Consider the following 57,671-nt stretch of genomic DNA (forward strand, 5'->3'; position numbering starts at 1 on the left):
CGGGTTGAACGAGTCGAAGCGTTCTCGGCACGTTAATTTCGCGCTCTCGATGGACCGCTGATCGGATCGGTCACAAAAAAAGCTCGAAATATCAGCCAGATCGTGCGACACACCGGCTCAATTGGCGGATGGCCTCACGCAAACCCCTCTACCGTGTGAGGCGTGAGCAGCAGCGGCCTCATCTACGCAGTCATCGTCGGGGCCTGGGCCGCCTACTTGGTGCCGATGTGGCTCCGTAGGCAGGACGAGTTGAACGAAGCCCGTCCGACGGAACGCTTCAGTACCGCCATCCGGCTGCTTTCCGGACGGGCGGGCATGGAGCGCCGGTACGCCAAGGACCTGCAGGCGCGCTCCACCGACGAGGGGGAGCCCAGCGCCGAACCGGACGGCGTCACCGACTCGGTGGACGTCCGGGCCTTCGCCATGCCTCCGCACCGGGAGCGCACGAAGGCGCAACTGCCGGTGGAGCGGGGTGAGCCGCCGCAGCAGGCCCAACAGCACGCGCAGTCGCAGGCGGCGAAACCGACGGCGCAGGCCAAGCCGGTGTCGCAGCAGGGCGGCGGGCCGTCCGCCAAGCAGGGGGCGGCCGGAGTGCCCGCCCCCGCACGGGCGAAGCGTCCGGGCAGGCAGGCGGCGGGCGCACGCCGGGGCAGCTCGGCGGAGGCCAAAGCGCGGGCCCAGCGCTCGAAGGTGCTCGCGCGCCGGCGGCGTACGACGGTGATGCTCTTCGTCGCCTTCACGCTCGGCACGGTCGTCGCGGCGGTCGGCGGGCTCGCCTTCCTGTGGGCGCCGACCGTACCCGCGGTGCTGTTGAGCACGTACATCGCGCATCTGCGCCGCCAGGAGCTGAAGCGGTTCGCGTACACGATGGACCGCCGGCAGGCCGAGGTGGCGGCGCAACGACTGCGGGAGCGGCAGCCCCAGCGGCGGCGGCCGATGCCCGACCCGGCGGACACCGACGAACCGGAGGACGGACCGGAGAACGAGGAGACCCGGTCCGACCTGACCACGCTCGCGGCCGACCGCCGTGCCCTCGTCGAGCAGACCGACCACGCCGAGTGGGTCGACCAGCAGCGCGAGCGCCAGCGGCGGCCCGCCCAGGGCGACAGCTGGGACCCGGTCCCCGTACCGCTCCCGACGTACGTCACCGCGCCGGTCGCGCCCCGGGCCACCTCCGGCGTCGACCTCGGCGCACCGGACGCGTGGAGCTCCGCGCGCTCCAGCGCGGCCGATCCGCACGGCTCGTCGAGCACCCCCTCGAACTCCGCGCACGCCTCCGCGCGTGAGCCGGAGGCGGAGCGCGGTGCCGAGGAGTGCGCGGACGACGCCGGGCCCACCGACGGGGCCGACGCTCCGGGTGGCGACCGCTCCGATGCCCGCCGCGCCGCGTCCGCGCGCCGCTCCCGCGAACGGGGCCGCACGCCGCTCTTCGACCAGTACGAGGACGGCGACCGCCCCCGCGCGGCCAACGAGTGACCCTCGTCCCCCTCGTCCCCCTCGTTCCTCTGGCTCCTCCCACTCCGCTGACCAGCCAAGAGCCGGTCACGACCGGGCCGGGAGCCGCCCGGGAACGGATTTCCAGGCACCGCGACGGGGATGCTAGAGTTTCACTCGTTGCAAGGGCCTGTGGCGCAGTCCGGTAGCGCACCTCGTTCGCATCGAGGGGGCCAGGGGTTCAAATCCCCTCAGGTCCACGCACGACTGTTCTTGAGTTCGCTCGGGAGTAGTTGACGAGATCCCGGCGATCATGATGATCGCCGGGATCTTCGTCGTTTCCGAGGTCTGTTCGAGCCTGTTCGGGGTGGTGGATGGCGGCGGTTCTTGGGTGTGGCCGTGTTCGTCTGCTGGCGCACGCTGTTGAAGGCATGACGGCCGGCCCCGGGATTCCGGGGCCGGCCGTCGTCATGTGTTGCGGTTGTTGTTCGTGGGTGGGGTCATCGTTCGGCGGGCGGGGGTGGCCGTCCGGTCCGTGCGGGCGGTTCGGCTGTCGGTTGTGCCGGTTTTTGGGTGTCGGCGTAGTCGGTGTCGGTGAGTTGGGTGCCGGTGCGCTGGTAGAGCCAGGTTTCGAGGATGTCGAGGTTGCCGACGGTGACCATGAGGGCGACCAGGAGGGTCTGGGCGACCTGGCCCGGTGCTCGGCGGTGTTTGGGGTTGCCGATGTCGAGCTCGTCGCTCTTGAGGCGCCCGTGGATGCCCTCGTTGTGGGAGCGGATGGGTTTGTAGACGGCGATCCAGTCGGCGGACAGGTAGTGGCTGTCCTGCCGGAACTTCGCGGTCTTGAGGTCACCGGCGGCGTCGGCGGGGACGGTGATGTCGGACTTGCCGCAGACAGCGGGCAGTTCATCCGCCGACGGAGGGGTGAGCCATTCGTCGGCGGGGAGTTGGACGGTGGGTTGTGCGGCGGGATGCGCGGCGCGTTTGCGTTTGTCCGTGAAGTCGATCACGGCGGGCGGTGGCCCTGGGCTGTGGGGCTTGCGGGGACGGAGCCGGTCCCGGCGGGTGCAGTTCACCGAGGGGGATGGTCCGGCGGCCGGGCAGTGGAGGCGGATGGCGCCGCGCGGGTCGGGCCCTTGTTTGGTCTTGAGGAAGTACGGCCTTCGGGCGGCGATGTGTTCGATGAGCTGTGGGTTGTCCCTGAACTCGCGTACGGCCTTGTCGTCCATGCCCTGTGTGGCGTGCGCCAGCGCGGCGGGCATGCAGGGGCAGGCGAGGGAGCCGTCGATGAGCAAGGCGCCCTGCCAGCTGCCTTGCTCGCCCCGGTCGGCGACCTTGTAGTCCAGTGCCAGGCGGTAGCCGAGACGCCGCACGGGGATCTGGAAGTGTTCCGGAGAGCATCCGGTGTAAGCACGGTCGGCCGCGCACGCGCCGACCGGCAGTCCGAGTCCGCCGACCTCCTGGAGTGCGATGACCGCGTTGCGGCCGATGCGGACCGTGGGTGTGTCCAGGACCAGGCCGACGCACATCTGCGGGTAGGCCGTCGGCTTTCCGGCAGGCTCGCCGGGGCGGCGGCGGTGCGCGGCGACGACGAAGGTGGCGCTGTAGCCGAAGGTGCCTTCGTCCGAGCCACCGCTGAAGTGCCAGCCTGCGGTGACCTCCACCGAGGCGGTCTGGGAACGCTCACTGGAGTGACGGGCGAGGACTGGAATGGCAGTGGCGTCCACACCTACGTCTCCGCGCCAGCCGCGCAGGTAGCCGCGGGACCGGGCGAGCTGTACCGGGGCGAGAACCAGCTGGTTGGCCAGCAGTTGAAGCCGCTCGGCGCTCTGCCTGCCGGACGGTGTGTTCCACGCGCCGGCGTGGGTGGCGGCGATGTCGAGGGGCAGGCGGGAGCGGCGGTCGCAGCGGGCCGGGTCCAGGACAGTGGTGATGCGGTCGAAACCCCGGTAGAGGCGGCGACTGGCAGCGATGCTCTCGCGGGCACTGGCGGGCGGCTGCTGGGGGATGCCCAGCCAGGTGCGGGCCCTGGGGCCGAGGCGAAAATGAAGGATCCGCCAGGCTTCGGCGATGGTGGCGCGGCCGGAGAAGTAGGAGGCCAGCAGCAGTCCGGCCAGCACCGTGCGCGGACGTACCCCCGCTGGTCCCGGCCGTCCCTGCAGCAGTTCCTCCAGCTGCTGCGGAACACCGGAGCGGTCGAGCAGGGTCAGCAGCTGGCCGACCTTGGAGTCCTCGATCCTGGTGATCTTCCCGGGGCGGATGCGGGGCCGCAGGGCGCGTGCGGCTTCCTCGTCCGCCGCCGGGCGGGCCATCATCGGCGGTGCCCGTGCAGCAGCCGGATGACCTCCTCCCTCGGCAGGGGAGGGACCCACTGGTGGTGGGGGGCGAGCCCGGCCGGCGAGGCCATCCCGGCGGCTGCGGCGACCACGGACGGGCTGATGCCGTCGGCGAGCAGCCCCACGATCCATGTCGAGCGCAGACGGCGGGCCGACAGCGGCGGCAGCCCGTCTGGCGGGCGGTGGCGGCTGGGCCAGGACGACACCAGGTTCTTCGCCGCCGCCACCTTCCGGCCGGGCCGGAACAGGTAGCCCGCACCGGCAGCCTCGGCCAGTTCCGTCAGCACCGGCGCCCAGAAGATGTTGCAGGCCACCAAGCGTCCCAGCATGTCCTCGTCGAGCACCGGAACTCCGCAGGTGACGTCGACATGAGAACCACGGACCCGGACAACCTCGCCCGGGGCCAGGCCGCAGCCGGCGCCCAGCGCCATCAGTCCCAGTCCGTCCAGCCGGGCCCGCCCCGGCAGATGTCCCGCCCAGTCCCGGAGTCTGGCCAACTCACCTTTCTCGTAGGGTGGTTGGGGATTGCGCGGAGAAGCGATCCGCACCGGCGGGGCCTCGCCGCGCTCGACCCACACGAGTGCTTCCCGGGTGCGTCGCAGCCAGGTCCGGCAGGTCTGCACCGTCGAACCGTCCAGGCCCGCGCAGCCGGACAGCACGAAGGCGTCGATCGTCTCCGTGCGCAGCCACACTGCCGGGTCCCGGGGCAGGCCGCCCTGGTCGGCCCACACGGCGAGGCGCCCCACGGCGTAGAGAAAGTGTCCCGCCTCGTAGCAGGTTGCCGGTGCGGTCGCCGTCACCGTCGCCCGTACCTGATCGGCGACCGGTGCCCACCTCTCCCAGGGCAGGCGAGGGCGGTAGTCGCGGATGTGGCGGGAGATGTCCGGGTGCAGCGTCACAGACCAACAAAACTGGCTGCTCAAGCAGCCGGTGAAGGGGTTGAAGCCGATCTTCACGGAAAGGAGTGCATCCGCATGGTCGGAGGCATGAACCGCCGAAGGCCGCCGCGCGAGCTTGCCGGCGATCCGGAAACCTGGCCCCACGCCCAGCTCAGCGACCCCGGCGCCGCCGTTATCCAGGCCATCGCCCGAGCCCTCGCGAACGCCCTCCAAGCCCAGAAGCGGAGCCTGCGGCAGACCGCCACAGGCGCCGGCGTCAACCGGCAGGCCATCGCCGACCTGCTCGCCGGCCGTTGCTGGCCCGACGTCGCCACCGTCGCCCGCCTGGAGAACTTCCTTGCCGTGCCGCTGTATCCGCCCCGAAACGGAACGCATCCCGACCACTGAAACCGGCCTTCCCGTCCCCGAATAACAGCAACTGCCGGGAACGACGAAATAGGCCACGCACCCCCCGAGGCGAGCACGGTTGCTCTAACCTCGGGAGAGCGCGTGAGCCACTACCAATGGGGTCCACGTCGAAGGTTCCGAAGAGGGTCCAAGCTCAACGGAACCCGTCCCCTCCTCCCCGTAACGGGAGGAGGGGACAGCTCTGGTGCCTACGTCGTCAGGCGGCCCCCTTCAGTCCTGCGCCGCCAACAGGCCCCGGCTCATCCGCCACCCCGCCCGCAGCACTCCGGGCGATCGCGAACACGGCTGTCTTCACCTCGGCGACCCGTCCGTGCCCGACCAGCCGCTTGCACGTCGCACGGATCGTCTCCACCGCAGCCGTCCCCGCCTTTCCGTCCGTTGGACGACCAAGCGCCTTGGTGATCTTCGTGACGTGCATCGGTTCTCCGGACGTCGCCAGCAACTGTTCGATGGCCTGCATCACCTCGCCGGACTTCGCCTTCGACGCCGTCTTCTTCCCAGCCGAAGCCCGCGGCCTGCCGGGCCCGCGTTCCTGCCGGCCGCCAGCTGTCCCATCGGCCGACCCGGACTCGGACTCGGCCTCTGCGGGGGCGGAGGGATCGCCATCCCCACCAGCCGGGCTCTCCGCGGCCTCCCCCGCGCCGGGGTCCTGCTCCGGGCCGGGGCCCGAGGTCTGGGAGAGGATCTCGTCAAGTGCCCCGGCAAGCTGATCGCGTGTCGTGCACGCCTTGTCCAACTCGGCTTGCACAGAGGCCAGTTCATCCTCCAGGTCGCACCGGCGCCGCTCCAGCCGATCTGCTTTGCGGGTGTAGAAGTCCACGGCCGTCCGCAATCCCGGCGCCGCAGCAGCCTCCTCCATGCCAGCGAAACCCATCTGCCCTCCCGGCCCATCAGTGCCACAGGCACGACGCCAGACATCGTAGGGAACGCCAGACGTCCCAGACACCCAATTCGCCAAACCACGTCTGGCAGTCGGGACGCCAAAAGCCGCCAGATGTGGCACCAGGGATCGTGCTCATCGGCTACAACTGGCAAGCTCGCCGGACAAGCGCAGTTCTCGCAGCCTTCGGGCGTAACACCGGCCACAGCAATGCCAAGAGCGAAGGCATCAACCGCGTGATCAAGCTCGTCGCCTGCGCCGCCTTCGGGTTCACCGGTTCCCCAACGCCGATAACCAACGCCTACGCACACGCTGCGACACCACCCGCCGCGCCCACGGACACCTCCCACCGCTCAACTTTGAAGACCCGCGTACGTCCCTGACGGACGCCCCTACCTCCGGTCCACGGCGCCACGGCTTCCGCACGAGGTCCTCACTACGACAGACGCCGAGGCCGACGCGCTGGTAGGCGTTATTCCGCGCCCGTCACCTCGTGTCGGGCCAACTCGACGCTCGGGAAGCGAGAAGCGATGGCCGCGCTGCTGGAACGCGACCACCACCTCGTCCCCTTCCGCACCGAGCTTCGGGGGCGACCTCGTGCGGCCGGACCTCACAGACGAGCCGGTCCGGCACGGGAAGGCCGCCTGTGTCCGCCAGGGGAGCCGGACACCGACGCCAAGGTCAGCGGGAGGCGGATGCCAAGGCGAGGCGTCATGCTGCTGGGTTCCGGCAATCGCAGCTGTGCGGTCCGTGCCGTGGCCCCGCCTGCCTGCCGGGGAGCCCTTGTGGCTCAATATGCCCCACGGCGAGCATGCAGGAAAGCGGAAAGGAGGCCCGGTGACCAGGAGCAAGAGAGCGGAGGCACGGCGGCGCAGGCGCACGCGGTGGACCCGGGCTTGGGGACTGTCCGTGGCGCCACTGGCCGCACTGGCAGCCGTGGCAGGTGTCGTCGCCTTGTCCACGGTGCCGGACATGGTGGACGAGGTACAGGCCTTTCACTCCGCCCGGCCGTGCGCCGTCACGATGTCTCCCTCGGCCGACTGCCTTCGCACCTACCCCGCGACGGTGCGGGGACAGCCATCGAGAACGAGGGCCGGAGCCAGCTGTATCTGCTCGAGCTCGACGGCCCGCGCCCAATCCCCGCAGAACTCGACATGAACGACGAGGACCCGCTGCTGAAGCAGCTGCGAAGGGGCGACCACATCACCGTGACCGTCTGGCGCGACTACACAACCGCGGTCACCAAGGACGGGGTCACCCAGGAGTCCAGCGACACCCCGGAGGGCCTGCCCGAATTCCAGACCGCCTTCGCGCTCGACCTGCTGGCGGTGGGAGGCTACGGCAGCTACGCGGGAGCCACGGCGATACGCCACGCACGACAGCGATCACTGCCCGGCCCGGTGGCCCTGTGGGGCCGATGGACCGTGGGTGCCGTGCTGGCTTCCCTGCCGGCGGGCATCGTTGGCTATGAAACGGCAACCGGCCCTGTGGCCGTGGTGCTGCTGTGGCTGGTGTTGCTGCCCGTGGTCTGGCTCATGGTCGAGGGCCGAGAAAGACACAACCGCGGACGGCACAGTCGCAGGCCCGCCCCCGGCAGGACCGCCGACACCGCTGCCTGGCTCCGCTACCTCCAGGGACGCTCCTGACCGCGGGCACCGTCCACCGCGGCGAGGCGGACGCACGCCGACCAACTGGCGCCCTTCGCCATGGTCGCCACCAACACAGGTCACCGGCCTTCCTCCGGATACCGGTGACCGCACGAGGGGGCACCGACGGAACCCATCTGACCAGCAGCAGGGTTCCGGTCCGGGAGACCGGTTCCCGCGTCGGCGGAGATCGTTTCCCGTTGCGAGAGGCAATCGGAGCCGCAGACCTGGGCGGCGTCCTGGCCGCCAACTCGCTGACGCCGCACGACAGTTTCGTCGGTGCCCCACGAGGGAGGAGAACCGCCATGGCGCGCAACCCGGTTCGGGCTGCGATCGGGGACGTCTGGATCACCTGCCAGGTCTGCCACGGTGATCTGTTCATGAGTTCCCGTCAACACACCGACGGGAACTCATGAACGATCGAGGCTAGGGTGCCGCCAGTACGTCGACTACGAAGACGACGGTGGAACTGGCCGGGATATCCTCCCGGGCTGTGACTCCGTAGGCCAGCTGTGGTGGGATCACGACGAGGATTCTGCTGCCCGCTCTGGCTCCGACCAGTGCCCGGTCGAGTCCTTCGATGAGGTTGCCGCGGCCGATGACGACAGAAGACGGGCCGTGAGACCAGGACGAATCGAAGAGAGTAGCCTGCTCCTCTCCGCGGTTGGCGGCCCATACTGCGCCGACGCGCCGAATCACGAGGTTCTGGCCGGCCTTGGCTGCGGGGCCGGTGCCGTCGATGAGCGTCTGGGTCATAAGGCTCCTGGGCGGGGTGGTGTCCGGCACGGTGATCGTGGCAGCCGTGCGTGTGGCCCGTACCTGGGGCAGCGCCTCGGATACGGGTCGCTGCTGTCCCTGGGCGGTGGAGTCAGCCGGGATGATCTTTACGATGTCGATGGCGAACACGACGGTGTCGGTGCCCCGGACACCCAGCCGGGCGTTGCCCGCGTCACCGTAGGCGGCGGCCGGCGGGGCCACCACCAGCACTCTGCTGCCGGCCTGCTGCCCCTCGACGGCTCGATCCAGTGCGGGGAGTACGGCGCCCTGACCGACCGGAAAAGCACTGGGTGCGCCGTGCTCACCGTAGGTGCCGGGCAGCGCAGTGCCGCGCTTCCAGGTCTTGGCGGCGTAGTCGACGATCACGATGTCGTTGCTGCGGGCCTTCCGGCCATGGCCCGCCAGCACGGTGGTGATGACGAACTTCCCGCTGGGCTGCGCTTTCGGGATGGTGATCGTCGGCTTCCGGCCGAACTTCCCGGACACGGTGGGCAGCACGGCATCCGTTGCCGCTGCGGCAGGCACCGCCTGCCGGGAGACGGACACGGTCGGCACCGGCATCGGCCGGTGGCCTCGCTCATCGGGAGCGGGCGAGGACGACGAATCGCTGCACCCTGCCAACAGCACGACGGAGGCGAGGAGCAAACCTGAAAGACGCCGCATATTTACTGATTCTCCTGACTGACTGACTGATATCGCTATCGCCGGCTGCTGTCCACACGCGGGGCTGCCTCTTGCCAGACGGAGCCGGTTATCCCGTGCTTCCGCCCGTGCAGGGAGCACCCGGCTCAGGGGTCTGCTCGCCCTGCACGTACTTGGTAAAGAACTGCGCGATGCGCGGATCCGCCGCCTCCTCGACCGACAGCTGGTGGCCCCAGGCGGTCAGGGTGATCGGTGACGACTGCTTCCTGTACGGGCTCATGAAGGTGTACGGCGTCTTGGACACCCGGTCGGCCAGGGCCCTGATGTCGGCCTCATGGGCCGTGTCGTTGTAGGTGACCCAGACCGCGCCGTGCTCAAGCGAGTGGACCGCGTTCTCGTTCCGTATCTCCTTGCTGTAGACATCTCCATTGCAGTTCGCCCAGGACGGGGCGTGGTCCCCCCGGCAGATGGGGACATGGAATAGCTGACGGACTTCGATACATGGTTCCGGCTCAGCGCTTCCCACGTCTGCTCGCCCGTCATCAGGCCCCTTTTGAGCCGCTGCTCTTCCTTCTTCGCAGTGAATACGGAGTAGGACACACCGGTCGCCGCAGCAGAGACCACCAGGAAAATTGCGATCACCACGGCCCTGACAGCCCGCTCCCTCCTGCGCTCCGCGCGACGCATGTCCTCTATCCGGACACGACGCCCGGCTTTCTTGTCATCGAGTTCGGCATCCATCGCCCTTCTGCCTTCCTGTAGCACATCTGCGATCTACCGAAGGGGGCATTCATGGCCGACTTGCGGCCTCGGAATTCTACGGCTTGAGGTGTCGCCGCAGGATGCGAATCCCTTCTCGCGCGTTCATGAAACGAGCAGCGCGAGGCGCGCCCTTACGCCAGTTTTCAGTACACGATAAATGCAGTCACAACGTCTTCCGTGCTGAGTTTGTTTGGCGTGGCACCGGCTGAGTCGCCGCCCGGATGGAAAATGAGGCAGCGACTCAGCTCACAACGCTCTTGGGTCAGGTGCGGTCAGTCCGCTTTCTGCCTCTACCACCTGTAGCCCCAGCAGCAATCCATTGAAGGTCGCTCGTGACGGATTCAGCGAAGTGTGCCCGGTTGTGAGGGCCTCCTACGTAGGCCGTTGCGGACAGCGACGATCTATCCGTGCGGGTGATGGCGATTCCCGTCTTTCGCGTGGCTCCGTATGCCTTCGGGCGAGCTCTACTGATAGGGATGCGATCCGTCACCGCCGCCACCCCCACCGCAGCTACGCCGGTAGCGGTCGACGACCCCTTCCGCAGAGTCGCCCTGGGGTCGCGACTACCGGAGGACTTCAGTTCTGCTTGCCTCTCTCCTTCCTTATATCTCTGATTCCTTTAGCCGTGTAGAACGTTACGGCAACACCCAATGCGATCTCGCACGCACCCCACAGCCTAGACCAGCCACTCTCTTGAATATTTCCTACTCCACTCGCCAGCAAGAAGGGAAGGAAGAAGAGGAGAGGGGAAAGCTTATACTTGCCCACATGAACTCCCGTGTAGAGACGTTCACCCAGATCCGGTAGGGGATCGAGTCTCCTCCCCTACCGGTCGGAGGGATATCGGCGACTGTTTCTGCCCGTGTACCTCCTATCCGAACGCCGCCCGCTGTTGGTCAGCGAGTCATTCCAATCCCGTCGAACCTTAGTCAGGGCGATGCAGACCGGCAGTGTGGCACCGACCGGGATTAGCGGTCCGGGTCGGCGCCACACTGATATCGGCTTCTTGGGCTAGTGTCCGCGCCTCCGCCGAATACGGCCTCCGACGTATGCGCCCGTCGCACCCATGAACAAGGCGAGAACGGCTTGACTCGGCAACCCTCCGCCGAGCAGCAGTGCGAGCCCACCGCCGATGGTCAGAAGTGCCAGGCCGACCAATATGTCAGAGGCTTTCATATGCTTCCTCCGGATTTCTCGTGCGAGAGGTACGCTCGCCTGATAATTACGCGATGCGTCATCTGCGCCACCATCCCCACCCCCGAGAGGGAGCCCGACGCTTCCCTGTCCCTCTCGCGACGAATCTTTGCGTGGCCTTCCAGGTAAGGCCGCCTACAGAGCTCGCGGCTCCGAATCCGGCCCCTTGACCGACGCTGACCCACAGGTCTCGTCGGTTGTACCTTGCGCGATTCCCGAAACGTCGCTTGGCCCAGTAGTCGCCGGCTCCCCAAGCTGCTCCGATGGCTGCTCCGGCGACGATGCATCCCAGGCCGCCCGTGACCGCACAGAAGCCGGCCGTTGCGAAAGCCGCACCTGCGTAGACGGCTCCACGCAGCAAGCGTCGCTTCCATCTGTTCGAGAACCAGTGTCTGCCGTCGAGGTCGTACTTGTTGATGGGGTCGCCGTGGACGTACTCATACGCGTTGGCGTTGCCGCCGTGGATGGGGTCGGTGGACAGGAAGCGGCCGATTCGGGGGTCGTAGAGCCGGACGCCCATGAGGACGAGTGCCGTGGTGGGTGAGGTGGGGCGTTGTTTGCCGCCGAGCCAGCCGTAGCGGGCGGGGGTGCTGCCCTGGCGGGGGTTGCCGTATTCGTCGTGGTCGAGGACGGTCGTGGGTTTGGTGGTGTCCAGGGGGTGTTGGACGGCCAGGTCGCCGTGGATGTTGGTCAGTTGCAGGACGGTGTCGCCGGTTTCGCCGGTGATGGCGGCGAGGTCGCCCGGTGGTGGTGTTGTAGGTGTAGGTGGTGGTGGACGGCGCCGAGTCGGTGACCTTGGTCGGCCGGTCGAGGGCGTCGTACTCGGTGGTGGTGGTGTTGCCGGTGCCGTCGTTGTAGGAGATCTGGCGGCCGAGCTTGTCGTAGCCGTAGGCGATGGTGGTGGTGCCCGCGGTCACGGTTGCGACCTTGCCGGTGGTCTCGTCGTAGGCGGTGGTGGTGTCCGGCACGGCGGTACCGATGCCGCCGGTGATGGCCGTCGTGGCGGGGCGGCCGGCGGCGTCGGGGGTGATGGTGGTGGTGCGGGTGACTCCGTTCGCGGTTTCGATGGTCTTGGCGGTGCCGCCGAAGCGGTCGTACTCGGTGACCGTGGTGGGCAGCCCGGTCGGGTTGGAGCCGCCGCCGGTGATGGCGCCGGCCGGTCCGACGGAGCAGACCAGGTCGGCCCATTCCGGGCGTCCGGCGCAGGTGCCGGTGCCGGTGGCCGACCAGTAGGTCGTCACCCGCGCTCCGGCGTCGGTGCCGTCGGACTCGGGCTGGGTGGTCTTGATCACCCGGCCTTGGGTGTCGTAGTCCGTGGTGGACGTGATGGCCAGTCCTGCCGGGTCCTGGATGGTCTTGGGCGGCAGGCCCTTGGCCCAGTCGTACTCGGTCTTGGTGGTGCGCACGTCCGCGTCGGCCGGGTAGCCCTCCAGATGGGCGCCGGTCTTGATCGTGGTGACCTTGTCGTGGATGGGGGCGTCGGCCGGGCGGTCCTCGTCGTAGGTGTTGACCGTGTGCGAGCGCAGCGGGACCTCGCTGCCCGCGGGCAGCGCCTGTGCGTCACCGTAGGCGGCCACGTCCTGGGTGAGAGTGGCCGCGTGCAGCGGCCCGAACTCCTCCAGCAGGCGGTGTCCGTCGGTGTTGTACACCGAGAGGGACGACAGCTGGCGGGCCCGGTCGGCGGTGGACTGGGCGTCGATGCCCAGCCGGGTCAGCCGCTCCAGGCCGGCACCGGAGGTGGCCAGGGCCAGCTTCCGGTTGCCCGCACTCAACTCGCGCACCGTGTTGCCGAACCGGTCGTACTCGGTCATGGAGATGTGCCCGCCGGGTGTGGCGGTGTTGACCTCGCGTCCGGAGGCGTTGGTGTAGGTGACCGAGGCCCGGGTGTAGGCAGTGGCCGTCAGGTCGGCCCCGTTGTGGGAGGCCGGGACGGCGTCCGAAGGGAACACCGCGGTGGCGTCCGTCGGCACGTCGCTCTGCGCCCACGCGGCCACGTCCGCCTGCCCCATGGGGTAGGGGGCGTCGGTCCCGGTCAGCGGCACGTCGTAGACGACCGAGGTGGACGCCGTGCCGTTGGTCTGCGTCGCCGATCCCGGTGTCAAAGTCGGGCGGGACGCCTTGAGCAGCATGCCCGCACCCGCGGTGGCCGCGTTGCCGGCCGTGCCGTAGGTGAAGGTCCACGCCAGCTCTCCCGGCGGGGTCAGTTCGATCACGCGGCCGGCCGAGTCGTAGGCGTACGTGGTTTTCAGCGCCGGTGAGATCCGTGGGTCCCACACCTCGCGCAGACGGCCGGAGTCGTCGTAGGCGTACGAGGCGATGGACACCGCGGTGGAGCTGCCCGCCCCCGGAGCCGTGGACCACAGCCGGATCTCCTTGACCCGGTCGACGTAGTCGCCGAACGACGTGGACGTCGCCGTGGTGGAGGCCGCGTAGACGTACTCCAGCACCCGGCAGCCCTTGGTCGACGGAGTCGTCTCACAGGTCTCGGAGGACACCGCCGAGGTCGGGGCGATGACCCACCTGGGGCGTGCCACGGTCTTGTTGTCCACGGTGATGGTCTGGGAGATCACCTTGGTGGTGGAGTTGCCCGTGAGCAGGTAGGTCGACGACACGCTCCACGTGGTCACGGCCGGGTCGACCTTGGCGAACGTGGTCTTGATGCCCTCGTGGACATCGGTGACCGTGAAGGCGCCGGTCAGCGAACCGGTCAGCTCAAAGTCGTCCGCGCCCGGCTCGGCCTTCCAGCCACCGCCGCTGGTGGCGGTGAAGCCGGTCTCCTCACCGTCGACGTCGACCAGGACCACGGAGGTGTCCGAGGTCTTCTTGACGTACGACCAGTCGGACTCGGTGATCTCCGCGACCGTACCGGCGGTCCACTGCGGGCCGAAGATCGGAGCCTGGCCCTCCTGCTTGGCCCCGGCGTCCGGGCGACGGGACGAGGCCGAGCGCGTCACGCTCATGTCGAACGCGGAGGCGTCCGTGTCCGAGAGCGTGTAGTCACCGGTCAGGGTGTTCACGCTGCCGGGACCGATGTCCTCGGCCGGTGCGGTGCCCGCGTCGCGGTCAACGGTGACGGTCACCGGCTGGGAGTAGCCGGTGGTGGTGCCGTCGGTGAACGCCGCCCGGATGTCGATCGGGCCGTCGTCGGGGAAACTGGTGGTGATGTTCCACACCAGGGCCGGGGGAGCACCGCTCGGGGCGGCCAGCGGCCAGGAGGCCACGGCGGAGCCGTCGGAGTTCTTCGTCACGTCGGCCAGCGGCACGTTCTTCCACACCGTGTCTGCCTCACCGAGCCGGTACTGATACGTCACACCGGTGTAGCTGGTCTTGCCTGTGGCCGCGAGCGCCACCCGGCGGGCGGGGCGGTCGCCGTCGCGCGGGGTGAGGATCGCGGCCCCGTCTGCGCCGACGCCGAACTTGTACTCGGTCGTGGTGGTGGACAGGTTGCCGCCGGAGTCGACGGTCTTGGCGTACAGGGTGTGCCAGCCCTCGGCCGGATTGACGGTGATGGCTAGCGGATCGCCGCCAGTCCCGTTGGTGGTGTCGTCGATCCGCTTCGGCGTGTTCGGGTCGTTCAGCCCCCACAGATAGCCCTGGCCGTCAGTGGAGCTGGTGTCCAGGGTGCACTGGGCGCCGTCGGTGGCCTTGGCCGTCCATGTGTTGCCGGTGTAGGGGTCACACGTGATGGACGGGGCTGCGGGCTTGGCGGTGTTCAGCACGAAGGTGGAGTAGCCGGTCCAGGAGCCGTACAGCGAGCTGTCGTAGCCGCGTACCCGGTAGCGCAGGTGTGAGCCGGCCGGGAAGGCGTTGGCGGAGGGTATCGCCAGGGTGGCGGTGGAGCCGGAGGCGACGCCGGTGGTGGTGGCGGTGTAGGTGTAGGTGGTGTCGTTGTAGGCCGGGTCCGGGGTGATCTCGAACTGGGCCTTGACCGTGCCGCCGTCCGCATCCGACACCTTCGCCGTCAGCTGCGGGGTGAGCGAGGTGACGTACCGCTTGCCGTTGTAGGCGTTCAGCGTACTCGGCGAGATCGCCGCCGAAGTGGGCTTGGCGGGGTAGGAGTTGTAGGTGACCGTCAGCGACGGCTCGACATCCGGATCGTGGGAACCGTCGACGTAGTTCGCCGACCGGTACCGCCGCCAGGTCAGCACGTCGGTCTCGTTGACCGCGGCCAGGCGGATACCGTAGTTCGGCGAACCGTCCGCCCACGCCTGCACGATCGCATCCACGTCCCAGGAGACCAGGCCCGCCGGGCAGGAGGAGCTGTAGCCCTTCGCAGCGGTCGAGGTCACCGCGCCGGTGGTGGTGGTCGACGGCTGCGCCGACCAGGAGATCGCCGACGGATCCCAGTCCGCGGTGACCCTGCGGGCCTGCACGCCGGAGCCGGAGGTGGAGCAGGTGGAGGAGTAGTACGAGTACAGCCGCAGATCGGTGTCCACGATCTTCTTGCCGGTGTACTGCGACGTGGAGAACTTCAGGAACGAACGCGCCTTCTGCACCCCGTCATAGGTGCCGGCCTTCAACTCTGTCGATCCGCGCTGGCTCGTCGGGTAGTCGTCGTACTGGATCCAGGTGTCCGTGGTCGGGCCCGCCAGCGTGTTGGTCGGGTCGATCACCACCGGATAGGTGACATCCGGGTCCGAGAGGAATGTTTCGCTCGGCTTGAGCACCAGCGTCTGGTCGCCGTCGGCCGCCGTCTCCACCGTCGCGCTGACCTTCGCCGTACGCTCCGGCTCCTGGGACTTGGCGTCCTCCGAGTCTCCTCACATCAGCGGCGGCGGCGCTGCGGCGACCTGCTTGCCCTTGGCGTCCTCCCAGCGCAGCCGCTGATCCGACGTCTCCTCAAGAGTCAGGCCTTCGGCCTTGACCGGCAGACGGAACTCCACCGGACCGCTCGGCCGCTCCCGCAGCACCACCGAGTGAGAGAAACCTTCCGGAAGTGCGGAAACCACCACATCGCCCCCGGGAACCGCATCCGGGTAGGTGGCCGTGTTGCCTTTCAGAACCGGCTTGGGCAGAGCGCCGTCCCACGCCACTCCGAAGCTCTTCTCGCCGCGGCTGACCTGCGCCAACGGCGCTGCGCTCCCGCCTGCGGAGAAGGCGATGTCAGCGGCCGCCGCCTTCGGCACGATCTCGCCGTCCGCCTCGGACAGCGTCACATCCACCGGCCGCCACTTGCCCGCCGCGTCCTGCACCCGGATCGGACCGGTGAAGGACTCCACCGTCACCGTGCCGTCCGGATTCGCCCACGTGGTCGTGGCCTCGGTACGCGCGCCGAGGATCTCGATCCGCCGGTCCTGCAGCCGGGCCATCAGCTGCGCCGATGCCTCGTCATCGGCCTCGGCAGGGCCGAGCCGGGGCTGCGAATCAGCAGTCGTCGTCTGTGACGCCAGCGCCACCGACCGACCGGACGTTGCGACGGTGATCGCGGCCTCAGTGGCCAGCAGCATGGCCACAGCACCGGCTATCAGCTTCAGAGGGCGTTCAGGGAGGAGGGTCGCGCGTTGGCGACGTCTCTGATCGGGGACACGCTCACCCTGTCTCGCAGAGGGGAGCAGAGATCTTCCCATTCCGGACTCCGTATCTCCTGATCACCCGATCAGGTGAGGCGGAAAATATCCAGGGAGAAAAGATCAAATAGAGGTGCAGAAGCTCACGCGTCGGGCAATTCATCGAGGAGCCTGCAATGTGATATTGGTCATAGTATCTTCATTTTCGTGGCGCTCTATTTCGGTGAGTGGTAATCAATTCGGCTTACGGCAAAGGGATTTACCCAAGCAAGCATCGTCCTCGGGGCCGAGCGCGCCGCATACTCCGGGAGAGGGTCTCTGGGAGACCGGGCTGCCCGGTGGCGGGCCCGGGTGGCTTGAACAAGGCAACCTCCGCCATGGGCACAGCGACCGGTGGCCTGGGCGGAGCCGCCTCCGGCAGTGGTCGAGCCGGGAACATCACGAGTGCGCGGCGGTCGACCCACTGTGCCAGGGCTGCCAATGAGGAACTACATGCGAACGACGCGTCGGCATCGCTCTCGCCGCCATCGGCGCCGTGCTCACGGCGGCCGGGGCCGCCCTTTACATCCTGCCCGGACCCGGCGTTCCCGTCCTGTTCCTCGGCCTTGCGGCCCTGGCGATCGGACTGGTCAAGGCCGCCGTCGACCACCGCAACCGACGCCGCCGCCCCGACGCGAGGAAGGCGCCTTCGCCCCCGTGATCCGGCACTGGACCGGTCTTCCTGTCTTCTCCCTCACCCTGATTCCGTCCGGGCCAGCCCTGCCCACCGGGCGGTTCGGCCACCCGAGTCGCGTGCGGCTGCCTCCACCGGTCCCCTCCTGCGGTGCCGCTCCGCCGACGACACGGAGCCGCGAGAGCTGATCAGCACCGAAGCCGAGCGGCCCGCACCCCGTGCTACCCCCCGTAGCGCCACAGGTTCAGGCTGCGCCCGAATCAGCCCTGAGCCCCTTTCCCACCCTTTCCCGTCGGCCACGCGTTTCGCCGGGTCTTCGGGCTGGAACGGCCCATTCCCTGTCACCTTCAAGGCGTGACAGCCGACGGCGTCCACCCCCCTTCTTCGCGCGTGACGCAGGCCACATAAGGATTCTGTGAGTACGGCACAACCTTCCACACGTTTGCTGAGTCGCACCTGTGGAATCAACGGCCACATCCGCGGCCCCACAACGCGACGGCCACTCACCCCTTCGCACGAGGTGCACATGAAGCTTCGCCGCGCCATGGCCGTCGCAGCCGCCACGGCAGTCATAGCCCCGCTGGCCCTGCTGTCGGCTCCGGCAGCCTTCGCCACCGACACCCCGGGGACCACGGAGAGCTCCTCCACCGGTACCTCCGGCGACACCGGCACCGGTGACGCGGCCGGGACGGGAGACACGACCGGCACCGGTGGTGACTCGCCGGACAAGGACACGGACGCCGCCTCCGGCGACCAGGACACGTCGACCGATGACCAGGACGCCGCCACGGACGATGAGGCAGCGGCCTCCGACGACGAGGCGTCCGCGTCGGACGACCAGGACACCTCGACCGAGGACGACACCACGTCCGGTGAGGACGACACCACGTCGACCGAGGACGGGGACCCGTCCTCCGAGGACGACACCAAGCCGTCGGACGGCGAGGGCGACGACGGCGATGGCACCGGCCCCTCGGACGACGAGCCGTGGAACCCCTACGAGGACTGCGAGACCTTCGACCTGGACGACAAGCTCACGGCCTCCATCTCCGGGCTGCCGAACCAGATCGTCGCGGGCTCCGGCTGGCACGAGTTCGAGTTCGTGATCAGGAACGACTCGGACAAGGACCTGCAGAAGGTCTGGGTCCAGGCGTTCACGGAGTACGGGGACGACACCAACGACGACAGCTCGCTCCTCTTCGACCTCGCCGAGCTCCAGTACAAGCTGGACGGCAAGTGGACCGGCGACTACCAGGAGGGCTTCGAGGACGAGGACGGCAAGATCGCCTTCACGGGTACGTTCGTCGCCGTCCTGGACTCCCTGGAGAAGCACTCCACCGCCACCCTGGACCTCCGTGTGCGGGTGGACGAGGAGGCTCCGGCGGGTTCGTCGTTCGCGCTGAGCCAGGCCGTGTACGCGGGTGAGGAGTCCGCGTGCTACGGCAACGGCGACTTCTACGAGTTCACCGTGCTCGCCGCCGGCGGCGAGCCGGGCGACGACGTCGAGGACGCCGAGCCGAACGGCGAGAAGCCCGACGTCACCGAGGGCGTGAAGCCGCAGGGCGAGGCCAAGGAGATCACCGGCAACCTCGCGGAGACGGGCTCCGGCTCCGCGCTTCCCGTGATCGGGATCGCCGGCGGCGTGGCCGTCGCCGCCGGTGCCGGCGCGATGTTCGTGGTACGCCGCAAGAAGGCCGGGGCACAGGCGTAGGGCGAGAGCGGTTCCGTACGGGACACGGAAGAGGGGCCTGCGTCCGGAGAGGGCGCAGGCCCCTCTTTCTGCGGCGTGTGGTTCGCCGAGGCCATGGGCGGCACGCTCAGTGGATCGGGTTCTGGCGCGGCTGCACCGCCACCTTGCCAGCCCTTCATGGGGAACGATCTTCCGATGCACGGGAAACGATCTCCAACGGGGGTGCTCCGCCACACATCAGCCCCACTCGTGAACACCCCACGCACGACTGTTCTTGAGTTCGCTCGGGGGCGGTTGACGAGATCCCGGCGATCATGATGATCGCCGGGATCTTCGTCGTTTCCGGGGTCTGTTCGAGCCTGTTCGGGGTGGTGGGGCGAGGCTCTCCCAGCCCTTGGCCGAGGCGGCGTCGGCGAAGCGGACTTCTCAGTGGCCGTCTGATGCCGGTGGTGCGGCGCGGTCGCCGCGGCCCGCGGTCATGCGACGTCCCGAGGGTCTGGTGCCGACCGTAGTCTTCGCCGTGGTCCCTGGTCAGTGCGGCCAGCAGTTCGGGGTCGGAGCAGACCTCGGCGGTGTGCTGCCAGGCGATGAGCAACTGGGCGACGGACGCGCTGTTGCCGAGCGAGTCGGCGGCGCGCATGGTGTCGACCAGTTCGACGGCGAAGGCGTGGAGATCGGGCTCGGGCAGGAAACGGACCCACGGGAAGGCGTCCGGCAGTATGTCGAGGAGCAGTTCCATGCTGCCGGGCTCCCGGCGCGCCATCGCGGCCAGCTCCGGGTGGCCGCCGACACCACGGTCTGGTCCTGCTCGGCCCGCGCCGCGGTGGACGGTCCGGTGCCAGGTGGTGTCGCCCACGACGAGACGGCGCAGGGGGTGCTCCTTGGCCACGGGGTCACGGGGACACGGGAGGACGCCGACCTTGACCCCGGGCACGGGGATGTAGGTGCCCGGGGTCAGGGGCGGAGCGGCTTCGCGAAGCACAGGCTCAGGTCGTGGAAGCGGTAGTAGCCGAACTTGGCGCAGGGCTCGTAGCCGCTGGAGGTGTAGAGGGCCACGGCCTCGGGTTGCTTGGTGCCGGTTTCGAGGACCATGCGGGTACGGCCGACGGTGCGTGCGTCCGACTCCAGTTCGGCCAGGATGCGGCGGGCCAGGCCCAGGCCGCGGGCCTCCGGGGTGACGTACATCCGCTTGATCTCGGCGTCCCCGTCCCGGTACCCCTCGTCGTTGGTGTCCTGGGTGCGCCAGCCGCCCGTGGCGAGGGGCCTGTCGTGCTCGTCGTAGGCGATCAGATACAGCCCGGCCGGCGGTGCGAAGTGCGCCGCGTCCATGTGTGTGGCGTCGCCGTCGTCGCCGTAGCGGACGCTGTACTCGGCCTGGACCTCGTCGTTCAGCTTGACGGCGTCCGGGTGGTCGAAGGGGACGCGGCGGATCATCATGTCCCGCATCGTATCTATGCGCATGCATCCGGTGTGATCCGCGTCGAAATCCGGACGCCGTCCACGTACGGGTATCGTGCCCGGGTGCTGACTGTGACCTCTGTGAACGTGAACGGGCTGCGGGCCGCCGCGAAGAAGGGCTTCGTGGAGTGGCTCGCCGGGACCTCGGCGGATGTGGTGTGCCTGCAGGAGGTGCGGGCCGAGCCGGAGCAGTTGCCGCAGGGGGTGCGCCGGCCCGAGGGGTGGCATGTCGTGCACGCCCCGGCCGCCGCCAAGGGGCGCGCTGGGGTGTCGCTCTACAGCCGTCGCGAGCCCGACCGGATCCAGGTCGGCTTCGGCTCGGCCGAGTTCGACGGCAGCGGACGGTACGTCGAGGCCGACCTGCCCGGTGTCACCGTGGCCAGCCTCTATCTGCCCTCCGGTGAGGTGGGGACCGAGCGGCAGGACGAGAAGGTCCGGTTCATGGGGGAGTTCCTCGCCTATCTGAAGGAGCTGCGGGAGCGGGCCGCCGCCGACGGGCGTGAGGTCGTGGTCTGCGGCGACTGGAACATCGCCCACCGCGAGGCCGACCTCAAGAACTGGCGGGGAAACAGGAAGAGTTCCGGGTTCCTGCCGGAGGAGCGGGCCTGGCTCGGGCGGGTCTTCGACGAGGGGGAGGGGGCATACGTCGACGTCCTGCGAGCCCTGCACCCCGACGTCGAGGGGCCGTACACCTGGTGGTCGTACCGGGGGCGGGCCTTTGACAATGATTCAGGTTGGCGGATCGACTATCAGGTGGCCACGGCCGGGCTCGCCGCCAAGGCGGTCAAGGGGTTCGTGGAGCGGGCGGCCACGCACGCCGAGCGGTGGTCCGACCATGCGCCGGTGACGGTGGTCTACGACCTCTGAGAACTCTTGCCCTCACTGCGTGCCGGACTGCCGCAGCCGGCGGTCCAGGGCCAGTGACAGTTCCGCCTCCGCCACGCTCTTCGCGAGGGGGCGGAGGCGTCGGAGATCCTCGGGAGTGCGGTCGGGCCGGGTGAGGATCAGGTCGGTGAAGAGGGCGGCGAGGGCTTCGGCGTGTGTGCGTACGCGGCGGCCCGCGGCGAGGACGTCGGCGAGGGGGACGCCCTCGCGGACCAGGGCGGCCGAGACGTCGAGGAGGCGGCGGCTGATGTGGACGATCTCACCGCCGTCGGTGGCGAGGTAGCCGAGTTCCAGGGCGGCGGAGAGGTTCTCCGGGGTCGCCTGGTCGCCGAAGTGGTCGGCGAGTTCCTCGGGGGAGAGGCGGACCGGGACCTCCTCGGTGGGGGCGCCCAGGCCGAGCAGTTCGCCCACGTGGCGGCCCTGGTCGAAGGCCTCGGCCAGCTCGGCGATACCGCTGAGGGTGTGGCCGCGCTCCAGCAGCGCGGAGATCGTGCGCAGCCGGGCCAGATGGGTGTCGTCGTACCAGGCGATACGGCCCTCGCGGCGGGGCGGCGGGATCAGTTTGCGCTCCCGGTAGAAGCGCAGGGTGCGTACGGTGATGCCGGCCTTCCCGGCCAGCTCCTCCATGCGGTACTCGCGCCGCTCGCCGTCGTCTGCCACGCGGGAAGCCTATGCTGTACCGCCGGTAACTCGGCAGCTCCCGACCTCTACCCATCGGTACGGTCCTGCCCTACGCTCCCCACTGCGCCAGTGATGACTGGCGTGGACATGTGGTGCGAACGCGGTGGGCGCACGCGACGAGGCGTGGAGGTACCGGGATGGCCGAGCGGGAGCAAGGGCGGCGGGAGCGAGGGCCGCATGTGCGGGTGGCGGTGATCGGTTCCGGCTTCGGCGGGCTCGGGGCCGCCGTGCGGCTGCGGCGCGAGGGGATCACCGATTTCGTCGTCCTGGAGCGGGCGGCGTCCGTCGGCGGCACCTGGCGGGACAACGACTACCCGGGGTGCGCCTGCGATGTGCCGTCCCACCTCTACTCGTTCTCGTTCGCGCCCAACCCCGACTGGCCGCGCGTCTTCTCCGGGCAGGAGCACATCCGCGCGTATCTGGAGCGGGTGGCGGACGTCTTCGGGCTCCGGCCGCACATCCGCCTCGACTCCGACGTGACGATGATGCGGTGGGACGCGGAGCGGCTGCGCTGGGAGATCGGGACCAGCGGCGGGTCGCTCTCCGCCGACATCGTCGTCTCCGCGACCGGGCCGCTCTCCGACCCGAGGATCCCGACCGAGGCCGAGCTGCCGGGGCTCGACTCCTTCCCCGGCAAGGTCTTCCACTCCGCCCGCTGGGACCACGGGTACGACCTGCGCGGCAAGCGGGTCGCGATGATCGGTACGGGGGCCTCGGCGACCCAGATCGTGCCGGCGATCCAGCCCGAGGCCGGCCGGCTCACCCTCTTCCAGCGGACCCCGCCGTGGGTGCTGCCTCGCGTCGACCGGGGCATCGGCGGCGTCGAGCGGTGGCTGCACCGGCAGCTGCCCTTCACCGCGCAGGCCCGGCGCGGACTGCTGTGGGGCATCCGGGAGTTGCAGGTCCAGGCCTTCACCAAGCGCCCCAAGGCGCTGGGCGTGGTGGAGCAGGTGGCGAAGCGGCATCTGGCCCGGACCGTCAAGGATCCGGACCTGCGGGCGCGGCTCACCCCCGACTACCGCATCGGCTGCAAGCGCATCCTGCTGTCCAACACCTACTATCCGGCGCTCACACAGCCGAACGTCGACGTGGTCGCCTCCGGGCTGGCCCGGGTGGACGGCTCCACGCTCGTCGCCGCCGACGGGTCCACCGCCGAGGCCGACGCGATCGTCTTCGGCACCGGGTTCCATGTCACCGACCTGCCCATCGCCGACCGGGTCGTGGGCGCCGACGGCCGGACCCTCGCCGAGGCCTGGGCGGACAGCGGTATGCGGTCGCTGCGCGGTGCCTCCGCCGCCGGCTTCCCGAACTGGATGACGATCATCGGTCCCAACACGGGCCTCGGGAACTCCAGCATGATCCTGATGATCGAGTCCCAGCTCAACTACATGGCGGACTTCGTACGGCAGTTGGACGTGCTGGGCGGCCGGGTCGCCCTCGACGCCCGGCCCGCGGCCGTGGCGGCCTGGAACCAGCGGGTCCAGCGACGCATGGAGCGCACGGTCTGGAACACGGGCGGCTGCACCAGCTGGTACCTCGACGCGAATGGCCGCAACACCACCGTCTGGCCGGGGACGACGGCCGAGTTCCGCAGCGCGACCCGGCGGGTCGAGTTGAGTGAGTACGAGGTGCTGCGGGTGGCTCGACCGCGCACGGAAGACGCCGGTACGGCGGCAGAGACAGCGACAGGCACCGAGACAGGCACAGGGGCAGAGGCAGAGGCAGAGACAGAGACGGGCACAGAGACGAAGACGACGACCACGACGACGGCCGAGACGGACGCGGCGAAGGTGGAGGCCGGAGCGTGACCAGACTGACGCATGTGAAGCACGGGCCCTACGCCCCGCCCGTGGCCGTACGGGAGTTGGCAGCCGTGTCCGCCGACGGGGCCCGGCTGCACGTCGAGATGCACGGGCCGCTGGAAGACACGGCTGCCCCCACCGTGGTCCTGGTGCACGGCTGGACGTGCTCGACCGCGTTCTGGGCGGCCCAGATCCGGGACCTCTGCGTCGACCACCGGGTCGTCGCCTACGACCAGCGCGGCCACGGCCGCAGCCCCGCCTCCGCCGAGTGCGGCGCCGACGTCCTCGCCGACGATCTGGAGGCGGTGCTCGCGGCGGTGCTCGCGCCGGGCGAGAAGGCGGTGCTGGCCGGGCATTCCATGGGCGGGATGACGGTACTGGCGGCGGCGGGGCGGGCGGCCGTCCGGGAGCACACGGCGGCGGTGCTGCTGTGCAGCACGGGCAGTTCGAGGCTGGTCGCCGAGTCGCTGGTGGTGCCCATGGGGCCCGGCCGGGTGCGCACCTGGCTCACCCGGAAGATCCTCGGTTCCCGGGCGCCGCTCGGGCCGGTCACGCCCATCGCCCGGCGGATCCTCAAGTACGGGACGATGGGCCCCGGTTCGTCGCCGGTGATGGTGGAGGCGTGCGCGCGGATCGTGCACGCGTGTCCCCGCCGGGTGCGCTACGCCTGGTCGCATGTCCTCGACACCCTCGATCTCGACCACGGCGTACGGGAGTTGACCGTGCCGACGGCCGTCGTCGTCGGCGCGGCCGACCGGATGACCCCGCCCGTGCACGCGCGGGCGCTGGCCGCCACGCTGCCCGACTGCGTGGGCGTGAGCGAGCTGGCCGGGGTAGGGCACATGGCGCCGGTGGAGGCGCCGGAAGCGGTCACCGCCCGGATACGCGGGCTCGTGACCACGTACGTACGGACCAGGCGGGACGAGTGGGAGGAGGCGGGCGCATGAGCAGGGGCAGCACCCTGGAGGGACGGGTCGCGGTCGTCACCGGGGCCGCGCGGGGCGTCGGGGAACTCCTCGCGCGCAAGCTCTCGGTGCGCGGGGTGAGGGTCGCGCTCGTCGGCCTCGAACCGGACGAGCTGAAGCGGGTCTCGGAACGGCTGTACGGCGACAGCGCGTGCTGGCACGCCGACGTCACCGACCACGAGGCCATGGCCCGGGTCGCCGAGGAGGTCAAGGAACGCTTCGGGCGCGTCGACATCGTCGTCGCCAACGCGGGCGTCGCCAACAGCGGGCCCTTCGTCGACTCCGACCCGGACTCCTGGCGGCGCGTCATCGAGGTCAACCTCGTCGGATCGGCCGTCACCGGGCGGGCGTTCCTGCCGGCGCTCATCGAGAGCCGGGGCTATCTGCTCCAGATCGCCTCCCTCGCGGCGATCACTCCGGCGCCGATGATGACGGCGTACTGCGCGTCCAAGTCGGGCGTCGAGGCGTACGCGCACTGCCTGCGCGCCGAGGTCGGGCACCAGGGGGTGGGCGTCGGGGTCGGGTATCTGTCCTGGACCGACACGGACATGGTGCGCGGCGCCGACAAGGACGAGGCGCTGCGGGAGTTGCGGGAGCGGCTGCCGTGGCCGGCGGGCAAGACGTATCCGCTGGGGCCGGCCGTCGACCGGCTCGTCGCGGGGATCGAACGGCGGTCGAGCCATGTGTACGGGCAGTGGTGGCTGCGGGGGGCGCAGGGCGTGCGCGGCTGTCTTCCCGCGCTCGTCGGGACGTTCGCGCCACGGGAGGTACGGCGCCTGGAGTCGCGGCTGCGTGGCGTGTCCAAGGGGCTGGTGGGGGCCGGTGGGGCGGCGGACGAGCGGACGCGGGGGTCGGGGCGGCGGGCCGCGAGTGACTGAGCGTGACTGATCGACATGCGTGGTGTGTCCGGGCGTGTTTGTCTGGTCGAGGCCCGATCCCCCACCCACCTACGGGAGTGAAACCACATGGGCATGAAGGACCAGTTCCAGGACAAGGCCGAGCAGCTCAAGCAGCAGGCCAAGGGCAAGACAGGCCAGTCGCCGGAGGAGCGCGAGCGGGCTCAGCGGCCTGGTGAGCGAGAGCGGACCCAGCGGCCTGGTGAGCGAGAGCGGACCCAGCGGCCTGGTGAGCGCGAGCGCGAGCACGGGCAGCCGCAGCGTGGTGAGCGCGAGCACGGGCAGCCGCAGCGTGGTGCTCAGCGCCGCGACGAGGAGACCGAGCGGATGATGCGGGACGAGGACGACCGGTTCCGTCAGGACTACGACGCGTAGCCGCTGCGCTCGGCCTGGCCGGGATGCGTGGGGTGCCCTCCCTTGTGGAGGGCACCCCGCGTTCTTTGTTGGGCGGGTTCCGGGAAGCTCCGTAGAGGGGTGGACTCAGGGGGCGGATTCGTTGTGGGTGAGTGCGGGTGGTGTGTGGCTGGTCGGCGCAGTTCCCCGCGCCCCTTGGCGCTGCGCGCCCCCTATTCCCGGCGCGGGAGTCGCGGTCGGGATCTGTCGGGGGTGTCGGTGTAGTCCGGGGGGTCGGCCGGGGGGTAGGCCGTGAGGAGGTCAAGGGCCAGGGTCACCGCCGCGCCCAGTTGGGTGTGGTGGCCTTCGGCCCAGTCGAGCGGGGTGCGGAGGACCTCCAGGTCGGGGGTGACGCCCTGGTTCTCGACGGTCCAGCCGTACGTGTCGAACCAGGCGGCGTTCATGGGGACGGTGATGACGGTGCCGTCGCCGAGTTGGTGACGACCGGTCATGCCGACGACGCCGCCCCAGGTGCGGAGGCCGACGACCGGGCCGAGCTTGAGGAGTTTGAAGGCGGCGGTGATCATGTCGCCGTCGGAGGCGGTCGCCTCGTCGGCCAGGGCGACGACCGGGCCGCGCGGGGCGCTGGAGGCGTACGACACCGGCTGGGCGTCTCTCGTGAGGTCCCAGCCCAGGATCCTGCGGGTCAGTTTCTCGACGACGAGTTCGCTGATGTGGCCGCCCGCGTTGCCGCGTACGTCGACGATCAGGGCGGGACGGGACACCTCCATGCGCAGGTCGCGGTTGAACTGGGCCCAGCCGGAGCCGCCCATGTCCGGGATGTGCAGGTAGCCGCACCGGCCGCCGCTCAACTCCCGTACGACCTCACGGCGTTTGGCGACCCAGTCCTGGTAGCGGAGGGGGCGTTCGTCGATGAGGGGGACGACGGCGACGCGGCGGGAGCGGCCCCCGCTCGCCACGTCGGAGGGGCCCGAAGGGCCTTCCTCCAAACTTTCCTCGGAAGGGGGGTGGGCGGCGGGTTGGGCGAACGTCAGCTCCACCGTCGTACCGCCCGCGCCGGCCAGCAAGGGGTACGGGCCCGTCGTGGGATCCACCGGGCGCCCGTCGACGTGGGTCAGCACGGCGCCCTCTCTGATGCCCGTGCCGGCCAGGGGGGAGCGGGCCTTGGAGTCCGAGGAGTCGCCGGGGAGGATGCGGCGGATCATCCAGCTGTCCTCCCGGCGGACGAGGTTGGCACCCAGCAGGCCCTGGCGGCGCTGGTAGTGGGGCGGTCCTTCGTTGCGGCGGGAGGGGGCGACGTACGCGTGGGACGTGCCCAGTTCGCCGAGGACCTCGCGCAGGAGGTCCGCGAACTCGTCGGGGGAGGCGACCCGCTCCACCAGGGGGCGGTACTGGTCGAGGACCCCTTCCCAGTCGATGCCGCTCATCCCCGGGTCCCAGAAGTACGCGCGGATCAGCCGGCCGGCCTCCGCGTACGACTGGCGCCACTCGGCCGCCGGGTCGACCTCGTGCGGGACGCGCCGCAGGTCGATCCAGACGGTCGAGTCGCCGTCGCCGGACTCGGTGGAGGGAACGGCCCGCAGATCGCCCTCGTCCACCACGACCAGCCGGGAGCCGTCGCCGCTGACCGCGAACCAGTCCAGGTGCTCGACGAGTTCGGACTTCTTCGCCTTGCCGATGCTGAAGTGTTCGAGGGTCGGGCGGCCGGTCATGTCGTCCGGGTTGGCGAAGGTCTCGCCCAGGGCGCCCGAGATCGGCCAGCGCAGCCAGACCAGGCCGCCGCCCGCGACCGGGTGGAGCGCGGAGTACTTGGAGGCGGTGACCGGGAAGGGCGTGACGCGGTTCTCCAGGCCCTCGGTCTCCACGGTGACCGTGCCGTCGGTGTCCTCGTCGTCGGTCGGGCCCATGCCCCCGGCCACCGGGCGGCCGTCGGGGTTCAGTGCGAAGGGGGACGGCGTGGCGGAGGAGAGCGGGACCAGGTAGGGGCGGCAGCCCAGCGGGAAGGACAGGTCGCCGGTGTGGACGTCGTACACCGGGTCGAAGCCCCGCCAGGACAGGAACGCCAGATATCTGCCGTCCCGCGTGAACACCGGGTTCTCGTCCTCGAAGCGGCCGTCGGTGACGTCGACGACGCAACGGTCCTTGATACGGGCCATCTTGATCTCGCGGAGGCTGCGGCCGATGCCCGGGTGGGACCAGGTCAGCCAGGCGCCGTCCGGGGAGAAGGCGAGGTCGCGGACGGGGCCGTTGACGGACCTGACGAGTTCGGTGACCTCGCCGGTCGACTCCTCCGTGCCCGCGGCGGCAGCCGCGTCGTCGGACACCGTGAGGAGGAGGACACGGCCGTCGTGCGCGGCGACGGCGAGGCGTTCGCCGCGCGGGTCCGACACCAGCTCCAGGACGCGGCCCAGTTCGCCGGAGGCGAGGCGGCGGGGCGCGCGGTCGCCGGTGGCCCGGGGCAGGTAGGCGATCTCGACCGCGTCCTCGCCGTCGGCGTCCGTCACATACGCCACCTGTCCGCCGGAGCCGAGCATCTCGGGCAGCCGGGCGCGGACGCCCGGGGTGTCGGCGATGGTCCGGGCGGGGCCGTCGCGGTGCGTCAGCCAGTACAGGCTGCCGCGTACGACGACCGCGCTGGCCCGGCCCGTCTCGTCGACCGAGATGCCGTCGACGTGCTGGGCGGCCGGCACCTGGTACGGCCGCCGGCCGGTGAGCGATCCGCAGAGCCGGACGTCGAGGCGGCGCGGAACGGCGTCGGCGGCGAGGTCGTCGACGATCCACAGGTCGCCCGCGCACTGGTACACCACCCGGGTGCCGTCGCTCGCCGCGTGCCGGGCGTAGAACGCGTCGTGGTCGGTGTGGCGGCGCAGGTCGGAGCCGTCGTACGCGCAGGAGTAGAGGTTGCCGACGCCCTCGTGGTCGGAGAGGAAGGCGATCCGGCCGCCGACGAACATGGGGGAGTGGAGGTGCCCGCCCAGGTCGGTCAGCAACCACGCGCCGTGCAGCCAGAGGCGGCCCGTCGCACCGCCCCGGTAGCGCTTCCAGGAAGCCGGTTCGTGCGGGGGCGTGCCGGTGAGGAGCAGCGTGCGGCGCTCGCCGTCGATCTCGGCGACCTGGATGGCGGAGACCGGGCCCCAGGGGAGTTTCCGCCCCGGGTCGCCGTCCAGGCGGACCTTGTGGGCCCAGGTGTAGTACGAGAACGGCTCGCCGTGGGAGGCGAGGGCCAGGATGTCCGAGCGGCCCTCCTCGTCGGAAGGCGTCCAGCCGCAGACCTCGGTGTCGGGGCTGCCCCAGTAGGTGAGGCGGCGCGCGGGCCGGCCGCCGTCCACCGGGGCCAGATGGATCTCCGGGGAGATGCTGCGCCAGCTCGTGTAGGCGATGTGCCGGCCGTCGGGGGAGAAGCGCGGGGTGGAGATCTTCGTGCGGTCGACGGTGAGCCGCCAGGCGCGGTCCGAGCCGTCCAGCGGGGCCAGCCACAGGTCGTCCTCGGCGACGAAGCAGAGGCGGTCGCCGCTGAGGTGGGGGAAGCGGAGGTAGCCGGAGTCCCGGCCCGTCCCTCGCGCGTGCGTGTCGCTCACCTCCCCATGCTTTTCCTCTCGGGAGTCCCCGGCAACTCGTGCAGGCGGCCGGCGGACGATGACGTGATCCAGACCACGAACGAAACCGTTTCGTTTCGCTGGAAGCCCGGGGTATCGTCGCAAGCGTACGAAACAGTTTCGTTCGGCAGGCGTGGTGTCCGACCCCGTGCCGTGGTGCGTGGCGGGTAACCTTGTCGTCTCGAACGTCCAGCCGTAGTTAGGGGAGTGGGATGACTCGGACCGCGACAGCGCGCCGCAGTCGGATCACGCCCGAGCGTGAGGCCGAGCTCTACGCGGCCGTGCTCGACCTGCTCCGGGAGGTCGGCTACGAGGCCCTGACCATGGACGCCGTGGCCGCCCGCACCCGGTCCAGCAAGGCCACCCTCTACCGCCAGTGGGGCGGCAAGGCGGAGCTGGTGGCGAGGGCGATGCGGCACAACAAGCCCGGCCCCGACATCACCGACATCGCCTCCGTCGACACCGGGTCCCTGCGGGGCGACCTGCACGCGCTGGTGAGGAGCCAGGACGACGGCGTCATGGAGCAGAACACCGCGCTGATGAGGGGCGTGGCCATGGCGATCCACGGAAATCCCGACCTCCTGAGAGCCTTCCGTGAGCTGATCATCGAGCCCGAGATGCGGGAGGTCCACCGCCTGGTGCAGCGTGCCGTCGACCGGGGAGAGGTTCGGGCGGACAACCAGGCCATCGAGTACGTGCTGCACATGTTCGTCGGCGCCTTCGTCGCGAGAGACCTCATCGACGAACTGCCGCCGACCCAGGCATTCTTCGCCTCGTATCTCGACGCCGTGGTCCTCCCCGCCCTCGGCGTGCCGGCCGACTGACACCTCCGCGGGCGCCACCCCGGACCCCGCGCCGAACCCGCTGAGCCCTACCTGACCGTCTGACGCGACCTCCCCCGCCTCCCGGCTCGCACGAGCCGGGAAGTGCCCCCTCGTGGTCGGCTGATCAGGCCTGCCTTGCCATTGCCCTCCCCGCTTCCCGGCACGGGCCGCTCCGTCCTGCCCGTCCGCACGTCCACAACCTGAACGGGAGTACCACCCCGTGGCCGCATTCCTCTACAAGCTGGGCCGACTCGCCTTCCGGCGACGGCACTTCGTAGCCCTGATCTGGGTGGCACTGCTGACACTCGCGGGTGTCGGCGCCGCCTCCGCGCCCACCGCGGGCTCATCCTCCTTCTCCGTCCCCGGCACCGAGGCCCAGAAGGCCTTCGACCTGCTGGAACAGCGCTACCCCGGTATGAGCGCCGACGGAGCCACCGCGCGGGTCGTCTTCAAGGCGCCGGAGGGCGAGAAGATGGCCGACGCCGCCCACAAGGCGGCCGTCGAGAAGACCGTCGAGGCTCTGGGCACCGGCTCCGAGGTCAGCTCGGTCACCGACCCGTTCCAGACGAAGTCGGTCTCCGAGGACGGCACGGTCGCGTACGCCCAGGTGCGGTACGACGTCTCCGGCATGGAGCTGAACGACGCCTCCAAGGACGCCCTGAAGGACGCCGCCGAGGACGCCCGCGACACCGGGCTGACCGTCGAGCTCGGCGGTGACGCACTGCAGGCCGTCCCGCACACCGGCGCCGCCGAGATCATCGGCATCGGGATCGCCGCGGTGGTCCTCGTCATCACCTTCGGCTCGCTGGTCTCGGCCGGGCTGCCGCTGCTGACTGCCCTGATCGGCGTGGGCATAGGCGTCTCGGCGATCACCGCGCTGGCGAGCGCGCTGGACCTGGGCTCGACCACCTCGACCCTCGCCATGATGATCGGCCTCGCCGTCGGCATCGACTACGCCCTCTTCATCGTCTCCCGCTACCGCGCGGAACTGGCCGAGGGCCGCGACCGCGAGGAGGCCGCGGGCCGCGCCACCGGCACGGCCGGCTCCGCCGTGGTCTTCGCCGGCCTCACCGTCGTCATCGCCCTCGTCGGCCTCGCGGTCGTCAACATCCCGATGCTCACGAAGATGGGCGTCGCGGCGGCGGGCACGGTCGCCATCGCGGTCCTCATCGCCCTCACCATGGTCCCGGCGCTGCTCGGCTACGCGGGCAGGAGGGTCCAGTCGACGGGGCACAAGGCCCGCTGGATGGGCGGGGGCCGGGCCAAGGCGGAGGAAGCCCAGGTGAAGGAAGGCCGGGCGGAGGAGAAGGCAGCCTCGGTGGGGGCGAGGGATGCCTCAGGGGAGCGGAAGGCAGCTTCGGTGGGGGCGAAGGACGCCTCGGCGGAGGAGAAGCCCAACACGGGTACGCGCTGGGCCCGTTTCGTCGTCCGCAAGCCCGTGATGGTGCTCCTCCTCGGTGTGGTGGGCCTCGGCGCCGCCGCGATCCCGGCGACCTCACTCGAACTCGGCCTGCCCGACGACGGCTCCCAGCCGACCTCCACGACCCAGCGCCGCGCCTACGACCTCCTCTCGGAGGGCTTCGGCCCCGGCTTCAACGGGCCCCTGATGCTGGTGGTCGACGCGAAGGCCTCGGACGACCCGAAGGCCGTCGTGGCCGACGTGTCCGACGAGGTCAAGGACATGAGGGGCGTCGTCTCGGTCACCCCGGCGACGTACAACGAGTCCGGTGACACGGCGATGATCACGGTCATCACCGACTCCAAGCCGTCGTCCGTGGCGACCGAGGACGTCGTCCACGAGATCCGCGACGCGGGCACCGCCACCAAGGCGGAAACGGACGCGAACATCCTGGTCACGGGCGCGACGGCGATGAACATCGACGTCTCCCAGAAGCTCAACGACGCCCTGGTCCCGTATCTGATCCTGGTGGTCGGCCTCGCCTTCCTCCTCCTGATCGTCGTCTTCCGCTCGATCCTGGTCCCCCTGAAGGCGGCCCTCGGCTTCCTGCTCTCGGTGATGGCGGCCCTCGGCGCGGTCGTCGCGGTCTTCCAGTGGGGCTGGCTGGCGGACGTCGTGGGCGTCGAGGAGACCGGCCCGATCATGTCGATGATGCCGATCTTCATGGTGGGTGTCGTCTTCGGTCTCGCCATGGACTACGAGGTCTTCCTCGTGACCCGGATGCGCGAGGCGTACGTCCACGGCGAGCGCCCCGGCCAGGCCGTCGTCACCGGCTTCAAGCACGGCGCGAGGGTCGTGACCGCCGCCGCGGTCATCATGATGGCCGTCTTCGCCGGCTTCGTCGGGTCCAGCGAGTCGATGGTCAAGATGATCGGCTTCGGCCTCGCCGTCGCCGTCTTCTTCGACGCGTTCATCGTCCGTATGGCCCTCGTCCCGGCCGTCCTCGCCCTCCTGGGCGCCAAGGCCTGGTGGCTGCCGAAGTGGCTCGACCGCGCGCTGCCGAACGTCGACGTCGAGGGCGAGGGCCTGCGCGCGCTGGACGACGCCTCGAAGAGTGCGGCCGAGGACGACGAGGACAGGGAGATCGTCCGCGCCTGACACGCAGGACGGCTGCCGGGCAGGAGCGCCGGTGAGGGCCCGTGGGGACGGGAGCCCTCACCGGCTTTCGCCCCTCTTCGTCTCGATGCGCAGCAGCGTGTCCACCCGCCGCTCCAGCGGACGGTTCTCCGTCAGGTCGGTGGGGAACGGTGTGGCGGAGACCGGATCGTCGAAGGGGATGCCGAGTGTTCGCACGGCGCGGGCGAACACACCGGGGTCCTGCTGGAAGATCCGGTACCCTCACCCTCACCCCCGCCACCTGGACCCGCTTCGTCGCCCACGTCGCAACGGACTGACCCCCACAAGGGGTTCACGGCAGAGACCTGGGCTTCGCACAGCATTCGCTCATAGCATCACGCGCATTCCACGACGGGAACACTCGGAAAGCGCGGTTCGCATCATGAGCAAAGCCCCCAGCGGCAACGGCCACCACGACCACGACCACGGTCACGAGATCGACGGAGGGCTCGCCCACGACATTCCCCTGTTCGCCCGCCGCCGCATGATCAGACTGCTGGCGGGTGCGAGCATGGTTCCGCTGGTGGCGGCCTGTACGTCGGACGAGTCGGGCAGTACGTCGGACTCGGCCTCCTCCGGGTCGTCCTCGTCCGGTTCGGCCTCGTCCGGATCCTCCGGCTCGGACTGCGAGGTCATCCCGAGCGAGACGGCCGGCCCGTACCCCGGTGACGGTTCGAACGGCCCGAACGTGCTCAAGGAGAGCGGTGTCGTCCGCCGGGACATCACGAGGAGCTTCGGCTCGGCGAGCGGCGTCGCCGAGGGCGTACCGCTGACGGTCACCCTGACGGTCGTCGACCAGTCCGCCGGCTGCGACACCCCGAAGGAGGGCGCGGCCGTCTACGTGTGGCACTGCGACCGGGAGGGCAGGTACTCCCTCTACTCCGACGGTGCCACCGAGGAGAACTACCTGCGCGGCGTCCAGGAGACCGACGAGAAGGGCCAGGTCACCTTCACGTCGATCTTCCCCGCCTGCTACCCGGGCCGCTGGCCGCACATCCACTTCGAGGTCTACGGCAGCCTGGACGACGCCACCGCCGCCCGGTCGATCGTCGCCACCTCGCAGCTCGCCTTCCCCAAGGACGTCTGCGACACCGTGTACGCCACCGACGGCTACAGCCAGAGCGTCACCACCCTCGGGCAGCTCTCCCTGGAGACCGACGGCGTCTTCAGCGACGGCCACGAGCAGCAGCTGGCCGACATGGAGGGCAGCGTGGAGAAGGGCTACACGGCCACGCTCACCGTGCCGGTCTGAGCCGGGAGCCGCCCCCCGGCCCCGGCTCAGCGGAGGTGCGCGGTGTCGCCCCACCGTGCCGGCCGCGACCGTCCCCGGTCGTCGTCCCACCGTGAGACCGAGGCGTTGGGGGCGGGCGGCAGGTCGGGGAGCGCCGCGCCGAGCCCGGCGAACACCAGGCGCAGGGCGACGGCGATCGCGTCACGGGCGACCAGCAGGACGCGCCGCCCGGGGGGCATCGGGGTCCGGCGTCCCCGCGGTCGTCTCAGCGAGCCACCGGCACAGCGGTGTAAGTCCGCCGCAAGAAGCGGATCAGCGCCTTCGTGTCGAACTGCAACACCGCCACCCCGCGCGCGGAGTGGAACTCCATGACGGCCTGGACGCGGCCACAGGGCCAGATGCTGACGGGGCCGGCGGTGGTGGGGGTGCGCAGGCCGCGTTCGAGGAGGTCGCGGGGGAAGGTCCACTCGTCGGGGCCGGGGAGGCGTACGCGGACCTCGGAGGTGTCGGTGTCGCAGCGGAGGAGGACGAGGACCGTGTCCAGGTCCTCGGGGGAGTCCGTGACGACATGGGCCCGGGCGTACTGCTCGACCGTGACAGACATCGGGGTGGCTCCTCATGCTGAGTGACCCAAGCAGAAGCTGTGAATCCGCTGTCCAGTGCCTTTCCAATGTCGCACATTTCCCGCCCCGCGCCGCTGGAGGGGGGCCGCGCGGGGCTTCGGGGCCACGGAGGGGGCCGGGTGCGGGCCGCCGCCGCTACGGAGGAGGGCCGGGCGCGGGCCGCCGTCGCCACGGAAGGGCGGGGCGCGGGCCGCCGCGCTACGGCGAACCTCTCGCTAATCCACTGTCACGCGCTCTTGCGAAGATGTCGCAACAAGGCCCTATCATCATACGGTTCCAGCCATCCGCTGACCGCCCCAGCCAACGCCTCCCCACTCGGTGGCCCGGCCCCCTACCAGGAGAGCGAGCCCTCGTATGCACGTGCCCGACGGATTCATCAACGCCCCCGTCTCGGCGGTCGCCGGAGTCGTCGCCGCCGGTGCGGTCGCCGTGAGCCTGCGGGGCGCCCGGCGTGAGTTGGACGAGCGGACGGCGCCGCTCGCCGGGCTCGTCGCCGCGTTCATCTTCGCCGTGCAGATGCTGAACTTCCCGGTCGGGGCCGGGACCAGCGGGCATCTCCTCGGCGGGGCCCTGGCCGCGATACTCGTGGGCCCCTACACAGGGGTCCTGTGCGTGTCCGTGGTGCTCCTGATGCAGGGCATCCTCTTCGCCGACGGCGGCCTCACCGCCCTCGGCGTGAACATCGGCATCATGGCCGTCGTCACGACCGTCGTCGCGTACGTCGTCTTCCGCGGGCTGGTGAAGGTGCTTCCCAGGACGCGGCGCTCCGTCACCGGCTCCGCCTTCGCCGCCGCCCTGATCTCCGTGCCCGCCGCAGCCGCCGCCTTCACCCTCGTCTACGCGATCGGCGGCACCACCGACGTGCCGCTCGGCTCGGTCCTCACCGCCATGGTCGGCGTCCACGTCCTCATCGGCATCGGTGAGGCCGCGATCACCGCCCTCACCGTCGGCGCCGTCATCGCCGTACGGCCGGACCTCGTGTACGGCGCCCGCGGTCTGACCGCCCCCCTCAAGCTCCGGGTGAACGGCGAACTCGTCGACGTCCCCGCCGCCGACCCGGCGCCCGCCCCAGCGCCCGTCGCCGCCCGATCCACCCGCACGCTCCTCCTCGCCGGTCTCGGCACCTCCCTCCTCCTCGCCGGTGTCGTCAGCTTCTACGCCTCCGCCGACCCCGACGGCCTGGAGAAGGTCGCCGCCGACAAGGGCATCGACGCCAGGTCCGAGGACCACGCCGCCGCCGACTCCCCCCTCGCCGACTACGGCGTCGAGGGCCTCACCGACGCCCGGCTCTCCGGCGGTCTCGCGGGCGTGATCGGCGTCGGCGTCACGGTCGTCGCCGGCACCGGGATCTTCCGGGCCGTACGCAAGCGCCGCGCCGACGACTCGCCGACCCCCGCTTCCGTGCCCGAGAACGCGGCCTGACGTGGGCGCGGGTCACGCCCACAAGCTCTACCGGCACGCGCACTCGCCCGTCCACGCCCTGCCGCCGCACACCAAACTCGCGGCCGTCTTCGCCTTCGTGGTGGTCGTGGTGTCGACGCCACGCGAGGCGATGTGGGCGTTCGGGCTGTACGCCGTGCTGCTGGGCGTCGTCGCCCACGTGGCCCGCGTCCCCGCCGGATTCCTGCTCCGGCGGCTGCTGATCGAGATCCCGTTCGTCGCCTTCGCCGTGCTGATGCCGTTCGTGGCACAGGGCGAGCGGGTCGAGGTCCTGGGCATGTCGCTGAGCGTCAGCGGGCTGTGGGGCGCCTGGAACGTCCTCGCCAAGGGCACCCTCGGCGTCGCCGCCTCCGTCCTCCTCGCCGCCACCACCGAACTCCGCGAACTCCTCCTCGGCCTCCAACGCCTCAGACTGCCGCCTCTGCTCGTCCAGATCGCGTCTTTCATGATCCGGTACGGGGACGTGATCAGCGAGGAGATGCGGCGGATGCGGATCGCGCGCGAGTCACGCGGCTTCGAGGCGAGCGGCGTACGGCACTGGGGGGTGCTCGCCAAGTCGGCCGGTGCGCTGTTCATCCGCTCGTACGAGCGGGGGAGCGCGTCCATCTGGCCATGATCAGCCGGGGGTACGCCGGTGCCATGCCCGTCATCGACGAGGTGACCGCGTCCCGGGCACAGTGGTCGTACGCCTTCGCCCTCCCGGTCGCCGCGCTCGTCGTCTGTCTGCTGGGATGGACCCTGTGACCGTGTCCAAGGAAGTCGTGCCCCCGTCCCTCGACCCTCCGTCCCTCGACCCTCCGTCCCTCGACGTCGCCGGGCTGGCCTTCGCGTACCCCGACGGCCACCAGGCCCTCTTCGGCGTCGACTTCACGATCGGGCGCGGCGAGCGGGTCGCCCTGCTCGGGCCGAACGGCGCCGGCAAGACCACCCTCGTCCTGCACCTCAACGGCATCCTCACCGGCGGCGCGGGCACGGTGACCGTCGCCGGACTGTCCGTCGGCAGGCGGCACATGGCCGAGATCCGGCGGAAGGTCGGCATCGTCTTCCAGGACCCCGACGACCAGCTCTTCATGCCGACCGTGCGGGAGGACGTGGCCTTCGGCCCGGCCGCCGCGGGGCTGAAGGGGGCCGAGCTGGAGGACCGGGTGGACCGGGCCCTCGAACAGGTCGGCATGGCGGAGTTCAGGGAACGGCCGCCCCACCACCTCTCCTTCGGGCAGCGCCGCCGGGTCGCCGTGGCGACCGTCCTCGCCATGGAGCCCGAGATCCTCGTCCTCGACGAGCCGTCCTCCAACCTCGACCCCGCCTCCCGCCGTGAACTCGCCGACATCCTGCGGTCGTTGGACGTCACCGTCCTCATGGTCACGCACGACCTGCCGTACGCCCTCGAACTGTGCCCCCGCGCCCTGATCCTCAGCGAGGGCGTCATCGCGGCCGACGGCGCGACCGGCGCACTCCTCGCCGACGACCGGCTGATGCGGGCCCACCGGCTGGAGCTGCCGTTCGGATTCGATCCGCGATCGGTCACCACGGGGCGCTGACGGGCTCCGGGGCGTCCGCCGGTGATCACACACGGTCGCACGTCATCGCAAGGCGTCGGAAGCCGTCGACTGCCGGTACCCCGGGACGCCGCACCGCCCGTCCGTGAGAATGGGGCGCGTGACGAAACAAGAGGACGCCGCGTGGGACGGTTCGCTGCTCCTCGACGAGCAGTTGTGCTTCGCGCTGTACGCGGCCCAGCGCGCGGTCACCGCCGCGTACCGCCCGCTGCTCGACGAGCTCGGGCTCACCTACCCGCAGTACCTGGTCATGCTCTGCCTCTGGGAGCGCGGCGAGACCACCGTCAAGGAACTGGCGGGCGCCCTGCGGCTCGACTACGGCACCGTCTCGCCGCTGCTGAAACGGCTGGAGTCGGCGGGGTTGCTGCGCCGGGAGCGGTCGGCGCGGGACGAGCGCTCGGTGCGGGTCGTGCTCACCGGGCGCGGCGAACAGCTCCGGGACCGCGCGGCGGCCGTCCCCGCCACCCTCGCCGCCGCGACCGGTCTGCGCGGCCCCGAGGCGGGCCGGCTGCGTGAGGAGCTGTGGCAGCTCGCGGCGCGGGCGACGAAGGCGGCGGGGCGCTGACGGGCGGCCGGTGACCGGGGCCCGCTCAGGGTGATTCGGTGACCTTGCGTTACCCATGGTTACTACCCCCGGGTAACCGCGTACGCTCTACCAGTCGGTACCTTGTGCGCGATGTATTCGTGCGCGCCTGTCCTGGGAGGCCCGCGCCCGTCCTGGGGGAGGCCAAGGCAATGACCGACGACGCAGCTGTGGAGACCCGCACCGACACGCGGCCGACGAAGATCATGTACGTCGCCGAGGCCACGGCGCACGGCGGCCGGGACGGCTACATCACCAGCCAGGACGGCCGGATCGACCTCAAGGCCGCGATGCCGCCGGAGCTGGGCGGCGACGGCGACGGCACCAACCCGGAGCAGCTGTTCGCCGCCGGGTACAGCTCCTGCTTCCACAACGCGCTGGTGCTCGTCGGCCGCCGCCAGGGCTACGACCTGACCGGCTCCACCGTCGCCGCGAAGGTCGGCATCGGCCCCAACAAGCAGCGCGGCTACGGCCTCGCCGTCGCCCTCAGCGTCTCCCTCCCGGTCATCGACCAGGACATCGCGGCCAAGCTCGTCGACGCGGCCCACCATGTCTGCCCGTACTCGAACGCGACCCGCGACAACATCGAGGTCACGATCCTGCTGGGCTGAGCACCCGAGGAATCATCGGACTCCGAGCGGGTGTCGCACCCATGGCCGCACAACGGACGACGAGGAGACCGCGTTACGCGTGCCGCAGACGCTGCTCGCGGACGTACGTGGCGACACGGAGGCCCTCGGTCTGGAAGAGGTGGTTGAGGTGGCTGCGCGAGATCAGCACAGGGCTGGACCCGGGCGGCCTGGGCACCTGCCCCTGCCACCGGGGCGGCACGACTGCCCGCAGCTCGGACGGCCCGCGATTCGGGCTGTCCGCGACTGGGGCGGTCCGGTAGCGGCTGCGAGCCGGTCGTGCCGCCGTTCTCAGAGCGCTATCGGGTGGGACGTCCTGCCCGATGCCTCGTCTATCTCGTCATGGGCCTTGGTGAGGAGCTTCATGGCGAGCTCGTTCAGGGCCCTCGCGCCGGCTATCTCCTCGCCGACCCGGGGCTGATTGGAGTCGGTGTGGTGACGGCTGGCGTAGCCGTTGGCGCGTATCTCCTTCCCGTCGGGGAGTCGCACGAGGGCGGCTGCCCGGGTGCGCTGCTCGTCCTCCTGGAACTCCAGCTCGATGTGCCATCCGACAACGGTCTTCATCATGACGATCACCTCCGGAACCCCTCTTTCCAGAGTGCTCCTCCACGCCCGCCGACGCACGGCCTGCCCGCCTCTTCACCGCTCACCCGGCCAGCAGCATCAGCCCGATCCCCGCCACCAGCAGCCCCGCCGCCATGATCCGCGGCATCCCGAACCGTTCCTTGAAGAACACCGCACCGATGGCCGCACCCACGACAACCGACGACTCCCGCAGAGCCGCGACGGGGGCCAGCTCCGCCCTCGTCCGGGCCCACAGAACCAGTCCGTACGCCGCCACGGACAGCGCGGCGCCGAGGAGGCCCACGGTGGCGAACGGCCGGAGCCACGCGACCGTCCCGCCGCGCCGGCAGATCTCGCCCAACTCGCAGCCGATCGCGGCGGCTGCCTCGGCCGCCGTCCGCGTGGCCTCCGGGAACCGGCGGATCTTGGCGTGCAGTTCGCCCAGGCCCAGCGCGGCCAGCGCCTCGGCGAAACGGGGATGGGCCGCGGAGCCCTCGGTGTCCTGCGCGACGTCGCTCATGCCCGGCACGCTAGCGGCGCGTGTACCGGCCACGCGACCGGGTTGTCCCCTCGCGGAGGCTCTTGAGGTACGCCGCTCAGCCCGGCTGCCCGCTCTGGGCCGCGCCGCTCAGCCCCCGCTGCCCGCCTTCAGAAGGGCTGCCACGATCGGGCCCGCCGACTCGCTGCCGTGGCCGCCCTGTTGGACGACTCCGGCGGAGGCGAGGTCGCCCTTCCAGGCGGTGAACCAGCCGTTGGCCTGCTTCTGGCCGTCGACCTCGGCGGAGCCGGTCTTGGCGCCGTAGTCGGGGCCGAGGCCCGCCATCGCCTCGGCCGCCGTACCGGCCGCGGCGGTGTACCGGAGGAGTTCGCGCAGCTGGGACCGCACGGTGGACGACATGGGCCGGGGGGCGGTGGCGAGGGTGCGGCCGTCGACCGACGCGGGGACGAGATAGGGCTGCTTGAAGACGCCCGTCTTGGCCGTGGAGACCACCGACGCCATGTTCAGCGGGTTCATCCGCACCCCGCCCTGGCCGATCAGCGAGGCCGCCATCGGGGCGTCGCTCTGCACCGGCACCGAACCGTCGAAGCTGGACACCCCGATGGCCCAGTTGTTCAGGCCGAGCCCGAAGACCTGCTGGGCCTCCAGGGTCAGGGAGTTGTCGTCCAGCTCCTTCGCCTGGGAGATGAAGGCGGTGTTGCAGGAGCGCGCGAAGCTCGCCTTGAACGTCCCGTTCTCGATCTCGAACTTGTCGTCGTTCCGGAACTTCCAGCCGCCGTACGACGAGTACTTGGGGCACGGGTGGACCTTGTCCGCCGAGGCCAGGCCCTTGTCGATGAGCAGAGCCGACGACACGATCTTCATCGTGGAGCCGGGGGCGAGGGAGCCCTGGAAGGCCACGTTGAAGCTGCCGGAGTTCGCCGCGGCCAGGATCTCGCCGGTCGAGGGGCGCATCACGACCACCGACGCCCGCTTCGTGGCCTTCACCTGCTCCTCGGCGGCGGCCTGGAGTGACGGGTCGAGCGTCGTCTTCAGCTCGCCCGGCGTGCCCTCGCTCAGCTCCAGCAGCGTCTTGTCGGCGGCCTTCTCCTCCTGCTCGGAGCCGGCGGACTTCTCGTCCTCAGCGGGCTTCCCGGAGGCCGTGGACTTCTCGTCCGCCTCGTCCTTCGCCGGGTCCGCCCGCACGATCCGCAGTTCGACGCCCGCCTTGCCGCCCGCCTTCTTGCCGTACTTCTCCCGCAGGCCGTCCAGCACCGAGCCCAGCGACGCGTACTTCTCCGTCGTCAGCTCGCCGCCGTCCCGGTCGAGGGCCTTCACCGGAGGCGTGCCGGCCTCGCCGGTCACCAGGCGGTCACCCTCGTCGAGGTCGGGGTGGACGACGGACGGCCGCCAGCCGACGACCGGTTCGCCGTCCTTCTCCGCCCGTACGACGGTGAGGGCGGACGTGTACGTGAGGGGCTTGTCCGTGCCCTTGTAGGACACCGTGCCCTTCACCGAGAACGTCACCTCGTCGCCCGCGCGCTTGCCACGGGTGAGGGTGACGTCCGTGATGTGGGCGTCCTTGGTGAAGCCGGTCAGCGCGGCCCTCGCGGCGGCCGGGTCGTCCGTGGCGGCGGCGGCCTCGGCGGCGGTGCCCTTCTGCCAGGCGGTGAGGAAGGCGGTCGCGGCCGTACGGACCTCGCCGGCGGACAGCGGCCCGCTCTTCACGGCCTTGGCGCCGGCCGAACCGTCCTCGGCCGCCGCGCCGCCGCCGAACACCGTGTACACGGCGAACGCGCCGCCCCCGAGGGCCGCGACGGCCAGGCCGCCCAGCACGAGGGGCCGTCGTGACCTGCCCGACGCCGAGGTCTTCCGCTCGTCGACACGCCTTCTCTTACCCACGCTCTTGACCTTCCGCTGCCCCCGGCTGCCTCTCGTCCCTCAACGAGAACCCCCACACTAGAGTCCCGCGGATCACTCCGTGGGTTCGGGACGAGAGTTCGCCCGCGGGTGGGTGGGGGCTGGTCGCGCGGTTCCCGCGCCCCTACGGCGTCACCCGGAACTCACCCACTCGCTCGCAGCACATCCACCACCATCGGCCCGGCGGCCTCACCCCCACGGCCACCGCCCTCCGACATCGCCGCCGCGGCCACATCCCCGCTGAAGCCGGTGAACCAACTGTCCGCCACAGCCTGCCCGTCGATCTCCGCGGACCCGGTCTTCGCCCCGATGTCCCCACCGAGCCTCGACATGACGCCCGCGGCCGTCCCCCGCGTCGCGGTCAGCCTCATCATCTGCTTCAACTGCGACGCGGTGCCCGCCGACAGCCCCTTCGCCGTCGCCAGTTCGCGGTCGTCCAGCTCCGGCGACACCAGGTACGGCTGGCGGAACGTGCCCGTGATCGCCGTCGCCGTCACGGACGCCATGTTCAGCGGGTTCATCAGGACGTCGCCCTGCCCGATCGCGTTGGCGGCCCGGTTCGGCCCGGAGGACGGCGGCACCTTGCCGTCGGTCGAGGGGATGCCCGTCTGCCAGTTGTCGTTGCCGAGGCCGAATCGTTCCTGGGCCTCGTTCGTCAGCGAGGCGTCGGTCAGCGGCTCCTCGTCGACGAGTTTGATGAAGGCCGTGTTGCAGGACCGCATGAAGCTGTTGGCGAGGGTGGCGCCCTCGTCGGCCTCCAGGCCCGGCAGGTTCTTGAAGGTCTGGCTCTGCCAGGTGGCCGTGTCGGGGCAGGGGGCGGGACCGTTCATGGAGGTCACGCCGTTGTCGATGAGTGTCGCGGCGGTGATGATCTTCATGGTGGAGCCGGGCGGGAGCGCGCCCTGGAAGGCCGCGTTGAAACCGTCCTCGCGGTTGTTGGCGACCGCCAGCACCTGCCCGGTGCTGGGCTGCAGGGCGACCACGGACGACTCGGGGTATTTCTTGACCGCCTTCTCGGCCGCCGCCTGCGCCCGCGCGCTGATCGTGGTCCTCAGCTGCCCCGCCCTGCCCTCGGCGAGGGTCAGCAGGGTGGTGTCGCCGGCGTTCGTGGCGGTGTGCCGGATGCCCAGTTCGATGCCGGGTGTGCCGCCCGCCTTGTCGCCGTAGCGCTCGCGCAGGGTGTCGATGACCGGCCCGAGGGAGGGGTACTTCTCCTTCGTCAGCACGGTGTCGTCCCGGCCCACGGCCTCGATGGGCGGCGTCGCCGCCTCACCGGTGAACAGCGAGTCGCCGTCCTTCAGTTCGGGGTGCACGACGGACGGCTGCCAGTCGACCAGCGCCCGCCCGGTCGTCTTCCCGCGCACGACGGCCAGTTCGCTCTCGTACGCGAGCTTCTTGCTCTCGCCCTGGTACGACACCGTCGCCGCGACGGAGAACGGGACGGTCCGGCCGCCGGCCCCGGTCGGCTTCCTCGGCTCGATCCGCACGTCGTCGATCCGCGCGGTGTCGACGAAACTGCCGAACACCTTCCCCGCGTCCACCGCGTTGTTCGTGTACGACGACGCCGTGACCGCGTCGCCCTTCTCCCAGGCCGCGAAGAACTTCTCCGCCGTCTCCTCGACCTCGTCACCGCTCGGCGGCCCGCTCCGCTTCTCCGCGCCCGCACCGCTGTCGCTGAGCGCGGTCACGAAGTTGTACCCGCCGTACCCGGCGCCCCCCAGCATCGTCGCCAGCACCCCGCCGACTATGGCGACCTTGACCCCCTTGCGCATGACCTGATCCTCCCCGTTGCTACCCCGTCATGGCTTTGATCACCGGCTCCCCAACACTTTGAACGCGTTCAGAAACCGCTTTCCGGGGCTCACTGTAAACACGGTGAAGCGACGGGCGGGAAAAATGCTCCCTGTGTGTTCCCTGATTGTTAGGCCGACGGCCCCGGGGAACCGGCTTCAGGCCATCACACCCAGGTATCCAGCCACATCCGCGACCGCCAGTCGTCGATCGGGATGGACTGGCCCGTGAACAGGGGCCAGAAGTAGATGAAGTTCCAGGCGATCAGCAGGACCAGGACGCCGGCGCCGGCCGCGCCGGCCACGCGGCGGCGTTCGGGGGCGCCCTGCGGGCCGAGGACGGCGCCGATCATCATGGCGACGGCGAGGCAGAGGAAGGGGAGGAAGACGACGGAGTAGAAGAAGAAGATCGTGCGCTCCTGGTACAGGAACCAGGGGAGGTAGCCTGCGGCGATGCCGCAGGCGATCGCGCCGGCCCGCCAGTCGCGGCGGAAGAACCAGCGCCACAGGACGTAGAGGACGGCGAATGCGGCGGCCCACCACAGCAGCGGAGTGCCGATGGCGAGGACCTCGCGGGCGCACTTGTCGGCGGTGTCGGCCGGGCAGCCGTCCTTGCCGGGCGCCGGGGACTCGTAGAAGAACGAGACCGGGCGGCCGAGGACGATCCAGCTCCACGGGTTCGACTGGTACGGGTGCGGGGACGACAGGCCGACGTGGAACTCGTAGACCTGGTGCTCGTAGTGCCACAGGCTGCGCAGCCAGTCCGGCAGCCAGGCGAACCAGCCGCCCTTGCCGTGGGTCGCCGCCCAGTCGCGGTAGTAGCCGCCGGTGCCGTCGTCCGGGGAGAGGATCCAGCCCGTCCAGGAGACCAGGTACGTGGCGATCACGACCGGGACCGTGGACAGGAACGCGAGGCCCAGGTCGCGCTGGAGCGTCGCGACCAGCGGCCTGCGGGCACCGGCGACCTTGCGGGCCGAGTAGTCCCAGAGCACGGCCATGATCCCGAAGAACACCACGAAGTACAGGGCGCTCCACTTGGTGCCGAGGGCCAGGCCCAGACAGAGGCCGGCCAGCCAGCGGTACGGGCGCCAGCCCAGGCGGGTCGCCTCGGCGATCAGGGAGTTGGGGCGTACGGCTCCGTCGCCGTCCGGGGGGAGCGCCGCGGCCAGGCGTTCTCGTGCCCGGTCCCGGTCGACGACCAGACAGCCGAACGCGGCCAGGACGAAGAACATCAGCACCGTGTCGAGCAGCGCGGCACGGCTCATCACGAAGTGCAGACCGTCCACCGCCATCAGCGCGCCCGCGAGACAGCCGAGGAACGTCGAGCGGAAGACACGGCGGCCGATCCGGCAGAGCATCAGCACGGACAGGGTGCCGAGCAGGGCCGCCATGAAGCGCCAGCCGAACGGGTTGAACCCGAACATCAGCTCGCCCAGGCCGATGACGTACTTGCCGACGGGCGGATGGACCACGTACGCCGCGTCCGTCGGGATCGGTACGTCCCCGTTGTTCTGGAGGATCAGCTGGTTGGCGTTCTTGGCCCAGTTGACCTCGTATCCGCGGTGGACGATCGCCCACGCGTCCTTGGCGTAGTACGTCTCGTCGAATATCACCGCCCTGGGGTGGCCCAGGTTCCAGAACCGCGCCAGTCCCGCGACCAGCGTCACCAGCAGCGGACCGCCCCACGCCGCCCAGCGCGTGATGCGCGCCCCGACCTCCTCGCGCAGCCCGAGCGCGGCCCAGACCCGTGGGCCGGGCCGGGTGTACGGGGGCACCAGCCGGTCGCGGACGTCGCTGGTCGGCTGTGCCGCGTAGCCGAATCGGCGCAGCCGCTGCTGCCACGACGGCCGCTGCTCGTCGGTGGCCTGGTCCTGGGCCTGCTCCTGCCGGGTGTCCGTGGAGGACGCGGTACTCGTCACCGAGCCATCGTAGGGAACACGGCTGTGGGAGTCCTGCGGGACGGAAATGTGGGCCGTGGCCGCGCAAGGGGCCGGGGCGTGGCGCCCGATGGCGGCCGGTGGCGGCCGGGGGTGCGTGCGGTACGGCGCCCGCGGGTGCGCCGCCGGCTGGGAGGATGGGGGCGTGACAGGAACCCTTGTGTTGGCAGGCACCCCCATCGGCGACGTCGCGGACGCCCCGCCCCGGCTCGCCGAGGAACTGACCGGCGCGGACGTGGTCGCCGCCGAGGACACCCGGCGGCTGCGCCGGCTCACCCAGGCGCTGGGCGTCCAGCCGGGCGGGCGGATCGTCTCCTACTTCGAGGGCAACGAGGCCGCGCGCACCCCGGAACTCGTCGAGGCGCTGACGGGCGGCGCGCGGGTGTTGTTGGTCACGGACGCGGGCATGCCGTCGGTCTCCGACCCCGGGTACCGGCTGGTCGCCGCGGCCGTGGAGAAGGACATCCGCGTCACCGCCGTCCCCGGGCCGTCGGCCGTCCTCACCGCACTCGCCCTGTCCGGGCTGCCCGTCGACCGGTTCTGCTTCGAGGGGTTCCTGCCGCGCAAGGCCGGTGAGCGGCTGGGGCGGCTGCGCGAGGTCGCCGAGGAGCGGCGCACCCTCGTGTACTTCGAGGCGCCGCACCGCCTGGACGCCACGCTCACGGCGATGGCCGAGGTGTTCGGTACCGAGCGGCGGGCCGCGGTGTGCCGCGAACTGACCAAGACCTACGAAGAGGTCAGGCGGGGCCCGCTCGGCGAGCTGGCCGCGTGGGCGGCGGCCGGGGTGCGTGGGGAGATCACCGTCGTCGTGGAGGGCGCTCCCGAGAAGGGGCCGGAGGAACTGGACGCGGCGGAGCTGGTGCGGCGGGTCCGGGTCCGCGAGGAGGCGGGGGAGCGGCGCAAGGAGGCGATCGCGGCGGTGGCGGTGGAGGCCGGGCTGCCGAAGCGGGAGGTCTTCGACGCGGTGGTGGCCGCGAAGCGTTCAGCGCCGTAGCGGGTCGGGTGCGTTTCGGGTGTGGGTGGTGCGGGGTTGCTCGCGCAGTTCCCCGCGCCCCTGGAAAGCCTGAACAGCAGGGCCGCGCCCCGTGCTTCGCGCCCCACCCCCATGACGTTCCCGGAACGCCCCCGGCCCATGCTTTGGCAAAGCCGGGCAAAGGACAGCCCTCGCGGCTGCGGTCTTCCCACAAAGGGAGGCCAAATGCCCTTCAACACTTGGCAGATGGCGTGCGCTCGGGGTCGGCCGAGGCGTCCACTGGGTGGTGCGGGCGTACACGTCCGCACCGTCCAGCGGACCAGAGGAGCTGGCTATGACCGAGATCGCAGAGCGGACCGTGCTGCGGGACACCGCCACCGCCGTCGTGCACGAGTCGTACTCGTTCGCCTGCATGCGCTGCGGGCACGGCTGGGAGCAGTCGTACGAGATCGAGCACCACAACGACGCCCAGGGGCGCGACTTCGTGATGTACGTGGCCGACGGCCAGGTCGTGCCGTCCCCGCTGTCGAGGCCCACGTGCCAGTACTGCGACGGTCATGTCGTACGGATCATGCGGCCGGGGCGGGTGTCGACGGTGCAGGACGCCGAGCGGCGCCGGCATGTGCCCGAGCCCCGCCCGGCGGCGGACGCGGCGACGGACGCCGCCGAGTCCGGGGAGGACCACCACTGGCACCTGTCCGACCTCCTGCACCCGTTCCACCGCAAGGCGAGCTGACCTCCCCCCGGCGAGCCTGGAGCGCATGCCCCGATCCCACGATTCGTAGGATCGGGGCATGCCTTCGAACGACTCCGGCAAGAACGACAGGAACGCCGCGCCCCCGCTCCCCGAGCCCCTCCGGGTGCCGGTGGCGGACGCGCACACCCATCTGGACATGCAGTCCGACACGGTCGAGGAGGGCCTCGCGAAGGCCGCCTCGGTGGGGGTGACGACGGTCGTACAGGTCGGCTGCGACCTCAAGGGCTCCCGCTGGGCCGCCGAGACGGCCGAGCGGTACGCGGCCGTCCACGCGACGGTCGCGCTGCACCCGAACGAGGCGCCGCGCATCGTGCACGGCGACCCGGACGGCTGGTCCCGGCAGGGCGCGCGCCCGGCGGGCGGGGACGCGGCGCTCGACGACGCCCTCGCCGAGATCGACCGGCTGGCCGCGTTGCCGCAGGTCAAGGGGGTCGGGGAGACGGGGCTCGACTACTTCAGGACCGGGCCGGAGGGCAAGGCCGCCCAGGAGCGGTCGTTCCGCGCCCACATCGAGATCGCCAAGCGGCGCGGCAAGGCACTGGTCATCCACGACCGCGACGCCCACGACGACGTGTTGCGGATCCTGAAGGAGGAGGGCGCGCCCGAGCGCACCGTCTTCCACTGCTACTCCGGTGACGCCGACATGGCGGCCGTGTGCGCCGCGCACGGCTACTTCATGTCCTTCGCCGGGAACATGACCTTCAAGAACGCCCAGCCGCTGCGCGACGCCCTCGCCGTCGCCCCCCTCGAACTCGTCCTCGTCGAGACCGACGCGCCCTTCCTGACGCCCGCGCCGTACCGCGGACGGCCCAACGCCCCGTATCTCATTCCGGTCACGGTCCGGGCGATGGCCGCGGTGCGGGACATCGACGAGGACGCGCTGGCGACGGCGATAGCGGTGAACACGGCGAGGGCGTTCGATTACTGACGGGTCACGTTTCGTCGGCCGTCCGAGGGACCCAGAAAGATGATCAGCGACCCGTGTCGCGACACTGCGTGACCGCGTTGCTTGGGAGGGTGACCGCGGTCCGCTAGGTTCACGTCGCCCGACCCGGACCCGGATCCCCTCTGGAGCGTGTCGTCGTGAGCAACGTGCAGTCGTCGTACGAGACCTACGAGAGCCATGGCCCGGACGGTACGCGCCGGCAGCCGGCGTACGGCGCCGGGACGCTGCCGTACGGGATCCATGAGGACACGTACCGGCCCGCCTACGAATACCTGGGAGAGTGGGCCCCCGAACCGACCGGTGCCGGCCGGGCCTCCTCCCGGCGGTCCGCGCGGCGCAGACGCGCCGCCGAGCGGCCGACCCCGCTGCGGAGGCTGGTGCCGCAGGCGCTGGTGGTGGCGTTCCTCGCGGGCGGGACCTCCGCGTTCGTGGCGAAGGACAAGGCGATCGAGCTGACCGTCGACGGACGGCCGCGCACGCTGCACACCTTCGCCGACGACGTCACCGAACTCCTCGCCGACGAGGGTGTCGCCGTCGGCGCCCACGACGTCGTCGCCCCCGCCCCCGGTACGGCGTTGAGCAGTGGTGACGAGGTCGCCGTGCACTACGGGCGGCCCGTCGTCCTCACCCTCGACGGCCAGCGGCGCAAGGTCTGGACGACCGCCCGCACGGTGGACGGGGCGCTCCGGCAGCTCGGGGTGCGCGCGGAGGGCGCGTACGTGTCGACCTCACGCTCCCAGCGCATCGGGCGGACGGGGCTGGAGCTGGACGTCCGCACCGAGCGCGCCGTCACGATCATGGCGGACGGGCGGACGCGGACGATCCGGACGAACGCGGCGACCGTGGGGGAGGTCGTGGAGCAGGCCGGGATCACCCTGCGCGGAGAGGACACCGTCTCCGTCGCGCAGTCGAGCTTCCCCCGGGACGGGCAGACCGTGACCGTGCTGCGGGTGACCGCGTCCAGGGAGGTCCGCGAGGAGCTGATCCCCTTCCGGGTACGCCGCGCCGAGGACCCGTCCCTCTTCCAGGGCACGGAGGTCGTCGAGCGCGCCGGACGCACGGGGACCCGCCGCGTCACGTACGCGCTCCGCACCGTCAACGGGGTGGAGCAGCGGCCCCGGCTCCTCCAGACCGAGATCGTCCGCGAGCCGCAGGACCAGATCGTCAAGGTCGGTACGAAGCCGATGCCCACGTCCGTGGCGGGCGCGGAGGGGCTGAACTGGTCCGGCCTCGCCGCCTGCGAGTCCGGCGGCCGGCCCAACGCGGTCGACCCCTCGGGCACGTACGGAGGCCTCTACCAGTTCGACACCCAGACCTGGCAGAGCCTCGGCGGCCGGGGCCGCCCCCAGGACGCGTCCGCCGCCGAACAGACCCTCCGCGCGAAGAAGCTGTACGTCCAGCGGGGGACGAGCCCCTGGCCGCATTGCGGGGCGCGGCTGCGGGGCTGAGGTCCTCCCCGGGCGGGGGAGAGCTCGCGGGTTCGGTCTGTTCGGCGTCCGCGGGTGGGCGGGGGCTGGTCGCGCGGTTCCCCGCGCCCCCGGACAGCAGGGGGTGCGCCCCCTGCCGTTCGGCCCGCCGGGGCCGTCTCCCGCAGGCGCGGGGAACCGCGCGAGCAACCACGACCCACCCGCGCCCGCCCACCGATCCGCATCCCCGAGCCATGAGGGGGCGGGGGCACACCCCCCGCCCCGTACCCTTGTGCCGTGACCAGCCCCACCTCCGACGCCCTCCTGGGCCCCGCCGACGTCCGCGAGCTCGCGGGCGCGCTCGGCGTGCGGCCCACCAAGCAGCGCGGCCAGAACTTCGTGATCGACGCGAACACGGTCCGCAGGATCGTGCGGACCGCCGAGGTCCACCCCGAGGACGTGGTCCTGGAGGTGGGTCCCGGCCTGGGCTCCCTCACCCTCGCCCTGCTGGAGGTGGCGGACAGGGTCACGGCCGTGGAGATCGACGACGTGCTCGCCGCCGCGCTGCCCGCGACGATCGCCGCCCGGATGCCCGCCCGCGCCGACCGTTTCGCCCTGGTGCACTCGGACGCGATGCACGTCACCGAGCTCCCCGGCCCGCCCCCCACCGCCCTCGTCGCGAACCTCCCGTACAACGTCGCCGTCCCCGTACTGCTGCACATGCTCGACACCTTCCCGACCGTCGAGCGCACCCTCGTGATGGTCCAGGCGGAGGTCGCCGACCGCCTCGCCGCCGGACCGGGCTCGAAGGTGTACGGCGTGCCCTCGGTGAAGGCGAACTGGTACGCGGAGGTGAAGCGGGCCGGATCGATCGGCCGGAGCGTCTTCTGGCCGGCGCCGAACGTCGACAGCGGTCTCGTCGCACTGGTCCGCCGGACCGAGCCGGTCAAGACCACCGCCACCAGGCGGGAGGTCTTCGCCGTCGTCGACGCGGCCTTCGCCCAGCGGCGCAAGACGCTGCGGGCCGCCCTCGCCGGCTGGGCCGGCTCCGCGCCCGCCGCCGAGGCCGCCCTCGTCGCCGCCGGGGTCTCCCCGCAGGCCCGCGGCGAGTCCCTGACGGTCGAGGAGTTCGCCGCCATCGCCGAGAACCGCGTCGCCGACACCGAGGAGCCCAGCCAGCCGTGAGCGTGACGGTCCGCGTCCCCGCCAAGGTCAACGTCCAGCTCGCGGTCGGCGGCGCCCGCCCCGACGGCTTCCACGACCTGGCCAACGTCTTCCTCGCCGTCGGGCTGTACGACGAGGTCACCGCCACCCCCGCCGACGAGCTGACCGTCACCTGCGAGGGCCCCGGCGCCGACCGGGTCCCCCTGGACCGTACGAACCTCGCCGCCCGTGCCGCGCTCACGCTCGCCGCGCGGCACGGCATCGAGCCGGCCGTGCGTCTGCACATCGCCAAGGACATCCCCGTCGCCGGCGGCATGGCCGGCGGCAGCGCGGACGCGGCCGGCGCGCTCCTCGCCTGCGACACCCTGTGGGGCACGAACGCCTCGCGCGACGAACTCCTCGACATCTGCGCCGAGTTGGGTAGCGACGTGCCGTTCAGCCTGGTGGGCGGGGCGGCCCTCGGCACGGGGAGGGGCGAGCAGCTCCGGGCCCTCGACGTGGGCGGCACCTTCCACTGGGTCTTCGCGGTCGCCGACGGCGGGCTCTCCACGCCAGCCGTCTACCGCGAGTTCGACCGGCTCCACGAGCACGACGTCGTCCCCGAGCCCGTCGCCTCCCAGGTGCTGCTCGACGCGCTCGCCAAGGGGGACGCAGACGCGCTCGCGGCCTTCCTGCCGGGTTCCAACGGCCTCCAGCCCGCCGCCCTCTCGCTCTTCCCGAAGCTGGCCGACACCCTCGCCGAGGGCCGCGCGGCCGGCGCGCTCGCCGCGCTCGTCTCCGGCTCGGGGCCGACCACGGCCTTCCTCGCCCGCGACGCCGGATCCGCGCGCTCCGTCGCCGAGAGGCTGCTCGCGTCCGGCACGTGCGGGGCGGCGCGGGTCGCCGACTCGCCCGCGCCGGGGGCCACTGTCGTCCCGTAGTCCGACAGCCCGGGTGACGCCCCGCCCCGGCCCGCCCGCCCCCACCCGGCGTCCCGCCCCGCCGCCCCGTCACACCCCTCCGTGGCGCCGACTACCCTGGAGGGTCGATCGTCCCCGTGGCAGGAGAGTAATGGCCGTCAACCTGGTCAATGTCGAGAACGTCAGCAAGGTGTACGGCACCCGCGCCCTGCTCGACGGGGTCTCGCTCGGCGTCTCCGAAGGGGACCGGATCGGCGTCGTGGGGCGGAACGGGGACGGCAAGACGACCCTGATCCGGATGCTCGCGAAGCTGGAGGAGGCCGACACGGGGCGGGTGACCCACTCCGGCGGTCTCCACCTCGGCGTGCTGACCCAGCACGACTCCCTGGACCCGGCGGCCACCGTCCGCCACGAGGTCATCCGGGACATGGCGGACCACGAGTGGGCGGGGAACGCCAAGATCCGGGACGTGCTCACCGGGCTGTTCGGCGGGCTCGACATGCCGGGGTTCCCGCAGGGGCTCGACACCGTCATCGGACCGCTCTCCGGCGGCGAGCGGCGGCGCATCGCGCTCGCCAAGCTGCTCATCGAGGAGCAGGACCTGATCGTCCTCGACGAGCCCACCAACCACCTGGACGTGGAGGGCATCTCGTGGCTGGCCGGCCATCTGCGTGAGCGGCGGTCCGCGCTGGTCTGCGTCACACACGACCGGTGGTTCCTGGACCAGGTGTGCACGCGGATGTGGGACGTGCAGAAGGGATCGGTCTTCGAGTACGAGGGCGGGTACTCCGACTACGTCTTCGCGCGGGCCGAGCGGGAACGGATCGCCGCGACCGAGGAGACCAAGCGGCAGAACCTGGTCCGCAAGGAGCTGGCGTGGCTGCGGCGCGGAGCCCCCGCCCGTACGTCGAAGCCGCGCTTCCGGGTCGAGGCCGCGAACGAGCTGATCGCGGACGTACCGCCGCCGCGCGACACCGGCGAGCTGATGAAGTTCGCGTCGACCCGGCTGGGCAGGACCGTGTTCGACCTGAAGAACGTCACCGTCCAGGCCGGGCCGAAGGTGCTGCTGAAGCATCTGACGTGGCAGCTCGGCCCGGGGGACCGCGTCGGGCTCGTCGGCGTCAACGGCGCCGGCAAGACCTCCCTGCTGCGGGCCATGGCCGACGCCGCCCGCAGCGACGGGGAGCGGCAGCCGGCCGCCGGGCGGGTCGTCACCGGCAAGACGGTCAAGCTCGCCTACCTCTCCCAGGAGGTCGCCGAACTCGACCCCACCTGGCGGGTGCTCCAGGCCGTGCAGCAGGTCCGCGACCGCGTCGACCTCGGCAAGGGGCGCGAGATGACGGCGGGGCAGCTCTGCGAGATGTTCGGGTTCAGCAAGGAGAAGCAGTGGACGCCGGTGGGCGACCTCAGCGGTGGTGAGCGGCGACGGCTCCAGCTGCTGCGGCTGCTGATGGACGAGCCCAACGTCCTCTTCCTCGACGAGCCGACCAACGACCTCGACATCGAGACCCTTACCCAGCTGGAGGACGTGCTCGACGGGTGGCCCGGGTCGATGATCGTGATCTCCCACGACCGGTTCTTCGTCGAGCGCACCACCGACAAGGTGTTCGCCCTCCTCGGCGATGCGACGCTGCGGATGCTGCCGCGCGGGATCGACGAGTACCTGGAGCGGCGCCACAAGATGGAGGAAGCCGCTGCCGCCGCCTCGCCCGTCGCCGTGAAGCCGGCCTCGGAGAAGGGCGTCTCCGCCGCCGACGCCCGCGCCGCGAAGAAGGAACTCCAGAAGATCGAGCGGCAGTTGGACAAGGTCTCCGAGAAGGAGGCGAAGTTGCACGCGCGTATCGCCGAGAACGCGACGGACTTTGCGAAGGTGGGGGAACTCGACGCGGAGTTGCGGGCGTTGCTCGGCGAGAAGGAAGAGCTTGAGATGCGGTGGCTGGAACTCGCCGAGGACGCGTAGCGGTGGAGCGGGGCGGCTGCTCGCCGTTGGGCTGTTGTTCGATGCCGGGCGCGGGTTGGCGGTGGTTGCTCGCGCCCACGCGGCGGAGCCGCGTATCGACACAGCCCCGCGCCCCTTCAGAGCGCGTCCCCTGCCCGGCGCCAACACGGTGCCACGCCTGCGAGAGGCGTACAACGCACGGCACGCGCGTCCCGTGAAGGGGGCGTGAAGGAGCGTAACGGCGGCATCACGGGCCGGTCCGCCCTTGGGAACAGGGGAGCGACCGGCCCCGTCCGTTGGGGCGTCGCAGTGATAGAAAGAGCCGTCTGAGAACAGTCTGAGAAGCGACACCACGCGTGACCACGGGTGGCTCGAAAGCAGCGAACAGGGGGAGAGCGCTGATGGTTCAGCCACCCAACGAGCCGCCGCAGGGCGGCTTCGGAGCTCCGCAGGACCCGTCGGCGCAGTCACCGCAGTCACCGGGGCAACAGCCGTACGGCTACCCGCAGACGCCCCCGCCGCAGGGCCCTCCCGTACCGGCCCCCGGCTACGGCTACCCCCGGCAGACGCCCCCGCCGCAGGGCCCGTACGCCCAGCCCGCGCAGCCCGGTCCGTACGGGCAGCCGCAGCAGCCCGGCCCGTACAACCCCGCGCCGCAGGCCGGTTACGGCTATCCGCACCCCCCGTACCCGGGCGTGCCCACCCCGCCGCCGGGCGGCGGCTCCAGGAACCCCTTCAAGGGCAGGCCCGCGACGGTCATCGGTGCCGCGGTGGCCGCGCTGCTCGTGGTCGGTGGCACGGTGTTCGCGGTGACGACCCTCGGCGGCGCCGGCGAGGAGAAGCCGGTCGCCAAGGAGAGCGCGAGCCCGACCGAGGACGGCAAGCCGTCCCCCTCGCCCACCGGACCCGTCAACCAGGGCGACGGCAGCGGCGACGGCGGCGAGGACCTCGACGTCTCCGACCTCAACGCGGACCGCGAGGACGGCGAGGCGAAGGTGCTCTGGTACAAGAGCGCGCCCGACGCCCCCGGTTCCGGCGCGGACGCCCCCGGCCTGTGGGTCACCGACAAGGTCGCGGTGAAGGCCGCGTACAAGCAGCTCTTCGCGTTCGACGTCGATGGCGGCGCCCCCGCCTGGGACGCCGTCGAGTTCGACTACGAGATCTGCGCGGTCACCCCGGAGGCGACGAGCGACGACAAGATCGTCGTCGCCCACCAGAGCGGTGCCTCCAGCACCAGCCGCTGCAACCAGCTCCAGCAGATCGACCTGAACACCGGGGAGAAGGGCTGGTCCACGAAGCTGGAGGAGGGCGCCCTATTCGACGGCACCTACGGCCTCGCCCTGACCCTCAGCGGCGACACCCTGCTGGCGGCCCGCTCGCAGTCCGGGGTGGCACTCGACGTGAAGACCGGCGACCAGCTGTGGGAGAAGAAGAAGTACGGCCAGTCCTGCTACCCCTCCGGGTTCGCGGGCGGCGAGCGGCTGGTCGCGGTCTCCTCCTGCGCGGCGACCACCGACAAGCAGCACGACGAGGTGCAGGAACTCGACCCGAGGACCGGCAAGGCCAAGTGGACCCGGAAGATCCCCAAGGGCTGGAAGGTCGAGCGTGCCTACTCGGTGGACCCGGTCGTGCTCTACCTCACCAACGAGGACGAGAAGACCTGGAACATCTCCACACTCGGCGGTGACGGCAGGACCCGTTCGCAGGTCGATGCCGACGACACGTTCGCGCCCGAGTGCGGCTACCTCATGGACCGCGACCTGGGCGCCTGCGAGGGCGTGGCGGTGGCCGCGGACACCCTGTACCTGCCGACCGAGAAGAAGGACGGCACGAACGAGATCGTCGCGCTGAACCTCGCGACCGGCAAGGAGAAGTGGCGCGTCAAGGCCCCCGCCGACGTGACGATGGAGCCGGTCGAGGCCGAGGGATCGAAGCTCATCGCCTATGTGTCGCCGTCGCGCGACGAGGGCGGCCGGATCGTGTCCGTCCCGACCACCGGCAGCAGCCACAAGGCGACCACGCTCCTGCGGATGCCGGCGAGCGCCGCGAAGATCGAGGACGGCTTCTACTCGAAAGCGATCGACTACGTGGACGGGCGTTTCTACCTCTCCACCGCCCGGCTGACGGGCAACGACGAGGCGAAGGAGAAGTTGATGCTGGCCTACGGCAAGTGACGCGCGTGACCGCCGCGGGCCGCCGACCGGCCCGTCGAGCCTCCTCGTCGACCTCCCCGTCCCTCCCTCACCCGTGCTCCAAGATCCGCTCCGAGGTATCCACGACATGACGCAGCCGCCGCCCCCGCCGAACCAGCCGCCGGGCCCGCCCTCCGACCAGCCGCCCTCCGAGCCCCCGGCCCAGAACCAGCCCCCGGCCCAGAGCCAGCCCCCGGCCCAGAGCCAGCCCCCGGCGCAGCCCCCGCAGGACACCCCGCCGCAGGGGGCTTCGGCGCGCCCACACCCCCGCCGCCCGGCGGGTTCGGCGCCCCGACGCCCCCGCCGCAGGGCCCGCCCGCGCAGGACCCCGGGTACGGCTACCCGCAGACGCCCCCGCCCGCGCAGGGTCCGGGCTACGGCTACCCGCAGACCCCTCCGCCGCAGCCCGGCTACGGCTATCCCGGCCAGCCCGGTCCCTACGGCCAGCCGCCGCAGCCGGGCCCGTACGGCCAGCCGCCGTACGGCTACCCGCCGCAGACGATGCCGATGCATCCGCAGGTCGGGGGTCCGGGCGGCAAGAAGAAGGTCAACTCCACGGCGATCATCATCACCGCGGCGGTCGCGGCCATCGCGCTCATCGTCGGCGGCGGCGTCTGGTACGCCTCCTCCAAGGGCGACGACACCGCCAAGAAGGACACCGCCAGTTCGCAGGGCACGACCGGCGGCGAGGAGGACCCCAAGGGTGACGACGGAGGCACCTCCTCGTCCGGCGGTTCGTCCACCGGCGGTGTCGAGGTGCCGACGAAGGCGCAGGAGAAGGTGCCGTCCAGCACCAGCGCGAAGCTCCTCTTCCAGGTGCCCGCGCACGAGGTCAAGGAAAAGCTCCAGATCGACAGCGTCAAGGGCTCCTGGCTGACGGAGACCACGTACGCCAAGTCCGCCCTCAACAAGATCGTCGGCTATGACCCGGACAGCGGGAAGTCCAAGTGGACGCTGGACCTGGCCGGCCAGACCTGCGCGGGCTCCCGCGAGATGACCACCGAGGGCATCGCGGTGGTGGTGACCGAGTCGGCCAAGCGCAAGAACAACGACGACCGCCAGCCCTGCACCGAGGTCACCGCGTTCGACGTGGAGACCGGCAAGGAGGTGTGGACCAAGAGCGCCGAGGTCAGCGGCAGCAAGGTGCCGTTCGGCGAGGTCACCATCTCCGGCACCACGGTCGCCGCGGCCGGCGGCTACTCCGGCGGCGCCGCCTTCGACGTCAACTCCGGCAAGGTGCTGTGGTCGCCGAAGGCCGGCGAGTGCACCGACGAGGGCTACGCGGGCGGCGCCCAGCTGGTCGCGGTCCGCAAGTGCGGCGACTACGGCAGCGAGACCTTCCAGATCCAGCTGCTCGACCCCAGGACGGGCAGCGTCAAGTGGACCTACAAGGTGCCCTCCGGCATCCAGCGCGCCAAGATCATCTCCACCAAGCCGGTGGTCTTCGGTGTGGTCACGGGCAGCGATGTCCCGCTGACCGGCACCACCGACATCTTCTCGCTGGACGACGGCGGCAAGCTGCGCGCCAAGATCTCCATCCCGGACGACAAGTACGACCACGAGTGCCCCGTCCGCGGCGTCTGGGCGTGCAAGGGCGTCTACGTCGGCAACGACAAGGTGTACATGCCGACCAAGAGGCACGACGGCACCGCCAAGTACAGCTCCACCAACGAGATCGTCTCCTTCTCGCTGGCCACCGGTAAGTCGACCGGCGACCGCGTCGACGCGGGCGACGACCACGAGCTGTTCCCGATCCG

At 70.9% G+C, this 57,671-nt stretch carries 45 protein-coding genes, 1 tRNA gene and 4 pseudogenes (1 of these 50 only partly in view); 29 read left to right on the forward strand and 21 right to left on the reverse strand.

What is annotated here, in order from left to right:
• Nucleotides 1–162 precede the first annotated feature (162 nt).
• Together glpR and WBG99_RS20995 are read left to right on the forward strand one after the other, a co-directional pair.
• Entirely contained in the window at nucleotides 163–1,476 is a 1,314-nt protein-coding gene (gene glpR / locus WBG99_RS20990; RefSeq protein ID WP_338897763.1) for a gephyrin-like molybdotransferase receptor GlpR, read from the forward strand.
• A 144-nt stretch (nucleotides 1,477–1,620) separates the two neighbouring features.
• Nucleotides 1,621–1,694: transfer RNA gene (locus WBG99_RS20995), tRNA-Ala, on the forward strand.
• Nucleotides 1,695–1,934: 240 nt separating this feature from the next.
• On the opposite strand, the gene WBG99_RS21000 is transcribed toward WBG99_RS20995, so the two are convergent.
• Together WBG99_RS21000 and WBG99_RS21005 are read right to left on the reverse strand one after the other, a co-directional pair.
• Nucleotides 1,935–3,749 carry a hypothetical protein gene (locus WBG99_RS21000; RefSeq protein ID WP_338897764.1) on the reverse strand — a complete coding sequence of 605 codons (1,815 nt, stop codon included), beginning with the start codon at nucleotides 3,747–3,749 and terminating at the stop codon, nucleotides 1,935–1,937.
• Nucleotides 3,746–4,726: a hypothetical protein gene (locus tag WBG99_RS21005; protein WP_338897765.1), complete on the reverse strand. Its 981-nt coding sequence runs from the start codon at nucleotides 4,724–4,726 to the stop codon at nucleotides 3,746–3,748. The genes WBG99_RS21000 and WBG99_RS21005 overlap by 4 nt, the downstream gene beginning before the upstream one ends.
• A gap of 30 nt (nucleotides 4,727–4,756) precedes the next feature.
• Between WBG99_RS21005 and WBG99_RS21010 the strand changes: the two genes are divergently transcribed.
• Complete coding sequence (locus WBG99_RS21010; protein WP_338897766.1) at nucleotides 4,757–5,056, forward strand: helix-turn-helix transcriptional regulator; 300 nt, start codon at nucleotides 4,757–4,759, stop codon at nucleotides 5,054–5,056.
• Between the two features lie 217 nt (nucleotides 5,057–5,273).
• On the opposite strand, the gene WBG99_RS21015 is transcribed toward WBG99_RS21010, so the two are convergent.
• Nucleotides 5,274–5,897, reverse strand: coding sequence for a hypothetical protein (locus tag WBG99_RS21015; RefSeq protein WP_338897767.1), 624 nt, complete (start codon nucleotides 5,895–5,897; stop codon nucleotides 5,274–5,276).
• Between the two features lie 191 nt (nucleotides 5,898–6,088).
• Here WBG99_RS21015 and WBG99_RS21020 point away from each other — a divergent pair, with 191 nt between their 5' ends.
• Together WBG99_RS21020 and WBG99_RS21025 are read left to right on the forward strand one after the other, a co-directional pair.
• Nucleotides 6,089–6,340: a hypothetical protein gene (locus WBG99_RS21020; protein WP_338897768.1), complete on the forward strand. Its 252-nt coding sequence runs from the start codon at nucleotides 6,089–6,091 to the stop codon at nucleotides 6,338–6,340.
• Nucleotides 6,341–7,111: 771 nt separating this feature from the next.
• On the forward strand, nucleotides 7,112–7,603 hold the full coding sequence (locus tag WBG99_RS21025) for a hypothetical protein (protein ID WP_338897769.1): 492 nt from the start codon (nucleotides 7,112–7,114) through the stop codon (nucleotides 7,601–7,603).
• Between the two features lie 426 nt (nucleotides 7,604–8,029).
• Here the strand turns inward: WBG99_RS21025 and WBG99_RS21030 are convergent, their stop codons facing one another.
• From WBG99_RS21030 to WBG99_RS21050, 5 genes and pseudogenes are all read right to left on the reverse strand, one after another.
• A complete protein-coding gene (locus WBG99_RS21030) occupies nucleotides 8,030–8,941 on the reverse strand; it encodes an FKBP-type peptidyl-prolyl cis-trans isomerase (protein ID WP_338897770.1) in 912 nt (303 codons plus the stop codon).
• Nucleotides 8,942–9,131: 190 nt separating this feature from the next.
• Nucleotides 9,132–9,763, reverse strand: a pseudogene (locus tag WBG99_RS21035) (DUF3105 domain-containing protein).
• Between the two features lie 1,255 nt (nucleotides 9,764–11,018).
• The gene (locus WBG99_RS21040; RefSeq protein ID WP_338900419.1) at nucleotides 11,019–11,705 is read right to left on the reverse strand and encodes an RHS repeat-associated core domain-containing protein; all 687 of its coding nucleotides are present in this window, start codon (nucleotides 11,703–11,705) and stop codon (nucleotides 11,019–11,021) included.
• A 91-nt stretch (nucleotides 11,706–11,796) separates the two neighbouring features.
• Nucleotides 11,797–15,678 (reverse strand): annotated as a pseudogene (locus WBG99_RS21045) (DNRLRE domain-containing protein); the annotation flags it as partial.
• Nucleotides 15,679–15,738: 60 nt separating this feature from the next.
• A complete protein-coding gene (locus WBG99_RS21050) occupies nucleotides 15,739–16,431 on the reverse strand; it encodes a hypothetical protein (RefSeq protein WP_338897771.1) in 693 nt (230 codons plus the stop codon).
• Between the two features lie 565 nt (nucleotides 16,432–16,996).
• On the opposite strand from WBG99_RS21050, the gene WBG99_RS21055 reads away from it, so the two are divergent.
• Nucleotides 16,997–17,185, forward strand: a complete 189-nt coding sequence (locus WBG99_RS21055) for a PGPGW domain-containing protein (protein ID WP_338900421.1) — start codon at nucleotides 16,997–16,999, stop codon at nucleotides 17,183–17,185.
• Nucleotides 17,186–17,684: 499 nt separating this feature from the next.
• Nucleotides 17,685–18,869 carry an LAETG motif-containing sortase-dependent surface protein gene (locus WBG99_RS21060; RefSeq protein ID WP_338897772.1) on the forward strand — a complete coding sequence of 395 codons (1,185 nt, stop codon included), beginning with the start codon at nucleotides 17,685–17,687 and terminating at the stop codon, nucleotides 18,867–18,869.
• A 154-nt stretch (nucleotides 18,870–19,023) separates the two neighbouring features.
• Here WBG99_RS21060 and WBG99_RS21065 read toward each other — a convergent pair whose 3' ends face one another.
• A complete protein-coding gene (locus tag WBG99_RS21065) occupies nucleotides 19,024–19,737 on the reverse strand; it encodes a hypothetical protein (RefSeq protein WP_338897773.1) in 714 nt (237 codons plus the stop codon).
• Between the two features lie 65 nt (nucleotides 19,738–19,802).
• Entirely contained in the window at nucleotides 19,803–20,285 is a 483-nt protein-coding gene (locus WBG99_RS21070; protein WP_338900422.1) for a GNAT family N-acetyltransferase, read from the reverse strand.
• A gap of 93 nt (nucleotides 20,286–20,378) precedes the next feature.
• Here WBG99_RS21070 and WBG99_RS21075 point away from each other — a divergent pair, with 93 nt between their 5' ends.
• Complete coding sequence (locus WBG99_RS21075) at nucleotides 20,379–21,173, forward strand: exodeoxyribonuclease III (protein ID WP_338900423.1); 795 nt, start codon at nucleotides 20,379–20,381, stop codon at nucleotides 21,171–21,173.
• Between the two features lie 12 nt (nucleotides 21,174–21,185).
• Here WBG99_RS21075 and WBG99_RS21080 read toward each other — a convergent pair whose 3' ends face one another.
• Entirely contained in the window at nucleotides 21,186–21,851 is a 666-nt protein-coding gene (locus tag WBG99_RS21080; protein WP_338897774.1) for a MerR family transcriptional regulator, read from the reverse strand.
• 158 nt (nucleotides 21,852–22,009) lie between these two features.
• Between WBG99_RS21080 and WBG99_RS21085 the strand changes: the two genes are divergently transcribed.
• The 4 genes from WBG99_RS21085 (at nucleotide 22,010) to WBG99_RS21100 (ending at nucleotide 25,910) form a co-directional block, all read left to right on the forward strand.
• The gene (locus WBG99_RS21085) at nucleotides 22,010–23,680 is read left to right on the forward strand and encodes an NAD(P)/FAD-dependent oxidoreductase (protein WP_338897775.1); all 1,671 of its coding nucleotides are present in this window, start codon (nucleotides 22,010–22,012) and stop codon (nucleotides 23,678–23,680) included.
• Nucleotides 23,677–24,621: an alpha/beta hydrolase gene (locus WBG99_RS21090; RefSeq protein ID WP_338897776.1), complete on the forward strand. Its 945-nt coding sequence runs from the start codon at nucleotides 23,677–23,679 to the stop codon at nucleotides 24,619–24,621. The genes WBG99_RS21085 and WBG99_RS21090 overlap by 4 nt, the downstream gene beginning before the upstream one ends.
• Complete coding sequence (locus WBG99_RS21095; RefSeq protein WP_338897777.1) at nucleotides 24,618–25,517, forward strand: SDR family oxidoreductase; 900 nt, start codon at nucleotides 24,618–24,620, stop codon at nucleotides 25,515–25,517. The genes WBG99_RS21090 and WBG99_RS21095 overlap by 4 nt, the downstream gene beginning before the upstream one ends.
• Nucleotides 25,518–25,604: 87 nt before the next feature.
• Nucleotides 25,605–25,910, forward strand: coding sequence for a hypothetical protein (locus tag WBG99_RS21100; protein WP_338897778.1), 306 nt, complete (start codon nucleotides 25,605–25,607; stop codon nucleotides 25,908–25,910).
• Nucleotides 25,911–26,101: 191 nt separating this feature from the next.
• On the opposite strand, the gene WBG99_RS21105 is transcribed toward WBG99_RS21100, so the two are convergent.
• Nucleotides 26,102–29,467: a S41 family peptidase gene (locus WBG99_RS21105; protein WP_338897779.1), complete on the reverse strand. Its 3,366-nt coding sequence runs from the start codon at nucleotides 29,465–29,467 to the stop codon at nucleotides 26,102–26,104.
• A 230-nt stretch (nucleotides 29,468–29,697) separates the two neighbouring features.
• Here WBG99_RS21105 and WBG99_RS21110 point away from each other — a divergent pair, with 230 nt between their 5' ends.
• Entirely contained in the window at nucleotides 29,698–30,309 is a 612-nt protein-coding gene (locus WBG99_RS21110) for a TetR/AcrR family transcriptional regulator (protein ID WP_338897780.1), read from the forward strand.
• A gap of 220 nt (nucleotides 30,310–30,529) precedes the next feature.
• Nucleotides 30,530–32,866, forward strand: coding sequence for an MMPL family transporter (locus WBG99_RS21115; protein WP_338897781.1), 2,337 nt, complete (start codon nucleotides 30,530–30,532; stop codon nucleotides 32,864–32,866).
• Nucleotides 32,867–32,923: 57 nt separating this feature from the next.
• Here WBG99_RS21115 and WBG99_RS21120 read toward each other — a convergent pair whose 3' ends face one another.
• Nucleotides 32,924–33,076, reverse strand: a complete 153-nt coding sequence (locus tag WBG99_RS21120; RefSeq protein ID WP_338897782.1) for a hypothetical protein — start codon at nucleotides 33,074–33,076, stop codon at nucleotides 32,924–32,926.
• A gap of 190 nt (nucleotides 33,077–33,266) precedes the next feature.
• Here WBG99_RS21120 and WBG99_RS21125 point away from each other — a divergent pair, with 190 nt between their 5' ends.
• On the forward strand, nucleotides 33,267–34,136 hold the full coding sequence (locus WBG99_RS21125; protein WP_338897783.1) for an intradiol ring-cleavage dioxygenase: 870 nt from the start codon (nucleotides 33,267–33,269) through the stop codon (nucleotides 34,134–34,136).
• Nucleotides 34,137–34,162: 26 nt separating this feature from the next.
• On the opposite strand, the gene WBG99_RS21130 is transcribed toward WBG99_RS21125, so the two are convergent.
• Together WBG99_RS21130 and WBG99_RS21135 are read right to left on the reverse strand one after the other, a co-directional pair.
• A complete protein-coding gene (locus WBG99_RS21130) occupies nucleotides 34,163–34,354 on the reverse strand; it encodes a hypothetical protein (RefSeq protein WP_338897784.1) in 192 nt (63 codons plus the stop codon).
• Between the two features lie 26 nt (nucleotides 34,355–34,380).
• Nucleotides 34,381–34,719, reverse strand: a complete 339-nt coding sequence (locus tag WBG99_RS21135) for an SsgA family sporulation/cell division regulator (RefSeq protein ID WP_338897785.1) — start codon at nucleotides 34,717–34,719, stop codon at nucleotides 34,381–34,383.
• 373 nt (nucleotides 34,720–35,092) lie between these two features.
• Here WBG99_RS21135 and WBG99_RS21140 point away from each other — a divergent pair, with 373 nt between their 5' ends.
• From WBG99_RS21140 to WBG99_RS21160, 5 genes and pseudogenes are all read left to right on the forward strand, one after another.
• Nucleotides 35,093–36,160, forward strand: coding sequence for an energy-coupling factor ABC transporter permease (locus WBG99_RS21140; RefSeq protein WP_338897786.1), 1,068 nt, complete (start codon nucleotides 35,093–35,095; stop codon nucleotides 36,158–36,160).
• 1 nt (nucleotide 36,161) lies between these two features.
• A pseudogene (gene cbiQ / locus WBG99_RS21145) lies at nucleotides 36,162–36,922 on the forward strand (cobalt ECF transporter T component CbiQ).
• Between the two features lie 2 nt (nucleotides 36,923–36,924).
• Nucleotides 36,925–37,719, forward strand: a complete 795-nt coding sequence (locus tag WBG99_RS21150) for an ABC transporter ATP-binding protein (RefSeq protein ID WP_338897787.1) — start codon at nucleotides 36,925–36,927, stop codon at nucleotides 37,717–37,719.
• A gap of 118 nt (nucleotides 37,720–37,837) precedes the next feature.
• A complete protein-coding gene (locus WBG99_RS21155; RefSeq protein ID WP_338897788.1) occupies nucleotides 37,838–38,302 on the forward strand; it encodes a MarR family transcriptional regulator in 465 nt (154 codons plus the stop codon).
• A gap of 170 nt (nucleotides 38,303–38,472) precedes the next feature.
• Complete coding sequence (locus WBG99_RS21160; protein ID WP_338897789.1) at nucleotides 38,473–38,931, forward strand: organic hydroperoxide resistance protein; 459 nt, start codon at nucleotides 38,473–38,475, stop codon at nucleotides 38,929–38,931.
• 73 nt (nucleotides 38,932–39,004) lie between these two features.
• Here WBG99_RS21160 and WBG99_RS21165 read toward each other — a convergent pair whose 3' ends face one another.
• The 6 genes and pseudogenes from WBG99_RS21165 to WBG99_RS21190 all read right to left on the reverse strand — a co-directional run bounded on the left by WBG99_RS21165 (nucleotide 39,005) and on the right by WBG99_RS21190 (nucleotide 45,620).
• Nucleotides 39,005–39,127, reverse strand: a complete 123-nt coding sequence (locus WBG99_RS21165; protein ID WP_338897790.1) for a hypothetical protein — start codon at nucleotides 39,125–39,127, stop codon at nucleotides 39,005–39,007.
• 113 nt (nucleotides 39,128–39,240) lie between these two features.
• Nucleotides 39,241–39,516 (reverse strand): DUF1876 domain-containing protein, encoded by a 276-nt coding sequence (locus tag WBG99_RS21170; RefSeq protein WP_338897791.1) that lies wholly within the window; start codon nucleotides 39,514–39,516, stop codon nucleotides 39,241–39,243.
• Nucleotides 39,517–39,595: 79 nt separating this feature from the next.
• A pseudogene (locus tag WBG99_RS21175) lies at nucleotides 39,596–39,835 on the reverse strand (EamA family transporter); the annotation flags it as partial.
• A gap of 306 nt (nucleotides 39,836–40,141) precedes the next feature.
• On the reverse strand, nucleotides 40,142–41,893 hold the full coding sequence (locus WBG99_RS21180; protein WP_338897792.1) for a penicillin-binding transpeptidase domain-containing protein: 1,752 nt from the start codon (nucleotides 41,891–41,893) through the stop codon (nucleotides 40,142–40,144).
• A 161-nt stretch (nucleotides 41,894–42,054) separates the two neighbouring features.
• Nucleotides 42,055–43,683 (reverse strand): penicillin-binding transpeptidase domain-containing protein, encoded by a 1,629-nt coding sequence (locus WBG99_RS21185; RefSeq protein WP_338897793.1) that lies wholly within the window; start codon nucleotides 43,681–43,683, stop codon nucleotides 42,055–42,057.
• A gap of 185 nt (nucleotides 43,684–43,868) precedes the next feature.
• Nucleotides 43,869–45,620: a phospholipid carrier-dependent glycosyltransferase gene (locus tag WBG99_RS21190; RefSeq protein WP_338897794.1), complete on the reverse strand. Its 1,752-nt coding sequence runs from the start codon at nucleotides 45,618–45,620 to the stop codon at nucleotides 43,869–43,871.
• 163 nt (nucleotides 45,621–45,783) lie between these two features.
• On the opposite strand from WBG99_RS21190, the gene rsmI reads away from it, so the two are divergent.
• From rsmI to WBG99_RS21235, 9 genes are all read left to right on the forward strand, one after another.
• A complete protein-coding gene (gene rsmI / locus WBG99_RS21195) occupies nucleotides 45,784–46,632 on the forward strand; it encodes a 16S rRNA (cytidine(1402)-2'-O)-methyltransferase (protein ID WP_338897795.1) in 849 nt (282 codons plus the stop codon).
• Between the two features lie 313 nt (nucleotides 46,633–46,945).
• Complete coding sequence (locus WBG99_RS21200) at nucleotides 46,946–47,347, forward strand: hypothetical protein (protein WP_338897796.1); 402 nt, start codon at nucleotides 46,946–46,948, stop codon at nucleotides 47,345–47,347.
• Nucleotides 47,348–47,405: 58 nt separating this feature from the next.
• A complete protein-coding gene (locus WBG99_RS21205) occupies nucleotides 47,406–48,296 on the forward strand; it encodes a TatD family hydrolase (protein WP_338897797.1) in 891 nt (296 codons plus the stop codon).
• Between the two features lie 155 nt (nucleotides 48,297–48,451).
• Nucleotides 48,452–49,762: a ubiquitin-like domain-containing protein gene (locus WBG99_RS21210; protein ID WP_338897798.1), complete on the forward strand. Its 1,311-nt coding sequence runs from the start codon at nucleotides 48,452–48,454 to the stop codon at nucleotides 49,760–49,762.
• A 255-nt stretch (nucleotides 49,763–50,017) separates the two neighbouring features.
• Nucleotides 50,018–50,905: a 16S rRNA (adenine(1518)-N(6)/adenine(1519)-N(6))-dimethyltransferase RsmA gene (gene rsmA / locus WBG99_RS21215; RefSeq protein ID WP_338897799.1), complete on the forward strand. Its 888-nt coding sequence runs from the start codon at nucleotides 50,018–50,020 to the stop codon at nucleotides 50,903–50,905.
• Entirely contained in the window at nucleotides 50,902–51,804 is a 903-nt protein-coding gene (locus tag WBG99_RS21220; protein WP_338897800.1) for a 4-(cytidine 5'-diphospho)-2-C-methyl-D-erythritol kinase, read from the forward strand. Before rsmA ends, WBG99_RS21220 begins: the two co-directional genes overlap by 4 nt.
• A 130-nt stretch (nucleotides 51,805–51,934) precedes the next feature.
• Complete coding sequence (locus WBG99_RS21225; protein WP_338897801.1) at nucleotides 51,935–53,743, forward strand: ABC-F family ATP-binding cassette domain-containing protein; 1,809 nt, start codon at nucleotides 51,935–51,937, stop codon at nucleotides 53,741–53,743.
• A 380-nt stretch (nucleotides 53,744–54,123) separates the two neighbouring features.
• Complete coding sequence (locus WBG99_RS21230; RefSeq protein ID WP_338897802.1) at nucleotides 54,124–55,896, forward strand: PQQ-binding-like beta-propeller repeat protein; 1,773 nt, start codon at nucleotides 54,124–54,126, stop codon at nucleotides 55,894–55,896.
• 525 nt (nucleotides 55,897–56,421) lie between these two features.
• On the forward strand, nucleotides 56,422–57,671 hold the 5' portion of the coding sequence (locus WBG99_RS21235; protein WP_338897803.1) for a PQQ-binding-like beta-propeller repeat protein. The gene runs 271 nt beyond the window's last position; 1,250 of the gene's 1,521 nt are visible here — the first part of the coding sequence; it begins with the start codon at nucleotides 56,422–56,424; its stop codon lies beyond the right edge, outside the window.

Origin of the sequence: Streptomyces sp. TG1A-60 (assembly GCF_037201975.1) — a bacterium.
GTDB lineage: Bacteria > Actinomycetota > Actinomycetes > Streptomycetales > Streptomycetaceae > Streptomyces.

Bases quoted from the DNA above. Each gene is read 5' to 3' on its own strand.
- WBG99_RS21000 (WP_338897764.1), bottom strand. From the start codon at position 3,749: ATGATGGCCCGCCCGGCGGCGGACGAGGAAGCCGCACGCGCCCTGCGG.
- WBG99_RS21010 (WP_338897766.1), top strand. From the start codon at position 4,757: ATGAACCGCCGAAGGCCGCCGCGCGAGCTTGCCGGCGATCCGGAAACC.
- WBG99_RS21025 (WP_338897769.1), top strand. From the start codon at position 7,112: ATGAACGACGAGGACCCGCTGCTGAAGCAGCTGCGAAGGGGCGACCAC.
- WBG99_RS21030 (WP_338897770.1), bottom strand. From the start codon at position 8,941: ATGCCGGTGCCGACCGTGTCCGTCTCCCGGCAGGCGGTGCCTGCCGCA.
- WBG99_RS21060 (WP_338897772.1), top strand. From the start codon at position 17,685: ATGAAGCTTCGCCGCGCCATGGCCGTCGCAGCCGCCACGGCAGTCATA.
- WBG99_RS21070 (WP_338900422.1), bottom strand. From the start codon at position 20,285: ATGATGATCCGCCGCGTCCCCTTCGACCACCCGGACGCCGTCAAGCTG.
- WBG99_RS21085 (WP_338897775.1), top strand. From the start codon at position 22,010: ATGGCCGAGCGGGAGCAAGGGCGGCGGGAGCGAGGGCCGCATGTGCGG.
- WBG99_RS21095 (WP_338897777.1), top strand. From the start codon at position 24,618: ATGAGCAGGGGCAGCACCCTGGAGGGACGGGTCGCGGTCGTCACCGGG.
- WBG99_RS21100 (WP_338897778.1), top strand. From the start codon at position 25,605: ATGGGCATGAAGGACCAGTTCCAGGACAAGGCCGAGCAGCTCAAGCAG.
- WBG99_RS21110 (WP_338897780.1), top strand. From the start codon at position 29,698: ATGACTCGGACCGCGACAGCGCGCCGCAGTCGGATCACGCCCGAGCGT.
- WBG99_RS21125 (WP_338897783.1), top strand. From the start codon at position 33,267: ATGAGCAAAGCCCCCAGCGGCAACGGCCACCACGACCACGACCACGGT.
- WBG99_RS21130 (WP_338897784.1), bottom strand. From the start codon at position 34,354: ATGCCCCCCGGGCGGCGCGTCCTGCTGGTCGCCCGTGACGCGATCGCC.
- WBG99_RS21135 (WP_338897785.1), bottom strand. From the start codon at position 34,719: ATGTCTGTCACGGTCGAGCAGTACGCCCGGGCCCATGTCGTCACGGAC.
- WBG99_RS21140 (WP_338897786.1), top strand. From the start codon at position 35,093: ATGCACGTGCCCGACGGATTCATCAACGCCCCCGTCTCGGCGGTCGCC.
- WBG99_RS21160 (WP_338897789.1), top strand. From the start codon at position 38,473: ATGACCGACGACGCAGCTGTGGAGACCCGCACCGACACGCGGCCGACG.
- WBG99_RS21170 (WP_338897791.1), bottom strand. From the start codon at position 39,516: ATGATGAAGACCGTTGTCGGATGGCACATCGAGCTGGAGTTCCAGGAG.
- WBG99_RS21185 (WP_338897793.1), bottom strand. From the start codon at position 43,683: ATGCGCAAGGGGGTCAAGGTCGCCATAGTCGGCGGGGTGCTGGCGACG.
- WBG99_RS21200 (WP_338897796.1), top strand. From the start codon at position 46,946: ATGACCGAGATCGCAGAGCGGACCGTGCTGCGGGACACCGCCACCGCC.
- WBG99_RS21205 (WP_338897797.1), top strand. From the start codon at position 47,406: ATGCCTTCGAACGACTCCGGCAAGAACGACAGGAACGCCGCGCCCCCG.
- WBG99_RS21225 (WP_338897801.1), top strand. From the start codon at position 51,935: ATGGCCGTCAACCTGGTCAATGTCGAGAACGTCAGCAAGGTGTACGGC.
- WBG99_RS21230 (WP_338897802.1), top strand. From the start codon at position 54,124: ATGGTTCAGCCACCCAACGAGCCGCCGCAGGGCGGCTTCGGAGCTCCG.